This window comes from Rhodopseudomonas sp., from assembly GCF_036404135.1.
Taxonomy (GTDB): domain Bacteria; phylum Pseudomonadota; class Alphaproteobacteria; order Rhizobiales; family Xanthobacteraceae; genus Rhodopseudomonas_A.
The window spans coordinates 1-51214 of record NZ_DASWPE010000018.1; the positions used below are offsets into that span (position 1 = coordinate 1).

Below are 51214 nucleotides of genomic sequence, written 5' to 3' on the forward strand. Positions count from 1 at the left end.
AACCGCGGGGTCGACGCTCGCCTGATCGAGTGCGAGCGGCGAAGCTGCCGCGATGTGCATGGCGATCTGGCGACCGAGCGTGGCAAGCGCGGCTGCGTCGCCGGTCGACTCGAGCCCGATGATCACCCCGATCTTGCCGAGACCTTCGCTCACCGAATTGTGGACATACTGCCCGATCACGCCGTGCGCGACCTTGACCTCGGCCACGCGGCGCAGCGTCATGTTCTCGCCGATCGTGGCGATGGCGTTGGAGATCGCGTCCGCCACCGTGCCGCCACCGGGATAGGGGGCCGCCTTGACAGCTTCGGCATCGCCGCCCCGATCCGCCGCAACGGCAGCGACGTTGCGCACAAGCGCCTGAAAGTCGTCGTTGCGGGCCACGAAGTCCGTCTCGGAATTCACTTCGATCGCCACGCCGGTGTTGCCCTTGATGGCCACCGCAACGAGCCCTTCGGCAGCCACACGGCCAGCCTTCTTGGCGGCCTTCGACAGGCCCTTCTTGCGCAGCCAGTCGATCGCCGCCTGCATGTCACCGTCGTTCGCGGTCAGCGCCTGCTTGCAGTCCATCATGCCCACGCCGGTGGTCTCGCGCAGGTCCTTGACCATCACCGCTGTAATCGTTGCCATCTCTGAACGTCCTTCTGCCTGTCAGGGCGCGCGCGGAACAGCCATTGCCGCCCGCGATTCGCCGTCAGGAATCCGAAAACTTGATTGTTGCCGCCAAAACATTGCGGCCGGATGTCCCGGCCGCAATGGCTTGCGTTATTCCGCTTCCGCGGTCATCGCCTTGGCCTGGGCAACCCAGCCATCGGCGCGGCTCGGCAGACCGACTTCTTCGCCGATCTTGTGCGCGGTGTCGCGATCCAGTTCGGCCAGCTGCCAATAATGGAAGATGCCGAGGTCGTTGAACTTCTTCTCGATCGCGCCGGACACCCCGGTGAGCTTCTTGAGGTCGTCGGCGGTGCCGCGCGGCCCGGCCAGCCCCTGGAAGGCGGTGGCGGTGGGTACCGCGGCCGGCAGCTCTTCGCGCAGCGGGGCCACCGAGGCGCCGACGTCGAACCCGGAATCGCCCTGGGCGCGGGAAATGCCGTCGATCACCGCACGCGCGATCAGGTCGCAATACAGCGTGATGGCGCGGCCGGCGTCGTCATTGCCCGGCACCAGATAGGTGATGCCCTTCGGGTCGCAATTGGTGTCGACGATCGCCGCCACCGGGATGTTGAGCCGCTGGGCTTCCTGGATCGCGATGTCTTCCTTGTTGGTGTCGATCACGAAGATCAGGTCGGGCAAGCCGCCCATGTCCTTGATGCCGCCGAGCGAGCGATCGAGCTTGTCGCGCTCGCGCTGCAGGGTCAGGCGTTCCTTCTTGGTGTAGGCATTGGCGTCGCCGGAATTCAGCACCTCGTCGAGGTGGCGCAGCCGCTTGATCGAGCCGGAAATGGTCCTCCAGTTGGTCAGCGTGCCGCCGAGCCAGCGCGAATTGACGAAATACTGCGCCGACCGCTTGGCGGCTTCGGCGACGCCGTCCTGCGCCTGGCGCTTGGTGCCGACGAACAGCACGCGGCCGCCCTTGGCGACGGTGTCTGAGACCGCCTGAAGTGCGCGATGCAGCAACGGCACGGTCTGCGCCAGATCGATGATGTGGATGTTGTTGCGGGCCCCGAAGATGTATTCCGCCATCTTCGGATTCCAGCGGTGCGATTGGTGGCCAAAGTGAACGCCAGCTTCGAGCAGCTGACGCATCGAGAATTCGGGAAGTGCCATCGTGATATTCTCCGGTTGGTTCCTCCGGAAGCGTGTGAGCACAAGGGCTTGCTGCAGATAGCCTGCAGGTCGGCCCGGATGCCACCGGACGGCGTTGTTGCCATGCTTCCGTGTGAGATGGCGCGGTATATAGCCGGATTCTGCGCCAAAGCAAGGCAAATGGGCGGTTTGCCCTGGGCTGCGATCCCCGCGCCCCCCGGTTCGGGTCAGTGCGCCGTGGCCGGCATCCGGCCGCCCGCGGACAAGCGTAATCTTCATCAAGAGCCGGAGCGGCCGCCGCTGTCAGGCCAGCATCGGCGCTTCCATTAGCCCCAGATACCTCGCCATCGGCCTAAAATCGCTGTCATTATGCAACAACACCCTGCGGTTCTCGATGCACCAGGTGCCGATCAAGAGGTCGATCGTCTTGCGAATGGTGACGCCGCGCCGACGGAGTGCGCGGAAATTGCGGGCGGCCGACACCGCGATCGCATCGCCCCCGATCGGCACGATCTCGAACCGACGCAACAGGGCTTCGACCTGTCGGGCGTCCCGCTCGCTGGACAATCCCTGCAGCACTTCGCACAGCATCAGATCACCGACGATGACCTCATCGACACCGAGAGCTGCCCGCAGCCGTTCCACATGAGCGGCCTTGCGGCCATTGAGGAAGTCGATCCAGACGCTGCTGTCGACGACCATCAGCGCGCGCCTCGCCCGCTCCGGCTCCGGGCCAGATTGCCGCGCCAGCGGTATTGACCAAATGCCTGGCCCACCTCGCGCTGCTTTTTCAGGCGGATCATTAAGCGCAGCGCCTGCTCCACCGTGTCCTTTTTGGTGGCTTGGCCGGCCGCTTCTTGGGCTTCCGCCATCAGCGTGTCGTCAATTTCGATATTGGTGCGCATCGCCGGCGATCTCGCGAGCATGTGTACGCCTGAAGGATAGCATACACACGCGCCGCAGACAAAGCGGCTACACCGTCTGCACGTCGACCACGCCGGAGACCGCCTTGATCGCGCCGGCGATCTGCGGCGACACCCGGAACCGGCCGGGCAGTTTCATTTCCACCTCGGTTTCAAGGTCGAGCATCAGCACCAGCGTCACCTCGCCGTCGCCGCCCGGCCGCTTCGCCTCGCCGGCCGCGGCCGGCGCCGGCGCGTCGCCGCCAGCCTCCGGCATCTGCAGCCGCCTGGCGATGGACTCCAACGGCTTGGTGTCGCGCAGGAAGATCCGCAGTCCTTTCTGAGTTTTGGCGGCGGCGTCATCCAGCGGTTCGGCGTGCAGGATGCGGGCGCGGACGTCCTCGCCCTGCAGCTCGGCGCCGAGCTGCAGCAGCACCGCGCCGCCGGGCTCCAGCACCTCGCGATATTGCGCGAGCCCCTCGGAGAACAGCACCGCCTCGAAATGCCCGGTCGGGTCCGACAGCCCGAGGATGCCCATCTTGTTGCCGGTCTTGGTGCGCCGCTCCATCCGCGACACCACGGTTGCGGCGACCCGGCCGGCGGTGGCGCCGGACTTCACCGCGCGGCAGAATTCGGCCCAGGGCTGCACCCGCAGCCGCTTCAGCGCGGTGGCGTAGTCGTCCAGCGGATGACCGGACAGGAAGAAGCCGATGGCGTCGTATTCGCGGCGCAGCCGCTCCGCCGGCAGCCAGGCCTCGATCTGCGGCAGCATGATGGTCGGCGCATCGGCCATGCCGCCGAACATGTCGTCCTGGCCCATCGCCGCGGCCTCGTGGTGGCGCTGGCAGGCCGCCATGATCGCGTCGGCGCCGGCGAACACCGCGGCGCGATTGGGATTGAGCTGATCGAACGCGCCGGCGGCGGCGAGGCTCTCGATCACCCGCTTGTTGATCGCCTTCGGGTTCACCTTGGCGGCGAAGTCCGCCAGCGAGGTGAACACGCCGCCGCGGCGCGCCTCGACCATCAGTTCGACCGCCTGCGGCCCGACGCCTTTCAGCGCGGCGAGCGCGTAGAAGATGGTGCCGTCGGCGACCTCGAAGGTCGGACCGGAGCGGTTGACGCTCGGCGCCTCGACCTTGATGCCGAGCCGCTGCGCCTCGGCGCGGAATTCCGACAGCTTGTCGGTGTTGTGGATTTCCAGCGTCATCGACGCCGCCAGAAACTCCACCGGGTAATGCGCCTTCATGTAGGCGGTGTGGTACGACACCAGCGCGTAGGCGGCGGCGTGGCTCTTGTTGAAGCCGTAGTCTGCGAACTTCGCCAGCAATTCGAAGATGCTGTCGGCCTGCGCCTTGGGCACGCCGTGCTCGACCGATCCGGCGATGAAGCCGGCGCGCTGCTTCTCCATCTCGGCGCGGATCTTCTTGCCCATCGCGCGGCGCAACAGATCGGCCTGGCCGAGCGAGTAGCCGGCCATCACCTGGGCGATCTGCATCACCTGTTCCTGATAGATGATGACGCCGAAGGTTTCCTTGAGGATCGGCTCCAGCACCGGATGCAGATATTCCGGCTCCTCGTCGCCGTGCTTGCACGCGCAATAGGTCGGGATGTTGGCCATCGGGCCCGGCCGATACAGCGCCACCAGCGCGATGATGTCCTCGAAACGGTCGGGCCGCATGTCGACCAGCGCGCGGCGCATGCCCTGACTTTCCAACTGAAACACGCCGACCACGTCGCCGCGCCCGAGCATCGCGAAGGTGTCGGGATCGTCGAGCGGCAGCGTCGGCAGCGAAACGTGGATGCCGCGCTGCTTCAACAGCTTCACCGCGACGTCGAGCGTGGTCAGCGTCTTCAGGCCGAGGAAGTCGAACTTGACGAGCCCGGCCGGCTCCACCCATTTCATGTTGAACTGGGTCACCGGCATGTCGGATTTCGGATCGCGATACATCGGCACCAGCTCTGAGAGCGGGCGGTCGCCGATCACGATGCCGGCGGCGTGGGTCGAGGCGTGGCGGGTCAGGCCCTCCAGCCGCTGCGCGATGTTGAAGGCGCGCGCCACCACCGGATCCTCGTCGCGGAACGCCTGCAGCTTCGGCTCGCTTTCGATCGCCTGCTTCAGCGTCACCGGCGCCGCCGGATTCTGCGGCACCAGCTTGGTCAGCTTGTCGACCTGGCCGTAAGGCATCTGCAGCACCCGGCCGACGTCGCGCAGCACGCCTCTGGCCTGCAGCGTGCCGAAGGTGATGATCTGCGCCACCTGGTCGCGGCCGTAGCGGCGCTGCACATATTCGATCACTTCGCCGCGGCGGTCCTGGCAGAAGTCGATGTCGAAGTCGGGCATCGAGACGCGTTCCGGATTGAGGAAGCGTTCGAACAGCAGGCCGAAGCGGATCGGGTCGAGGTCGGTGATGGTCAGCGCATAGGCCACCAGCGATCCGGCGCCGGAGCCGCGGCCGGGACCGACCGGAATGCCGTTTTCCTTGGCCCATTTGATGAAGTCGCCGACGATCAGGAAGTAGCCGCCATATTGCATCCGGGTGATGATGCCGAGCTCGAATTCCAGCCGCGCGCGGTAGTCCTCCTCGGTGGCGCCTTTCGCCACGCCGTGCACTTGCAGCCGCTTGATCAACCCCTGCTCGGCCTGCGCCCGCACTTCGTCGGCTTCTTCGCTGGCCGCGGCGGCGGCGTGGCTGCCGGTGCCGGCGCCGCGCGTGAAATGCGGCAGGATCGGCTTGTGGGTGCGCGGCCGGTAGGCACAGCGCTCGGCGATGTCCACGGTAGAGGCCAAGGCTTCCGGCAGGTCGGCGAACAGCACCGCCATTTCCGCCCGGGTCTTGAAGCGGTGATCCGGGGTCAGTTGCGGCCGGTCGCTCTCCGCCACCAGCCGGCCGCCGGCGATGCACAACAGCGCGTCGTGCGCCTCGTAATCGTCGGTGGTGGCAAAATACGGCTCGTTGGTCGCCACCAAGGGCAGGCCTTTGGCGTAGGCGAGATCGATCAGCGCCGCCTCGGCGCGGCGCTCGGCGTCGACGCCATGGCGCTGCAATTCGACATAGAGCCGGTCGCCGAACAACGCGGCCAGCCGGTCGCAGCGGGCCTCGGCCAGGGCGGCGTGGTCGCCGTTGAGTGCCAGCGCAATCGGCCCCTCCGGGCCGCCGGTCAGCGCGATCAGGTCCTCGGCGTCGCCGGTCAGCCAATCGAGCTTGATATGCGGCGTCTGGTTCACCGGGGTTTCCAGGAACGCCCGCGAATTCAGCTTGATCAGGCTGCGGTAGCCGCGCTCGCGGGTCGCCAGCAAGACAATGCGCGACGGCGTCGCCGCAAGCGCGTTGCGGGCGTTGGGATCCTGGTCGCCGAAATCGATTGCCAATTCGCAGCCGGCGATCGGCTGGATGCCGTAGCCCGCCATCTTTTCGGAGAATTCCAGCGCCCCGAACATGTTGTCGGTGTCGGTCAGCGCCAGCGCCGGCTGGTGGTCGGCCTTGGCCAGCTCGCACAGCTTGGCGATCTTGATCGAGCCTTTCAGCAGCGAATAGGCCGAATGCACGTGCAGATGAACGAATCCGGCATTGCTCATGGCGCGGCATCAAATCCAGGACAGCTGAGGACGGCGGCGACCGCGATGGCGGCGGTCGACTCGCCTTTTATGGTGCGTCCGCGCGGCCGGCCTGTAAACCGGCACCGCAGCCACCGTGCCCGCTGTCCCCAGCCCGGTTCAGAGCTGCGGGATGACCTGAGCCCAGACCGCGATCATTCCCACGAACAACACGATGGACGTCAGCGCCGCGGCCTCTTCAACGAAGGTCTTCAACATCTCTGCCTCCCGGGTTGGAACATAACCAGAACATTGTTCTTGATCCGTTCCAGAGTCAAGCGGCGGAAAAGCCCGAGGCGTCGCGATGGCTGACAAAGTGTAAATCGCGCCGCGACCACAGCGCCGGCGCTGCGACCGGCGACCACGGATGGCACCTGCGCGGCGAAGTGAGTTGACGCCGCGCCCAAGGAGCGGCTTGCTCCGGATCTGGAATCACGGACGGCTGCGGCCGGTTGGAGGATAAAATGCGTGCTGCACTTTTGGCTTTGCTGGCGCTCGGCGCCGTGTCGGCGATCGACACCACGCCGGCCGAGGCCCGGGACTATCCGTTCTGCATCAAGGGACAGGACTATGATCAGGTGCTGGGCGACTGCAGCTTCGCGACCTACCAGCAGTGCCAGGCCACGGCGTCGGGGCGTTACGCCTATTGCGACAGCAATCCGTATTACAGCTATGGCGCCGTCGAACCGGAACCGCAGCCGCGCCGCAGCCGGCGTCATGCGCGCGACTGATCGATTGGCTTATATGTGCGGCGCGATCTTGGAGAATCGAATGGAGGCGGCGATGCGTGCAGGTCTGATTTTGCTGGGCGTCCTCGCCTTCCCCTCGACGCTGCTGGCCCGCGACTATCCGGTCTGTCTGCGGGTCTACCAAACCTATGTCGATTACTACGACGAATGCGCCTACACTTCGATCCCGCAATGCCAGGCGTCGGCCTCCGGCCGCGCCGCGCAGTGCCTCGAGAACCCGTTCTACGCGGCGCCTGCGCCGCGCCCGGTGGCGCCGCGTCCGCGGCCGCATCGGCGTCACCGCCATCGTTGAACGGGATGTTGCCGCTCGCCGCGTTGCTCCGCCGCGCGGCTAATCGAGTTCGACCACCTGGCCGTCCTGGATCGAGACCCGGCGGTCCATCCGCCCGGCCAATTCCATATTGTGGGTGGCGATCAGCATCGCCACCTGGGTAGCGCGCACCAATTGCATCAGCGCCTGAAACACATGGTCGGCGGTGTGCAGATCGAGATTGCCGGTCGGCTCGTCGGCCAGCAGCACCCTCGGTGCATTGGCCACCGCGCGCGCGATCGCGACCCGCTGCTGCTCGCCGCCGGACAGTTCCGCCGGGCGGTGGGTGATGCGATCGCCGAGCCCGAGATAGGCCAGGATCTCCTTGGCCCGCTCGATGGTCTCGGCCCGCTTCAGGCCGCGGATCATCTGCGGCAGCATGACGTTTTCCAGCGCTGAGAATTCCGGCAGCAAACGGTGCGACTGATAGACGAAGCCGATGTCGGTGCGCCTGATCTGGGTGCGTTCGGCGTCGCTCAAGCCGGAGGTGGCGGTGCCGCCGACATAGACCTCGCCCTCGTCGGGATGCTCGAGCAATCCGGCGATGTGCAGCAGCGTCGATTTGCCGGCGCCCGACGGCGCCACCAGCGCCACCGACTGGCCGGCCCACAGCGCCAGCTTGGCGCCGTTGAGGATGGTCAGGATCGACTCGCCCTGCATGTATTGCCGCTTGACGTCGTGCAGATAGACGACCGGAACCTCTTCGGCGACCTCCTCCATCGGCGTGCTCACTCGTACCTCAACGCTTCGACGGGATCGAGCTTGGCGGCGCGCCACGACGGATACAACGTGGCGAGGAACGACAGCGTCAACGCCATGATCACCACCGCGGCGGTTTCGCCGATGTCGATTTCGGCCGGCAGCCGCGACAGGAAATACAATTCCGGCGAGAACAATTCGGTGTTGGTCAGCCAGGACAGGAACTGGCGGATATTCTCGATGTTCAGGCAGACCAACAGCCCGACCAGAAACCCGGTCAAGGTGCCGACCACGCCGATCGCCGCGCCGGTGATCAGGAAGATCCGCATGATCGAGCCCTGCGAGGCGCCCATGGTGCGCAGGATGGCGATGTCGCTGCCCTTGTCCTTCACCAGCATGATCAGCCCGGAGACGATGTTGAGCGCCGCCACCAGCACGATCAGCGTCAGAATCAGGAACATGACGTTGCGCTCGACCTGCAGCGCGTTGAAGAAGGTGGAATTGCGCTGCCGCCAGTCGACCAGGAACACCGGCCGCGCCGCCGCCTCGGTGACGCTCTTGCGGAAGCCGTCGATCTTGTCGGGGTTGTTGGTGAACACCTCGATCGCGGTGACGTCGGAGGCGCGGTTGAAATAGGCCTGGGCCTCCGGCAGCGGCATGAACACGAAGCCGCTGTCGTATTCCGACATCCCGATCTCGAATACCGCGGTGACCTTGTAGGGCTTGATCCGCGGCGTGGTGCCCATCGGCGTCACCGCGCCGCGCGGCGCCACCAGCGTGATGCTGTCGCCGGCGTGCAGCGACAATTGGTCGGCGAGCCGTCGCCCGATCGCCACGCCCTGGCCTTCGTCGAAGCCTTCCAGCGTGCCCTGCTTGATGTTCTTGGCGATCGAGGTGAGGTTGTTGAGGTCGTCGGCGCGCATGCCGCGCACCAGCACGCCAGACGCGTTGAACGGCGACGACGCCAACGCCTGGCCGTCGACCACGGGCGCCGCGAGCCTGATGCCGGCGACGCCGGAGATCCGCTCGGCGACGTCCTTCCAATCGGTCAGCGGGCTTTCCAACGGCTGCACCAGCAAGTGGCCGTTGAGCCCGAGGATCTTGTCCAACAGCTCCTTGCGGAAGCCGTTCATCACCGCCATCACGATGATCAGCGTGGCGACGCCAAGCATGATGCCGAGGAAGGAAAACCCGGCGATCACCGAGATGAAGCCCTCCTTGCGACGCGCCCGCAGATAGCGTCCGGACAGCAGCCACTCGAATGGCGCGAAAGGTGGGGTTCGAACTGGCTCGCTCATGGCTTCATCCATAGTCCGAATCTCACACGATTCGGGCTTATTCTAGCCTCGCCGTCGGCGCCGTCGCGAGCGCGCGGTGGATAAGTCGTTATGACGTCAGCCGTGCCACCGCGTCGGCCGGCGTCACGTTCTCCCGCGAGCCGTCGGCGCGGCGCTTCAATTCGACAGTGCCGTCGGCCAGCCCCTTCGGCCCGACCAGGATCTGCCACGGAATGCCGATCAGGTCGGCGGTGGCGAATTTCGCTCCGGCACGCTGGTCGGTGTCGTCATAGAGCACGTCGACGCCCTTGGCGGTGAGCTCGCGATACAGCGCTTCGCAGGCGGCGTCGGTGTCGGCTGAGCCCTGCTTCAAATTGAGGATCGCGGCGCGGAACGGAGCCACCGCCTCCGGCCATTTGATGCCGTTCTCGTCATGGCAGGCCTCGATGATGGCGCCGACCAGCCGCGACACGCCGACGCCGTAGGAGCCGCCATGCACCGGCACGTCAACGCCGTCAGGGCCGGCCACCAGCGCCTTCATCTTGTCGGAATATTTGGTGCCGAAATAGAAGATCTGGCCGACCTCGATGCCGCGGGTGTTGAGCTTCTTGTCGGCCGGCACTTCGCGCTCGAAGCGCTCGACGTCGTGGACGTCCTCGGTCGCGGCATAGACCGAGGTCCATTGCTTGATGATCGCGGTGAGATCGCCGTCATAGTCGACGTCGTCGCCGGGCACCGGCAGGTTCAGCACGTCGCTGTCGCAGAACACCCCGGACTCGCCGGTCTCCGCCAGCACGATGAATTCGTGGGAAAGATCGCCGCCGATCGGGCCGGTTTCGGCGCGCATCGGGATCGCCTTCAGCCCCATCCGCGCGAAGGTGCGCAAATAGGCGACGAACATCCGGTTGTAGGATTTGCGCGCCGCGGCCTCGTCGATGTCGAACGAATAGGCGTCCTTCATCAAAAATTCGCGGCCGCGCATCACGCCGAACCGCGGCCGCTGCTCGTCGCGGAATTTCCACTGGATGTGGTAGAGATTGAGCGGCAGGTTCTTGTAGGAGCGGACATAGGCGCGGAAGATCTCGGTGATCATTTCCTCGTTGGTCGGCCCAAACAGCAATTCGCGCTTGTGGCGGTCGGTGATGCGCAGCATCTCCGGGCCGTAGGCGTCGTAGCGGCCGCTCTCGCGCCACAGGTCGGCCAATTGCAGCGTCGGCATCAGGCATTCGATGGCGCCGGCGCGGTTCTGCTCTTCCCTGACGATCTGCTCGATCTTCTTCAGCACCCGCAGGCCCAATGGCAGCCAGGCATAGATGCCGGCGGCCTCCTGCCGCATCATGCCGGCGCGCAGCATCAGCCGATGCGAGACGATTTCCGCCTCCTTCGGGGTTTCCTTCAGGATCGGCAAAAAGAACCGCGACAATCGCATGGGGATACTCAAGAATCGGTGGGACAAGGGCGGACGGCAGTGAAACCGGATTGAATGCCAAAACACAAGGGCGCGGCCGCAGCAAGGCGGAAAACCCCGCGGCCGGCGGTGCTGCGCTGCAGTCAGGGCAGCTCGATCGGCGTCTCGACCAAGAGTTTGTCGAAATCGTCGACCAGGATGCCGAGCCCGAGCATCCAGCGGCCCGACAACGGCGCGGTCAGCGTCGCCCGCCAGCGACCATCGGCAAGCCGCCGCGCCGGCGCGGTCACCGGCTCGATCTGCAGCTCCGGCCGCGCCAGCGTCACGCTGACCGCCTGCGCCGCGAACGGCTGAGCGCCGGGCGTGGTCAGCGCGACGGTGATTTCGGTTGTGCCGGCGACCGACGCGACGCCGACCTGCGCCAGCACCCGGTCGCTGCGGATCTCGGTGGCGCGGGGCAGCACCGCTGCGGCAGCCGCGGCCGGCGGCGGCGTGAAGCGCCACAGACCGACCACGCCGAGGATCATGGCGACCAGCGCCAGCTCGACCGCGATCGAGCGCCGCAACAGCCGCCGCGCCACGCGGTCGTCGCCGTCGATCCGCGGCGTCAGCCAGATCCGGTTGCCGGTGGCGAGTGCCAAGAGGCCGAGCACCAGCGCCAGCTTGCCGGTCAGCACCAGGCCATAGTCGCTGCGCCACAGCGCATCGAGCCGCGGCAGCTCGATCAGCGTCAGCGCGACGCCGCTGCCGAGCAGCGCCGCCACCGCCCACGGAACGCTGTCGGAAAACCGCCGCAGCACCGGCAGCGCCGCCGCGCCCGGCGTTCGCAGCGCCGCATAGAGCGGCAGCAGCGCGCCGATCCAAAACGCCAGGCTGACGCCATGCACAAACACCGCGCCCGCCGCGAGCGCCCGCGGCGTGGCGCTGGCGGCGTGGCCGCTCAGCGCCAGCGTCGCCCCGACGCACAGCATCGCTGCGGCGGAGAGCCCCCTCGCCGCGCCGCTCCGCCGCGATAACGAGAGCAGTCCGAGGCATAGGCCGAGCGCGGCGACGCCCGCCGACCAGCCGAACGAGCCGCGCAGCCCGGCGCTCCATACCGCGGTCGACGCCAGCGCGCTCGCCGGTGCCTCCAGCGCGTCCAGTCCCTGCAGTCCGACCGCCGCGCCAAGCGCGAGCAGTGCGGCGACGCAGACCGTCGCGCAGACGGCGGCCCCGCGGCGGCGACCGGGCGGCCGCAGCCAGGCTACGAAGAACGCGCCGCCGATGCCGACGAACAACCCGATCTCGAGCACCAATTGCGCGGTCCAGATCGCCGCCTGCCGCGCCACCACATTGCCGCGCGCGAGCTGCGGCGCGGCGGCAGGCCTCGCGCCGATCGAAAAGCCGAACGAGCCGCCGACCGGGTGGCCGTCCTCCGACATCACCCGCCAACTGACGAGATGCGCGCCGGGCCGTAACGGCGCGGGCGGCGTCACGATCAGCGTCGTCCCGCGCCGCGCGATGGTGCTGAGGTCGATCGCCCGGCCATCGCTCTCGATGATCCGCACCATGAGTGGGGTGACTTCGTCGCTGAAGCTCAGCGTCAGCGTCGCCGGCGCGGTGGCGAGCACCGCGTCGGCGACGGGATCGGTCGCGACCAGGCTGGCATGCGCCAGCGCCAGGCCGGGTTGCGCCAGCGCCAGCGCGATCCAGAGCAGCGGCCGCGACAGCCACAATGCGCCGCGTTGCGCCTTGCCGACGCGCCGGCTCACGGCGCCTTCGGCTTCAGCCGCAGCGCCGGAGCCGGTTCGTGCAGCTTGTCGGCGGATTGCCCCGCCGCAGGGACCTCGATCCAGCGGTTCACCCCCTGCTCGCATTCCTGCACCACCGGGAAATACAGCGTCTGCCCCGCACCGTCGGGCGTCTTCATCTGCAGGCCGAAGCTGTCGTAGAGATGGTCCGGCAACGGGCCGCCGCGCCAAGACACTTCGTCGATCACTTCGGTAACGGTCTTGCCGTGCAGCCCGGCGAGCGGAGCGTCGAGCGTGCGTTTCTTGATCTCGACGTTCCAGCCCGGCTTCATCTGCGGCTTTACTGACAACACGCCGTTCGGGATCTTGACCCGCACCGCGACCGTGGCACTGCCGTCGCAGCCATGCGCGACATTCAGCGCGGCCTCGACATAGCTGCCCGCAGGCACTTCATTGGGGCGAATGGTGACATGGGCGTCGGCCGCGGTCGAACCAAGGCCGACGACGACCGCCAACAGCGCACCCCGCGCGCAACACATCGTCATCATCGCGCGGCTCATTTCGACATCTTCATGCCGGAGTGATCGGGCGCCATCTTGTGCGCGTCGCCGCTGGCGGCGGCCGGCGCTTGGGCGCCGACGCCCTGCACGTCGAGCGTGACCGCGACCTTGCCGGCCTTCTCGAAACTCAGCGTCACCGGCACCTGCTCACCCTGCTTCAGCGCGCCCTTGAGTTCGAGCAGCATCAGATGATAGCCGCCGGGCGCCAGCTTGACGCTCTGCCCCGGCGCGATTGTGAGCCCGTTGTCGAGCGGCCGCATCGTCATCACGCCGTCGGCCATGCTCATCTCATGCAGCTGCACCTTGCCGGCGATAGCGGCCTCGCCGCCGATCAAGCGATCCGGCGCCGCGCCCTTGTTCTCGATGGTGAGATAACCGCCGGCCACCGTGGCGCCGCCGGGCGTGGCGCGGCTCCAGGCCTGGGTGATCGACAGATCGCCGGCCTTGACGTCTTCGGCTTGCGCGGCACAGGCCGACGCCAGCACGACAGCGGCGCAGGCTACGACACGGGACATCATCTTCATCGGAGGCTCCTTCTTTGACAGTGTTCAGAACTTGATCTTGACGTCGGCGACATAAGTGCGCCCGGGGAACGGATGAAACAGCGTGTATTGCGTGTTGCCGACATTATCGATGCCGAAATCCGCGGTCGCGGTCTCGGAGAACTTATACTGCGCGCGCAGATCGACCACGGTAAAGCTGTCGAACGCACCATAGACGTTGGAAATGATATCGGTGTTGTCCAGCGTGGAATATTGCTTGCCGCTGTAGCGCAGCGCCGCGGTCAACGCCCAATAGGCGTCCGGCCGATAGGTGGCGCCGAGCGTGGCGCGCCAGTCCGGCACATAGGGCACCCGCTTGCCGGTCGCGGTGGTGCCGGTTGAACTGACGAAATCCGGATCGCTGATGATTCTGGAATCGACATAGGTCACGCTGCCGAACATTTCGAGGCGGTCGATCAGCACGTTGTCCTTCTGCACCGCGAGTTCGACGCCGCGATTGCGCACCGCATCGACATTGCTGAAAAACGTGAAGATCGTGGTGCTGCCGGCGACCACCCCGGTCTGCGAGATCAGCGCGTCGCGGACGTATTCGTGGAATAGCGACAGCCGCACCTTGCCGTCGGTGAAGCGCCGCTCCAGCGCCAGCTCCTCGCTCAGCACGTTTTCGGGCGTCAGATTGGGATTGGGGAATTGCAGATTGGTCCCCGAGGAGACGATCTGGTACAGCTCCGACACAGTCGGAAACCGATAGGCTTGGCCGAACGACGCCGTCGCCAGCCATTGTTTCGAAGGCTCAAAGGCGAGCGAGGCCTTGGGCGAGAACCGGGTGGCGTCGAGCTCCGGCTGCAGCTTCGCCGAACTCGACAGGATGGCGCCGGCGGCGCTCTGCGCGGTCTGCAGATTAGTGCCGTCATAGGCCTTCCAATCTTCCAGCCGGCCGCCCAGCGTCAGCTTCAGCGCCGGCGCGAATCTCCAGGCGTCCTGCAGCCACCGCGCCGCGGTGCGGGTGGTGCCCTGGCCGCTGCTGTAGAGCGCCGCGGTTGAATCCGACCCGCTATTCCAGGTCGGCGTCGCATAGGTCGGGTTGTTGAGGAAATAACGGTCGGCATGGAGGCCGAAGGAAATTTCGTGGGCGTCGTTCGGCCGCCAGATCGCCTTGGCGTCGCCGTTCATCCAGTTGGTGCCGTCGAGCCGCGCGATCTTGCCGTTGCTGGAGAACCCCGCCGCGGCGCTGCCGGCGACCACGGTGTAGGGATTGCGCTGGATGTCCTCAAGCCAGTCATAGCGCGACACCGAGAGGTCGAAGTCGAAACTGCCCTTGGTGTCGGATTTCACCGACAGCGAATTCGCCAGATGCTGTTCGTTGAGCGTGTAGGCGCTGGCGGCGAAGCCTGCGACCCCGCCGAAGGTGGTGACGCCGGCGGCATTGCGCAGATAGCTCTCGACCCGGGAATCGGCGTCGTTCGACCAGTAGCCGATCGCATACACCGCCTGCACCAGCGGGGTGATGTCCCAGGCGAACTTGCCCTTCAGATTAGCCATTTCGGTGTGCAGCAGGCCGCCCGCGCCGACCACATTGGCGACCGCGCCGGTCTTGTTGAGTTGCGGGATGGTGCCGCTGGACCCCGCCGGGGTGGTGGCGGTGGTGATCCAGGACAGCGGCTGGCTGAAACTGTTCTGGACATTGCCGCTGAGGAAATACGAGAAGTTGCCGCTGCGGTCGCCGAGCGTGACGCTGGTCTGGTCGGTGCGATAGCTGCCGGAGGTGTTGTAGCGCTCGAAGCTCTGCAGGCTCTCGACCTGCTTGGCGGTGAACTCCAGCTTGTCCGGCATCCGCGTGGTGATCAGCAGCACCCCGCCCATCGCATTGCCCGGATAGGCCGCCGCGAACGGGCCGTAGAGAAAATCCACCCGCTTGATTTCCTCCGGCGCCACCAGCCCCCAGCGCGGCGCGCCGATGGTGTTGTTGTTGCCGATCAGCGCGCTGATCAGAATGTCGTCGACATAGACCAGATTGCGCGCGCTGGAGTTGATGCCCCAGCTCCGCGTCGCCAGCGTCGGCTGGGTGTCGCCGTTGTTGCGCTTGCGCACGAACAGGCTCGGCAGGTACTTCACCGCGTCCTCGGAATCGACGACGTTGACCTTCTGCTCGATCTCGGCGGCGGTGACGCTCGCCGCGGTCTGCGGCAGTTGATAGGTCTGTTTGATCGGCGGCGTGCCGGGCGAGGTGTTGGGCGCCTCGCCGCCGCCGGGCTGCGGATTGACCACCACAGTGGTGACAGGCCGGCTGGGCCGCGCCGGCGCCAGCCGCCTCGGCTTGGCGGCGGGTTTCTTGGACCGCGCCTCGACATTGATCTGCGGCAGTTCGCCGTCCGAAGTTTGCGCAGGCGCCGTTGCTGGCGCGAGAATGAGCAGCGCGGCCAGCAGCGTGCCGGAGCCGTTCAAGGATCTTGGGCGTCCCATGGAAATCGTCCCGATGCCGGCGCGCGGGCCGGCTCACTGAGGCGTCAATGAAGCAGGCCTGCGCCTTGCTCCGTGCACTACGACGTCAGATCAGGAGACTGTCGGAGGCGCCCGCGCCTGGGCGTTGGAGCCACCGCGCAACGGCGGTGGCGCCGCGATCGGCTGCAGCCAGACCACGCGCTGATACTGCCGCTGCAGCGTGACGAAGCCCGGCGTCGGCGGCGTGAGCGCGCCGCCGCTATTCTGCGCCGCGGCGCAGAACGCGCAGCATTTGCTGTCCGGCGCGGTGCTGCCGGCGGGCGTCGCCGGCGCATCGGCGCCGTGCAGCGCCGAGCAGATCGCGGAGATCGAGAGTGGGTCGGCGATGGTCTGCGCCACGGCACGAAACGCCGCGATCGGTGCGATCAACTGCACCAACAAGGCCATCGCAACGAGGGGAAGATATCGTCCCAACCGTCGGCGCATGATCGCAGCCACCTCTCTGACGACGTCGGTATCATGTCAAAATACCGCTGTCGAGCCGTCACGCGCCAGCGCCCCGGCGCGGCGAAATTGTAAAGTCGTCTTGACAATCGCGTCGTGCGCCGCGGGCATGCTGAACCAAAACGCCAATTCCGGACGCGCTGTTTCGTTCCCTGCAAGCCTGAATTTTAAACAATCGTTGCCGTAAATGATGACAAGTCAAAACAGATCAGCTACCAATTCAAGGCAGGCTAACCGCAAGGTCGTAGTCTGGTGGTCCAAGTCTCGGGAGGAGCCCTGACGCGCACAAGCAGCGTCACCCGTCAAATCAACGATAGATCTCAAATCAGCACGGACAATAGGGTCGACACGGTTTTTCGAGCAGGGCTTATCCCCCTGCTCTTTTTTTTGAAGATTTTTTGGAAGACGTCGCGCGCGTAGTAAGCGCGTTGCCGGCGTTACAGCGGAATGCCCATCAACTGGGTCAGCCGCTCGATGTTGAAATAGCCGGCGCGGTAGGCCAGCATCGCTGCGCCATAGATCAGTGAGGAAATCACCGTCGTCCACAGCGCCTTGCGCAACATCAGCGCGTGCACCGGCGCGCCGGGGTCGTTGCCTGGGCTCTCCGGCTCGCCGCCGCTTTCGGCCTGGTTGCGCACGCCGAACGGCAATGTCGCGAACAGCACCAACCACCACAGCACGAAGTAGATCGCGAGCGCGGTGGAGATGCTGTACGCCATCGCTCAGGCCTGCTCGATCTCGACCAAGGCGCCGGAGAAATCCTTCGGATGCAGGAACGGCACCGGCTTGCCGTGCGCGCCGATCTCGGGCTGCGGCACCGCGGCGGACATCTCCGCGCCGAACGCCGCACCATAGATCCTGGCGGCCTGTTCGGCATCCTGCACCGCGATCGCCACGTGGTTGAGCCGTCCCAGCATCCGCCTCTCCGTCTTCGGCTCAAAGCCCGCCGCGGGCGTCAGACTGTCAGCACGTGAACGTAGCACAATGGCTTCTTGCCCCATTGCTCGTTGAGCGCCGAACGCACCGCGCGCCGCACCGATTCGCCGACCGCATCGGGATCGCGCCGCCGCGCTTTCGGCAGCCCCTCCACGGTGTTGACCACGAGGTCGAACACCAGATCGCCGAGCGGCTCGCCCGCCGTATTCTTCTCCGGGACGCCGACCAGATCGACCTCGGGGTCGTCGGCCAGTTCGCCCTTGGCGTCGAGTGCGATCGCCACGAAGGCGCAGCCGGCGAAGGCGATCTTGCGGCGCTCGACCACGGCACGCGACTTGGCGTCCTCGAGGATGCTGCCGTCCTTGTAGAGCCGCCCCGACGGCAGCTGCTCGATGATCGCCGGATCGCCCGGCCCGAGCCGCACCAGATCGCCGTTGACGCAGGTCAGCACCTTGGGCACGCCGCAGGCCCGCGCCAGTTTCGCGTGTTCGAACAGGTGCAGCGCCTCGCCATGCACCGGGATCAGCAATTGCGGCCGCACCCAGGAAATCATCTCGCGCAGTTCGTCGCGCCGCGGATGGCCGGAGACGTGCACCAGATGGGTACGGTCGGTGATCACCTCGATGCCGAGCTTGATCAAGCTGTTGATGATGCCGCCGACCGAGCGCTCGTTGCCGGGAATGGTGCGCGAGGAAAAGATCACGCAGTCGCCCTTGTTCAGCGTGACCTGCGGGTGGTCGTCATTGGCGATCCGGGCGAGCGCGGCGCGCGGCTCGCCCTGGCTGCCGGTGCACAGCGCCAGCACCTTGTCCGGTGGAAAATGCCCGTACAGATCAGCGCCGCGGAAATTCTGCACGCCGTCGAGATAGCCGGTCTCGCGCGCCACCTGCACCACGCGCTCCATGGCGCGGCCGACCACCACCACTTCGCGGCCGACCGCGCGCGCCGCATCGGCCACCGCGCGCAGCCGCGCGACATTGGAGGCAAACGTCGTCACCGCGACCCGGCCCTTGGCGTTCTTCACCAGTTCGGCGATGGTCTTGGCAACCTCGGTCTCCGACGGCGAGGTGCCGTCGCGCACCGCGTTGGTGGAATCGCCGATCAGCGCCAGCACGCCCTCGTCGCCGAGCTCGCGCAAGCGGCGCTCGTCGGTCGGCTTGCCGATGATCGGGGTCTTGTCGATCTTCCAGTCGCCGGTGTGCAGCACCACGCCGACCGAGGTGCGGATCGCCAGCGCATGCGCCTCCGGAATCGAATGCGCCACCGGAATGAATTCGACGTTGAACGGGCCGACGTTGATCTTGCCGCCGGACGGCACCACGGTGACCGGGATCTTCGGCGGATTGCGCTCGGCCTCGCATTTCGCCCGGAACAGCGCCGCGCTGAACTGGGTGGCGTAGATCGGGCACTTCAGTTTCGGCCACAGATCGATGATGGCGCCGAAATGGTCCTCATGGACGTGGGTCAGCACCAGCCCGACCAGGTTCTTGCGCTCCTTCTCCAGGAAGCGGATGTCCGGCATGATCAGATCGATGCCGGGCAGATGTTCTTCGTCGCCGAACGACACACCGAGATCGACCGCGAGCCATTTGCGCTGCGAACCTTTGCCGATGCCGTAGAGGTAAAGGTTCATGCCGATCTCACCGACGCCCCCCAAGGGTGCGAAGGTGAGTTCATCCGGTCGTGTCATATTCAAGCTGCTCCCGCCGAAGCCGTGGAACCGAAATATACGTCGCCCGCGGCGATCGGGATCTGTCGGCCGTCAGGCGTCCTGACAATCAGGCAGCCGGTGTCGTCGATGCTGTCGAATAGGCCTTCTATGATGCCGGCGCCAGAGCGGATCGACACAGTCTCGCCGAGACCCGCGGCGTGCTGCAGCCATTGCCGGCGAATTTCAGCAAATCCCCGGCCGAGGTCCCAGATCGCGCGATAGTTCGCCCAATGGTCGGACAGCGCCGCGAACAGCTGCTCGGCGGTCGCATCCAGGCCGAGCGCGCGCAGCGAGGTGGCGGGATAAGGCGTGTCGTCTGGGAACGCGACCACATTGGCGCCGATGCCGACCACGATGGCGAGCCGGCCGTCGCCGATGGCTTCAGCCTCGAGCAGGATGCCGGATAGCTTGTGCGAGCCGGCCAGCACGTCGTTCGGCCATTTCAGCCGGTAGTTGCTCGCGAGCGGCAATGCCGGCCCCGTCACCGTCCGCAGCGCCGCTTGCAGTGCCAATCCGGCGGCAAAGCCGAGCGTCGCGGCAACGCCCGGCGCCACATCCATCACCTCGAGGACGCTGCAGGCGAGATTGCCGCGCGCCGCGATCCACGGCCGCTGCCGCCGGCCGCGCCCCGCGGTCTGTTCGGTGGTGGCAAGCCAGATCGGCCCCGTCTCGCCCTGGCGGGCGCGCGCTATCGCCTCGGCATTGGTCGAGCCGATGCTGTCGAAGATTTCGACACGGTAGCCTGCCGAGACGGCCTGTGCGCCGAGTGCCAATGTCATCTAGAACAGCGACTTCGCCGCGACGCTGGCGGCGCTGATCAGCGGCGCCGGATAGACGAAATACAGCATGTTGAACAGGCCGGCGACCGCGAGCACCGCGCGCAGTTCGAAGCGCACCGGATCGACCGCGGGCTTCGGCTCGTCGAAATACATCACCTTGACGATCTTGAGATAATAGACGGCACCCACGACGCTGGTGACAAGGCCAATCACCGCCAGCCCGTACAGACCAGCCTTTGCGGCGGCCAGGAAGACGTAGAATTTGGCGAAGAACCCAGCCAAGGGCGGAACCCCGGCCAGCGAGAACAGCAGCATCGCGAAGAAGAACGCCAGCTGCGGATTGGTGCGGGACAATCCGGAGAAATCGCTGATCTGCTCCACCGCAAAGCCGTTGCGCTTCATCGCCAGGATCACCGCGAAGGCGCCCAGCGTCATCGCCACATAGATCGAGATGTAGACGATCACGCCCTGCGCGCCTTCGACCGTGCCGGCGGCAAGCCCGACCAGCGCGAAGCCGATGTGGCCGATCGCCGAATAGGCCATCAGCCGCTTGATGTTGGTCTGGCCGATCGCGGCGAACGAGCCCAGCGCCATCGAGGCGATCGCCACGAACACCACGATCTGCTGCCACTGCCCGAGCACGCCGGGAAACGCGGTCAGCACTACGCGGGTGAACACCGCGAGCCCCGCAACCTTCGGCGCCGAGGCGAAGAACGCGGTGACCGGGGTCGGCGCGCCTTCGTAGACGTCGGGCGTCCACATGTGGAACGGCACCGCGGAAACCTTGAAGCACATCCCGGCCAGCAGGAACACCAGACCGAACACCAGGCCGATATTGCCGTCCTTGGCTGCCGCGGCGATGCCGGCGAAATTCACCGTGCCGGTGAAGCCGTAGATCAGCGAGGCGCCGTACAGCAGCAGGCCCGACGACAGCGCACCCAGCACGAAATATTTCAGCCCGGCCTCGTTGGATTTGGCGTCGTCGCGGTTGATCGCCGCCACCACGTAAAGCGCCAGACTCATCAGTTCGAGGCCGAGATAGATCATGATCAGATCGCCGGCCGAGATCAGCACCATCATGCCGGCCGAGGCCAGCACCACCAGGATGGCGTATTCGAAGATCTTGCTCGCCGGATCGGCGAGGAATTGCCGCGACAGGATCAGCGTCGCGGTGGAGCCGATCAGCGCCAGCACCTTGAGATAGCGGGCGTAGTCGTCGACGATGAAGCTGCCGCCGAAGGTCACCAGCCGCCCCGCAGGCAGCGCCAATTCGGCCGCCCCCGTCGCCACCAACAAGCAGATCGCCAGGCCAGTGACGATGCCTGTGGTCTTCGGCCCGCCATAGGCGCCGATCATCAACAGCACCATGCCGCCGACCGTGAGCAACAGCTCCGGCAGCACGGGAAGCAATTGGTAGCCGGCCGCATCAAAAGTCATGGTGTCGCTTCCTGAGCTTTCGCAATCATGGCACCAGCGCGGCTGCCTTCACGGCAGAGGCTGCGGCGGCGTAAGTGGTGACGAGTTGCTGCACCGAGGCGGCCGACATGTCGAGCACCGGCTTCGGGTAGATTCCGAACAGCAGCGTGAGCACGACCAGCGGCACCAGCGTCAGGCTCTCGCGCCAGGTGAGATCCTTGATCGTGGCCAGCGACGGCTTGACCAGCGCGCCGAAAATCACCTTGCGGTACAGCCACAACGCGTAGGCCGCCGACAGGATGACGCCGAGGGTGGCGACGGTGGCGGTCGGGATGTTGACCTTGAAGGTGCCGAGCAGCGTCAGGAATTCGCCGACGAAGCCGGAGGTGCCGGGCAACCCGACATTGGCCATGGTGAACACCATGAACACCACGGCATAGAGCGGCATCCGGTTGACGAGCCCGCCATAGGCGGCAATCTCGCGGGTGTGCAGCCGGTCGTAGACCACGCCGACGCAGAGGAACAGCGCGCCGGAGACGATGCCGTGCGACACCATCTGGAACACGCCGCCGGCGACGCCCTGCGTGGTGCCGGCGAAGATGCCCATGGTGACGAAGCCCATATGCGCCACCGAGGAGTAAGCGATCAGCTTCTTGATGTCCTCCTGCATCAGCGCCACCAGCGAGGTGTAGACGATGGCGATCACCGACAGCGCGAAGATCAGCGGCGCAAAATCATGCGAGGCGTCGGGGAACATCGGCAGCGAGAACCGCAGGAAGCCGTAGCCGCCCATCTTCAGCATGATCGCCGCCAGCACCACGGAGCCCGCGGTCGGCGCCTCGACGTGGGCGTCGGGCAGCCAGGTGTGCACCGGCCACATCGGCATCTTCACCGCGAAAGAAGCAAAGAACGCCAGCCAGGCCCAGGTCTGCAGGCCGCGCGGCACCGCGGTGTGCATCAGCGTCGGGATGTCGGTGGTGCCGGCGTTGAGATACAGCGCGATGATCGCCAGCAGCATCAAGACCGAGCCGAGCAGCGTGTAGAGGAAGAACTTGAAGCTGGCATAGACCCGCCGCGGGCCGCCCCACACCCCGATGATCAGGAACATCGGGATCAGGCCGCCTTCGAAGAACAGATAGAACAGCACCAGATCGAGCGCCGCGAAGGTGCCGATCATCAGCGTTTCCAGGATCAGGAACGCCATCATGTATTCGCCGACCCGGCGGGTGATCGATTTCCAGCTGGCGAGGATGCAGAACGGCATCAAGGCCGTGGTCAGGATCACGAACGGCAGCGAAATGCCGTCGACGCCCATGTGATAGCCGATGCCGCTGGCGAGCCAGGGCGCCTTTTCGACGAACTGGAAGTCCGACACGCTGGAATCGAACCGCGCCACCAGGATCAGCGACACCGCGAAGGTGATCAGCGTGGTCCACAGCGCGATCCAGCGCGCGTTGCGCTGCGCGGCCGCGTCGGAGCCGCGGATCACCAACAACAATAGCGCGCCGACCAGCGGCAGGAAGGTGACGACGGAGAGAATCGGCCAGGTCATGATGGAAGCCGCCATTACCGGCCCCCCCCGCCGAGCATGAACCAGGTGATCAGCCCGGCGACGCCGACCAGCATCGCGAAGGCGTAGTGGTAGAGATAGCCGGTCTGCAACCGCACCGCGCCGCGGGTGATGTCGAGCACCCTCGCCGACACGCCGTCCGGGCCGAGCCCGTCGATGATGGCGCCATCGCCGGCCTTCCACAAAAAGCGGCCGATCCGCTTCGCCGGCCGCACGAAGATCAGGTCGTACAATTCGTCGAAGTACCATTTGTTGAGCAGGAATTGGTAGAGCATCTGGTGCTGGCTGGCGAGCTCGACCGGCAGATACGGCTTGCGGATGTAGAACAGCCACGACACCACGAAGCCCGCCGCCATCATCGCGGTCGGCAGGTAGGCCACCGCCACCGGGATGTGGTGCATGGCATCGATAATGTGCGGGTTCATCCGCAGCGACTCGCGGAAGAATTCCTCGACGCCGTGGCCGGCGAACACTTCCTTGAACGGGAAGCCGGCGAGAATCGAGCCGGCGGCCAGCACCAGCAGCGGGATCAGCATCCAATACGGACTTTCATGGGCAGCGTCGTAATGCTTCTGGTCGTGCGGCGTGCCGTGAAAGGTCTTGAAGATCAGCCGCCAGGAATAGAACGAGGTCAGGCCGGCGGCGATCACCGTCATCAGGAAGCCGTAGAATGCCATGCGGTGGTCCGAGGCGAACGCCGCCTCGATGACGGCGTCCTTGGAGAAATAGCCGGCGGTGAGCGGAAAGCCGGTCAAAGCCAGCGTGCCGATCACCATCACGATGTAGGTGAACGGGATCTTGTCCTTCAGTCCGCCCATCTTTCGGATGTCCTGCTCGTGATGCATCGCGTGGATCACCGAGCCCGAGCCCAAGAACAACAGCGCCTTGAAGAAGGCGTGGGTGAACAGATGGAACATGCCGACCGAATAGGCTCCCGTCCCCATCGCCACGAACATGTAGCCGAGCTGCGAACAGGTCGAATAGGCGACGATGCGCTTGATGTCGTTCTGCACGAGGCCAATGGTGGCGGCGAAGAACGCGGTGGTGGCGCCGAAGAAAAGCACCACGTTCTGCGCGTCGGGCGCGAGCTCGAACAAGGGCGACAGCCGCGCCACCATGAACACCCCCGCGGTCACCATGGTGGCGGCGTGGATCAGCGCCGACACCGGGGTCGGGCCTTCCATCGCGTCGGGCAGCCAGGTGTGCAGCAGGAATTGGGCGGATTTGCCCATCGCGCCCATGAACAGGAACAGGCAGGTCAGCGTCAGCGCGTCGGCGTGCCAGCCGAAGAAGTTAATTGTCTTTCCCGTCAGCCCCGGAGCTGCCGCGAAGATGGTCTCGAAATCGATCGAGCCGACCAGCATGAAGATCGCGAAAATGCCGAGCAGGAAGCCGAAGTCGCCGACCCGGTTGACCACAAAGGCCTTGATCGCGGCGGCATTGGCCTCGGGCTTCTGGTACCAGAACCCGATCAGCAGATAGCTGGCGAGGCCGACGCCTTCCCAGCCGAAGAACATCTGCACCAGATTGTCGGCGGTCACCAGCATCAGCATGGCGAAGGTGAACAGCGACAGATAGGCGAAGAACCGCGGCCGATGCGGGTCCTCGTTCATGTAGCCGATCGAATACAAGTGAACCAGCGACGAGACGGTGTTGACCACCACCAGCATCACCGCCGTCAGCGTATCGACCCGCAGCGACCACGCCACCTGCAGGTCGCCGGAATTGATCCAGGGCAACAGCGGAATCCGGGCGTCGTGGTGCAGGAAGCCAACATCGACCAGCGCCAGCCAGGACAGCCCGGCCGAGACCAGCAGCAGGGCGGTGGTGATCAGTTCGGCGGCGCGCGAGCCCGCCGCCGGCGCCTCCACCACGTGATCGTGGCCGTGGTCGTCATGCGCGGCGTGAATCACCGCGGCGCCGCCGGCCAGCGCGGCATGGCCGGTCGGCGCGGCATGGCCATGCGCGGCGTCGTGCTCGACGGTGTCGCCGCTCGGGTTTCTGGCATGGGCGCCGAACAGCGCGATCGCGGCTGCGAGCAGCGCGCCGAGCAGCGGCAGGAATACGATGGCCTGGATCATCAGCCGCTCAGCCCTTCATCAGGTTGATGTCTTTAACCGCGATCGAGCCGCGATTGCGGAAATACACCACCAGCACCGCCAGTCCGATCGCCGCTTCCGCGGCGGCGACCGTCAGCACCAACAGCGCGAACACCTGGCCGACGATGTCGTGCAGGAACGCCGAGAACGCCACCAGGTTGATATTGACCGCGAGCAGCATCAGCTCGATCGACATCAGGATGACGATGACGTTCTTGCGGTTGAGGAAGATGCCGAGCGTGCCGATCGTAAACAGGATCGCTGCGACCGACAGAAAATGTCCGATACCGACCGTGATCATTGCACCCACTCCGCGGCGTCAGCGTCCTGCAGCCCCTGCCCCGACGCCACCTTGCGCACGTCCATCGCGGTCGCCGGGTTGCGGGCGTTCTGCGCGGCGATGTTCTGCCGCTTGACGCTGACCCGGTGCCGCATCGTCAGCACGATCGCGCCGATCATCGCCACCAGCAGGATCAGCCCCGAGATCTGGAAATAATGGATGTAGCGGGTGTACAGCACCATGCCGAGCGCCTCGGTGTTGCCGAGATTGTCCGGGATCGGCGCGGTGATGGTCTTGGTCAGCGTCGGGCCGATCACCCAGCCGCCCGCCAGCAGCAACAGCTCGGCGAGGAAGATCACCCCGACCAGCAGCCCGAACGGCAGATATTCGAAGAAGCCTTCGCGCAGCTGCTTGAAGTCGATGTCCAGCATCATGATGACGAACAGGAACAGCACCGCGACGGCGCCGACATAGACGATGATCAGGATCATCGCCAGGAATTCGGCGCCCATCAGCATGAACAGGCCTGCGGCGTTGACGAACACCAGGATCAGGAACAGCACCGCGTGCACCGGGTTGCGCGACACGATCACCATGGTCGCGGCCGCCACGCAGACGCCGGAATACAGATAGAAGAACAGATCTGGCAGGGTCATGCGCTCATCTCATCGGTATGGCGCATCGAGTTCGATGCTCTTCGCGATTTCGCGTTCCCAGCGGTCGCCATTGGCGAGCAATTTCGCCTTGTCATAATACAGCTCCTCGCGGGTCTCGGTGGCGAATTCGAAATTCGGCCCCTCGACGATGGCGTCGACCGGACAGGCCTCCTGGCACAGCCCGCAATAGATGCATTTCACCATGTCGATGTCGTAGCGCACGGTGCGCCTGGTGCCGTCGTTGCGGCGCGGCCCGGCCTCGATGGTGATGGCCTGCGCCGGGCACACCGCCTCGCACAATTTGCAGGCGATGCAGCGTTCCTCGCCGTTGGGATAACGGCGCAGCGCGTGTTCGCCGCGGAACCGCGGCGAGATCGGGTTCTTCTCGAACGGATAATTGATCGTCGGCTTCGGCTTGAAGAAGTAGCGCATGGCGAGAAAGAACGCCGAAACGAACTCCGTCAAAAGCAGCGAGCGTGCGGCAGCGGTAACCCTCATGACGACCTCATTTCGGCGCGAGCCCCGCAAATTGCAGCACGCCTGCGACGATCACCACCATCACCAGCGAGAGCGGTAGGAACACCTTCCAGCCCAGCCGCATCAGCTGGTCGTAGCGGTAGCGCGGCACGATCGCCTTCGCCATCGCGAACAGGAAGAACATGAAGAAGCCCTTGAGCATGAACCAGATGATGCCCGGCACAAAGGTGAACGGCGCATAGGGCACCGGCGGCAGCCAGCCCCCTAAGAACAGGATCGCCCCCATCGCGCACATCGTGGTGATGGCGACGTATTCGCCGAGCATGAACAAAAGATACGGCGTCGAGGCGTATTCGACCATGAAGCCCGCGACCAGTTCGGACTCCGCCTCCACCAGGTCGAACGGCGGCCGGTTGGTTTCCGCCAGCGCCGAGACGTAGAAGATCACGAACACCGGGAACAAGGGCAGCCAGTACCAGCCGAGCAGCCCCCATTTGGTGTTCTGCGCCTCCACCACCGCGGTCAGGTTGAGCGAGCCGACGCAGAGCAGCACGGCGATGATCACGAAGCCGATCGAGACCTCGTAGGACACCATCTGCGCCGCCGAGCGCAGCGCCGCCAGGAACGGGTATTTCGAGTTCGACGACCAGCCGGCCATGATGATGCCGTAGACCGACAGCGACGACACCGCGAGGATGTAGAGCACGCCGACATTGATGTCGGCGATCACCCAGCCGGCATTGACCGGGATCACCGCCCAGGCCGCCAGCGCCAAGACGCAGGACACCAGCGGCGCCAGCAGGAACACGCCCTTGTTGGCGCCGGAGGGAATCATCGGCTCCTTGAACACGAACTTCAGAAGGTCGGCGAAGGATTGCAGCAAGCCCCACGGCCCGACCACGTTGGGGCCGCGGCGGATCTGCACCGCCGCCCAGATCTTGCGGTCGGCCAACAGGATGTAGGCGATGGTGATCAGCAGCAGGATCAGCAGCAACAGGCTCTGCCCGATCACCACCAACAGCGGCCACAGATAACTGGTCCAGAATTCGGCCATCAGTCGCTCACTCCGCCGCGGTCAGGATCTGGCCCGAGGCCACACGCGAACATTCCGCCATCACCGCGGACGCGCGGGCGATCGGATTGGTCAGGTAGTAATCGCCGATCGGCGAGCTCAGTGGCGCCTTGTCAACCGTGCCGCCGCGGCGGGCGAGCGCGGTGACGGCGGCCGGATCGCCCGCGGCGATCTGATCGACCCGCAACAGATGCGGCACCTTTGCGGTCAGCGCCTTGCGCAGCCCGCTCAATGAATCATAGGGCAGCGTGGCGCCGAGCGCGTCGGACAGCGCGCGGATGATCGCCCAGTCCTCGCGCGCCTCGCCGGGCGGAAACGCCGCGCGGGCGGCGATCTGCACCCGACCCTCGGTGTTGACGTAGATGCCGGACTTTTCGGTATAGGCGGCGCCCGGCAGGATGACGTCGGCGCGATGCGCGCCGCGGTCGCCATGGGTGCCGATATAGACCACGAAGGCGTCAGCCGGCAGCTTGATCGCGTCGGCGCCGAGCGAAAACACCAGGTCGAGCGCGCCCTCGCTGGCCATCTGTGCGGCGGTCAAGCCGCCCTTCCCCGGCGCAAAGCCGATGTCGAGCGCGCCGACGCTGGAGGCGGCCGCATGCAACACCGCAAAGCCGTTCCAGCCGTCCTTGATCGCGCCGATGTCGGAGGCGAGCTTGGCGGCCTGCGCCAGCAGCGCGGCGCCGTCAGCGCGCGAGGTAACGCCCGCTCCCACCAGCACGATCGGATTCTTGGCGCCCTTCAGCACCTCGGCGAACGACTGCTTGCCGGCGGCAAGATCGTTCAGCGTGTCGATGCCGGCGCCGAGATAGTCGTAATTGTAGGTCAGCTCGGCATGATCGCCGATCACCGCGATCTTCAACTGGCCGGTGCGCCAGCGCTTGCGGATCCGGGCGTTCAGCACCGCGGCTTCCTTGCGCGGATTAGAGCCGATGATCAGCAGCGCGTCGGCCTGCTCGATGCCGGCGATGCTCGGATTGAAGATGTAGGAGGCGCGACCCAGGCCCGGATCGAACGCGCCGGTGGCCTCGGTGGCGAGATTGACCGAGCCAAGCCTCGTCATCAGGTCCTGCAGCGCGAACAACTCCTCGACCGCGGCGAGGTCGCCGGCGATAGCGCCGATCCGCTTCGGCTTGGCGTCCTTCAGCTTGGCGGCGATCGCGGCGAAGGCTTCCGACCAGCTCGCGGCGCGCAGCTTGCCGTTGTCGCGCACATAAGGCCGGTCGAGCCGCTGGGTGCGCAGCCCGTCGACGATGTGGCGGGTCTTGTCGGAGATCCACTCCTCGTTCACCGCCTCGTTGACCCGCGGCAGGATCCGCATCACCTCGCGGCCCCTGGTATCGACCCGGATCGCCGAGCCGACCGCATCCATCACGTCGATCGACTGGGTCTTGCCGAGCTCCCAGGGCCGCGCCGCGAAGGCATAGGGCTTCGAGGTCAGGGCGCCGACCGGACAGATGTCGACCAGATTGCCCTGCAGCTCCGAGGTCAGCGCGCTTTCCAGATAGGTGGTGATCTCCATGTCCTCGCCGCGGCCGATCGCGCCCATCTCCGGCAGGCCGCAGATTTCCGAGGCGAAGCGCACGCAGCGGGTGCACTGGATGCAGCGGTTCATCGAGGTCTTGACCAAGACGCCGAGATATTTGTCCTCGACCGCGCGCTTGTTTTCGGCAAACCGGCTGGTGTCGGCGCCGTAGCCCATCGCCTGGTCCTGCAGGTCGCACTCGCCGCCCTGGTCGCAGATCGGACAATCCAACGGATGGTTGATCAGCAGGAATTCCATCACGCCTTCGCGGGCCTTCTTCACCATCGGCGAGCGGGTGGAGATTTCCGGCGGTTCGCCCTTGGGACCCGGCCGGCAGTCGCGCACGCCCCAGGCGCAGCTTGCCACCGGCTTCGGCGTGCCCTTCACCTCGACCAGACACATCCGGCAATTGCCGGCGATCGACAGCCGCTCGTGATAGCAGAACCGCGGAATCTCCGCGCCGGCGGCCTCGCAGGCCTGCATCAGCGTGTACTCCGGCGGAACCTCGATTTCCTTGCCGTCGACGATGAGTTTGATCATTGCCTGTCTGTTTCTGCTCAGTGGACGTCAGCGATTTCGAGACGCCGCTCGATGCGATCAACCCGGCCCTCGATGCGATCGAGCCTCCGATTGACTCCGGCGAGCCCCTCCTCGACCGAGGTGACCCGCACTTTCAGATCCTGCAAATCTTCTGCCATGCGCTCGGTGCGCTGATCGATCTTGCGCAGCAGGGACAGAACGAGATTATCCGGTTCGGTTGCCATTAATCCATCCTACTCCGCCGCGGCCATGTGCGCGGGATCGAGGATGCCCTGGTCGTCGAGCGTGGCGCGGCGCGAGAAGTCGTCGATGCGGCGCTCGATCTCCGGCCGGAACGAACGGATCAGCCCCTGTATCGGCCACGACGCGGCGTCGCCGAGCGCGCAGATGGTGTGACCCTCGACCTGCTTGGTGACTTCGAGCAGCATGTCGATCTCGCGCTTGTGGGCGCGGCCTTCGACCATGCGGTTCAGCACCCGCCACATCCAGCCGGTGCCCTCGCGGCACGGCGTGCACTGGCCGCAGCTCTCGTGCTTGAAGAAGTAGCTGATGCGCGCAATCGCGGCGACCACGTCGGTCGACTTGTCCATCACGATCACCCCGGCGGTGCCGAGGCTCGACTTCACCGCGCGGGTGCCGTCGAAATCCATGATCAGCTCGCCGCAATCGGCGGCCGGAATCAGCGGGCACGAGGCGCCGCCGGGAATGATCGCCAACAGATTGTCCCAGCCGCCGCGAATCCCGCCGCCGTGCTTTTCGATCAGTTCGCGGAACGGAATGCTCATCGCCTCTTCGACGACGCAGGGCGTATTGACGTGACCGGAGATGCCGAACAGCTTGGTGCCGACATTGTTCGGCCGGCCGATCGAGGAAAACCAGGCGGCGCCGCGGCGCAGAATGTCCGGCGACACCGCGATCGACTCGACGTTGTTGACCGTGGTCGGGCAGCCATAGAGCCCGACATTGGCCGGGAACGGCGGCTTCAGCCGCGGCTGGCCCTTCTTGCCTTCAAGGCTTTCCAGCAGTGCTGTTTCCTCGCCGCAGATATAGGCGCCGGCGCCGTGCGTGACATAGAGCTCGAACGGCCAGCCGTGGATGTTGTCCGGACCGATCAGCTTGGCCTCATAGGCCTGATCGACCGCGGCCTGCAGCCGCTCGCGCTCGCGGATGAATTCGCCGCGCACATAGACGTAGCAGACCTTGGCGCCCATCGCGAAGCTGGCGAGCAGGCAGCCTTCGACCAACAGATGCGGGTCGTGCCGCATGATCTCGCGGTCCTTGCAGGTGCCAGGCTCGGACTCGTCGGCGTTGACCACAAGGTAGCTCGGCCGGCCGTCGGTGGATTCCTTCGGCATGAACGACCACTTCATCCCGGTCGGGAAGCCGGCACCGCCGCGCCCGCGCAGCCCGGAGGTCTTCATCTCGTTGATGATCCAGTCGCGGCCCTTTTCGATGATCGCCTTGGTGCCGTCCCAACTGCCGCGGCGGCGCGCGCCGGCGAGGCCCCAGTCGCCCTGGCCGTAGAGATTGCGGAAGATGCGGTCCTTGTCGTCGAGCATGGCTTGGCGCGTCCCCGATCAACGATTGGATTGCATGTAGGCGAGCCCCGCGGCGCAGCCGCCGAAGGTCAACGCCCACACCAGGCTGGATTCAAGCGTCGCGCTGAGCGCGTAATGCTGCAGCAGGAAAATGAACACCGCAGCGGTCACCGCGTGCAGCACTATATAGCGCAGATGGCGCATCGGCCCAACTCTCCTGGACAATCCGGAACCGCCGCGGTCGGTCATCATCGCTCCTTCCGGGTGGCGTCGTCGGCCGGCGGCTTCGGCAACGGACGTTCCTGAACATTCGCCGCGGCGCCCGGCCTCTTGGCGTCGGAGTCGGTCAGCACCGGATGCGGCACCGCACCATGATCGGGATCGTTATCCGGCGCGCCCACCGATTTCAGCACCCGCGGCCCGCCTTCCGGCGCCGCGAACTGCCGGCCGTTCTGCGGACCCGGGGTCGGGAAATGACCGCTGGCAAAGCCGTCGAGCACCTTGCCGAAGCTGTCCCGCGTCAGATCCTCATAGGTGTCCTTGCTGATCATCACCATCGGCGCATTGACGCAGGAGCCGAGGCATTCGACCTCTTCCCAGCTGAAATGACCGTCCGCCGACAGATGGAACGGCTCGTGGTGAATCCGGTTCTTGCAGACCTTGATGATGTCCTCGGCGCCGCGCAGCCGGCACGGCGTGGTGCCGCAGACCTGGACGTGGGCCTTGTTGCCGACTGGCTGCAGCTGAAACATGGTGTAGAAGGTCGCGATCTCCAGCGCGCGGATATGCGGCATCTGCAACAGATCGGCGACGGCGCGGATCGCGGCTTCGGTGATCCAGCCGCCGAGCTGCTCGTGCGCCCGCCACATGATCGCGATCACCGCGGAGGCCTGCCGGCCCGGCGGATATTTCGCGATCTGCTGCTTGGCCCAGGCGAGATTCTCCTCGGTGAAGGCGAAGCTCTCGGGCTGCAGTTCCTTGGGTGCCAGGCGACGGACGGCCATTATCTTCGGTCTCTCATTGAACACGCCGTGCGGCGTCGGCATTCAGGCTATTGATGCGCTCATCCCAGAACCGGCTGGCGGTGCCGAACACGTTGTATCCGACATTCGACGCGACCTTGATGCGGTCGAGGATGGCAAAACTCTCGATGGTTTCGAACCGCCCGCTGGCGGGATCGTAGACGTAGAGCTTCAAAGCGGTCTGCGTCAGGATAAAGCGCGACACCGTATGATTGCTGTCGCTGCCGTGTTCCTCGCACAGGATCATGACGTCGCCCTGCAGCAACCTTTGACCGCCCCTGATGGCTTCGATCTCGACGCCCTCGACGTCGAGCTTGACGATGGATTTGCCGCCGGCGGGCAATTGGCCCTGTTCGAGCAGGCTGTCGAGCGACACCACCTGCACCTGTTCGCCACCGGCAGAGGCGTCGCCCGCGATACTGAAGGCCTCGTGCTTGGTGCCGGACAGCCACGCGGTTCCGGACGCCTCGCCGATCGCGCAATTCAGGATCGCGAAACGGTCGCCGTTGAGCCGGGCGTTGCCGGCGAGCTTGGCGAAATTCTCCGACGACGGCTCGATCGCGATCACCCGGTGCGCGCCGAACGGCGCGCTAGAGGCCAGCACCGACCAGTAGCCGTAATTGGCGCCGCAATCGACCATCACGTAGTCGATATCGACGCAGCCGCGAAACAACAGCTCGATCTCGTTCTCGTAGTGGAACGAGCGATCCAACAGCTTGCTCCAGTAGCCGTCGCCATAGGGAAACGCGAAGATTGCATCGGCATTGAGCCGGATCGCGATGTCGCGCGGCGGCAGCGCCTTGCGCAAGAGATTGGCGCAGCGATTGTAACCGCGATACGAGAACGTCGAGGACACTTTGGTACCGGCCAGCAGCGCAAACGCGGCCACCCGCTCCCAGGCATTGGCGCCTTCGAGAACTCCGGTTGCGCGATCGAACTGGATGGGCGGCTGTGCGATCACCGATCGACCTCGCCGAACACGATGTCGAGCGAGCCCAGGATCGCCGAGACGTCGGCCAGCAGGTGGCCGCGGCAGATGAAATCCATCGCCTGCAGATGCGCGAAGCCCGGCGCGCGGACCTTGCATTTGTAAGGCTTGTTGGTGCCGTCGGACACCAGGAACACGCCGAATTCGCCCTTCGGCGCCTCGACCGCGACATAGACCTCGCCGGCGGGGACGCGAAAGCCTTCGGTGTACAGCTTGAAGTGATGGATCAGCGATTCCATCGAACGCTTCATCTCGCCGCGGCGCGGCGGGAAAATCTTGTTGTCCTGCACCGCGACCGGGCCGCCGCCGTCCGGCGCGCGCAGCTTGGCGATGCACTGCTGCATGATCCGCACCGACTGCCGCATCTCCTCCATGCGGATGCAGTAACGGTCGTAGCAGTCGCCGTTCTTGCCGATCGGAATGTCGAATTCCATCTCGGAATAGCACTCATAGGGCTGCGCCTTGCGCAGATCCCAGGCGGCGCCGGAGCCGCGCACCATGACGCCGGAGAACCCCCACTCCCAGGCCTGCGCCAGCGTCACCACGCCGATGTCGACGTTGCGCTGTTTGAAGATCCGGTTGCCGGTGAGCAAGCGGTCGAGATCGTCGATCACCTGCGGAAACGCGGTGCACCAGGCCGCGATGTCATCGACGAGCTTCGGCGGCAGGTCCTGATGCACGCCGCCGACGCGAAAATACGCCGCGTGCATCCGGCTGCCGGAGGCGCGCTCGTAGAACATCATCAGCTTTTCGCGTTCCTCGAAGCCCCACAATGGCGGGGTCAGCGCGCCGACATCCATCGCCTGCGTGGTGACGTTGAGCAGATGCGACAGGATGCGGCCGATCTCGCAATACAGCACCCGGATCAGCTGGGCGCGGCGCGGCACCGCGATGCCCAAAAGCTTCTCGGCGGCGAGGCAGAAGGCGTGCTCCTGGTTCATCGGCGCGACGTAGTCGAGCCGGTCGAAATACGGGATCGCCTGCAGATAGGTCTTGGCCTCGATCAGCTTCTCGGTGCCGCGATGCAACAGCCCGATATGCGGATCGACCCGCTCGACGATCTCGCCGTCGAGCTCCAGCACCAGCCGCAACACGCCATGCGCCGCCGGATGCTGCGGTCCGAAATTGATGGTGAAGTTGCGAAGCTCGCCTTCAGGCATCAGCTACCCGCCTTGTCTGTGGCCTTCTCGTCTCCCGGCAGCGGATAGTCCGCGCCTTCCCAGGGCGAGAGGAAATCGAATTTGCGGAATTCCTGGTTGAGCCGCACCGGCTCGTAGACCACCCGCTTCTCGTCGTCGTCGTAGCGCACCTCGACGAAGCCGGAGAGCGGAAAGTCCTTGCGCAGCGGGTGGCCGTCGAAGCCGTAGTCGGTGAGGATCCGCCGCATGTCGGGATGGCCGGTGAAGATCACGCCGTAGAGATCGTAGGCCTCGCGCTCGAACCAGTCGACGCCGGGAAACACATCGATCAGCGACGGCACCTGGGTGGTCTCGCTGGCTTCGGCGCGTAGCCGGATCCGGGTGTTCAGCGCCGGCGACAGCAGATGCCAGACCACGTCGAAGCGGTTGGCACGGCCGGGATAGTCGACCGCGGTGACGTCGATCGGGCTGATGAAGCGGCAACGCGGATCGTCGCGCAGAAACCGCACCACCTCGACGATCCGGGTGGCATCGACGGTCAGCGTCAACTCGCCGAACGCGATCGAAGCCTCGCTCACCGCCGGCAGCGCCGCCTTGATGGTTTCGCCGAGCTCCGCGAGGTCTGTCACTTCTGGCTCTCCAAGTCGCTCAAACGGCGTTCGAGAAATCCGAGCCGCTCCTCAAACTCGCCGGTGACAATCTTGCTGAGCAAACTGTCCGCGCTCAACGCATGACGAAAGGTCACCAGAGTGTCATCCATTCTTTCCAACCGCTTTTCGATCACGCCAAATTTAGCATCTATCGATGCGAACCCTGCCGACATCTCCGCGCGCATCTCGCGCAGCAGAGGGAGGATCATATCGACAGGTTCGGCCATGGTCAGGACCTCAGCGTTCGATGGTTCCGGTACGCCGGATCTTCTTCTGCAGCAGCATCACACCGTAGAGCAGCGCTTCCGCGGTGGGAGGACAACCCGGCACGTAGATATCGATCGGCACGATGCGGTCGCAGCCCCGCACCACGGCATAGGAGTAGTGGTAATAACCGCCGCCATTGGCGCAGGATCCCATCGAGATCACGTAGCGCGGCTCCGGCATCTGGTCGTAGACTTTGCGCAGCGCTGGCGCCATCTTGTTGGTCAGCGTGCCGGCGACGATCATCACGTCGGACTGCCGCGGCGAGGCGCGCGGGGCGAAGCCGAAGCGCTCGGCGTCATAGCGCGGCATCGACATCTGCATCATCTCGACGGCGCAGCAGGCCAGGCCGAAGGTCATCCACATCAGCGAGCCGGTGCGTGCCCAGGTGATCAAATCGTCGGTCGCGGCGACGAAGAAGCCCTTGTCGGCGAGTTCGTTGTTGACCTCGACAAAAAACCGATCGTCGGCGCCGATCGGCCGGCCGGTGCGCGGATCAAGAATGCCGGTCGCGGCGGGAGCGACCAAGGGCTGCGCCGCGCGCGGCCCGACATTCGCGGCATTCGGGCTCAATCCCATTCCAGCGCGCCCTTCTTCCACTCGTAGGCAAATCCGACGGTCAGCACCCCGAGAAACACCATCATCGACCAGAAGCCGGTGGCGCCGAGTTTCCCGAACGCCACCGCCCAGGGAAACAGAAATGCAACTTCGAGATCGAATATGATGAACAGGATCGCCACCAGGTAGAACCTGACGTCGAATTTCATTCGGGCATCCCCGAAAGCGTTGAATCCGCATTCATAGGCGGAGAGCTTTTCGGGGTCCGGTTGTTGGTAGGCGACCACAAAAGGCGCCACCAGCATCGCCAGGCTCAACCCCGCAGCGACCATGATAAAGATCACAATTGGAAGATAATTCGGCAAAATGCCGCTCATCGGCCGTCCCTGTTCCCGCGGCGTGCGCTGCCGCGGATTCGTTGCGTTTTAGAATTGCTCTGGCTTAGCGCAGCGCAATAGGGGTGGCAAGACGCGCTCTTACCAGGCTGGTCGTGGGCCGCCGGGCGGCGGCTGGCGGGAACTTGCAACAATGCGGGTTCATCGGCAAGTCATACAGTGAATCTCAAACGCCTCCGCGTTTCGCTCGCAATTCATCGGCAGGTTGCGGCCCCTTGCGAGCGCGAGGCGCGGCGAATCGCGGGCTGATGCGCGGACCTTCCCCGCGTGGGCCGCACCTGCGAGCCCCTGTATGCGCCGCGGCTCGTGTGCTGCGGCAGCAACGCCGGAGGCTGAGATGGGAGGCGGCGTCGCGGCGCGCAAGGCGTCGGGTGCGGCCCGACGCGCAGCGCGCCGGCGCGACCGCAGCTGCCGCTGGCCGTCGCATCAATAATCTTGCGCCGAACCGCCGTGGCGCGCAGCTTTTCAGCGGCCGAAGCCGCGCAGCCGCATCGCATGCAAGCGACCGCGAGGCAGCGACTTCAGGCAACAGCGAAGGAGATTTGGGATCGCGCGGGGATCGAAGGCCATTGAAATCAATGGCGCGAGAGACGGGGCTCGAACCCGCGACCTCCGGCGTGACAGGCCGGCGCTCTAACCAACTGAGCTACTCCCGCGTGATGTGCATCGCGCAGGTGGTGGGACTTAAAGGGCGGACCGATGCAAGTCAAGGCTGTCGCGAAAGCCTTTTTTGTCGGCGGGTTTTTGCGAGGGCAATGCAAATAATGGGCTATTTACGGGCCAAACAACGTAGGCAGAACGCACCCGAATCGTTTAAGGCCTGATACGTCTTAGTTTCCTAAGCCGACGACAACCTGGAGGGCCAAAAATGGCGAAGAAAGCAGCGACCGCGAAAGCCGCGACACCGACCACCGTGACGCTCAAGCATCTGGCGGCCGCCTTGGCCGAAGAGCATGAATTGTCGAAGAAGCAGACCGAAACCATCCTCGGCGACCTGGTTGGCCGCATCACCAAGCACCTGAAGAAGGGCGAACGGATCCGAATCGTCGGTCTCGGCATCCTGCAGGTTCGCAAGCGCGCCGCCCGGATGGGCCGCAATCCCGCCACCGGCGAGGCGATCCAGATCAAGGCCAGCAAGAAGGTCGCGTTCCGCGCCGCCAAGGAACTGAAGGAAGCGGTCTGAGTTCGACCGTTTGACTGGGCGTCATTCCGGGCCGCGGCGCGCGGCCGCGCCGGAATGGCCCTGTGACAATACGAGGTGACGGTGTCGTCCCGAATCAACTTTACCCACACCGTCACCGAGCGATTTCTGCGCTACGTCGCGATCGATACCCAGTCGGACCCGAATTCGGCGAGTTGCCCCTCGACCGAAAAGCAAAAGCATCTCGGCGCGCTGCTGGTCCAGGAGCTGCGCGACATCGGCCTCGCCGATGCCGAACTCGACGTCCACGGCTATGTCTATGCGACGATTCCTGCGACCACCGACAAGCGCGTGCCGGTGGTGTGTTTCTGCTCGCATATGGACACCTCGCCGGATTGCTCGGGCGCCGGCGTCAAACCGCAGATCGTCAGCAATTATCAGGGCGGCGACATCGCCCTGCCCGGCGATCCCGCCCAGGTGATTCGCGCCGCCGAGCATCCGGCGCTGGCCGATCAAATCGGCCACGACATCATCACCACCGACGGCACCACGCTGCTCGGCGCCGACAACAAGGCCGGCATCGCCGAAATCATGGATGCGGCGGCGTTTCTGGTCGGCCATCCGCAGATCGAACACGGCACCATCAAGATCCTGTTCACCCCGGACGAGGAAATCGGCCGCGGCGTCGACAAGGTCGACCTGCAAAAACTCGGCGCCGAATTCGCCTACACCATCGACGGCGAGACCGCCGGACACCTGGAGGACGAGACGTTCTCCGCGGATTCCGCGCTGATCACCATCGCGGGCGTCAGCGCCCATCCCGGCTTCGCCAAGGGCAAGATGGAGCACGCCATCAAGATCGCCGCGGCGATCGTCGAGCGGCTGCCCAAGGGCACCTGCTCGCCGGAGACCACCGAGGGTCGCGACGGCTTCCTGCATCCGATCGGGATCAGCGGCGCGCTCGAACAGGCGACGCTGGCCTTGATCGTGCGCGATTTCACCGAGGCCGGCCTGCAGGACAAGGCAGCGCTGCTGCAGCGCATCGTCGGTGAGGTGATGCGGGATTATCCACGCTCGACCGTGAAGCTCGACATCAAGCCGCAATACCGCAACATGAAGCAGGTGATCGATCGCCATCCGCAGATCGTCGATTTTGCGCTCGAGGCGATCCGGCGCGCCGGTCTTGAGCCGGTGCGCAGCAGCATTCGCGGCGGCACCGACGGCTCGCGGCTGTCCTTCATGGGGCTGCCCTGCCCCAATATCTTCGCCGGCGAACACGCCTTCCATTCCCGGCTGGAGTGGGTCAGCCGGCAGGACATGGAAAAAGCCGCCGAGACCATCGTGCATCTGGCGATGATCTGGGCCGAGCGGGCCTGAAGCGCCGCCTACTTCGCAGCCCCGGTTACTTCGCCGGATCGGCGGCGTGAGGCGCCGGCTTCGCCGCCGGCTTGGCCACGGTCTTCCCAGCCGTCTTGGCCGCCGTCTTCGGCGCGCCGTCATTGCGCACCGTGCCCCAGGGATCGGACGACGCGCTGCCGTCGGGAACGTTGCTGAGCGACCTCTGGTAGGCCCGCTCGGCGCGCTTGTCGGCCTCGATCTGAGCCGGGGTTTTGTCCGGGTCGGGTTCGCCGTATTTTTGCATCGCGTCTTGCGCGGCAGCGGGGCCGACCAGCAAGGCGATCATCGCGATGGCGCAGACAACTCTCATGCAGAAGCTCCAGGCTGAACGCCCTTGCTTATCATCCCCGCCGCCTTCTCGCCAATGGCAGGCCGAGGACGCGCCGCGGGCGCCTTGCGCGCAGCACCGCCGCCGCGCTAGATGAGGGCTCCGGGCGGTTAGCTCAGCTGGTTAGAGCATCTCGTTTACACCGAGAGGGTCGGCGGTTCGAATCCGTCACCGCCTACCAGCCGGGCCACAAGCCTGGCCGGCCAGGCTCGCCGAACAGCTTGCCGTCTCGCAACCCCATCACAGTCCCTGCACGCCGCCGTCCGCCGCATAAAAAAGCGGCGCCCCGAAGGACGCCGCTGAGGTCGTGTACGGAGCCTCGGGAGGCTCAGTGAGCGGTCAGACCGCCCGCCGCCTCGTCGGCGGCGTCGGGCTTGGCCGGCAGCGGGCTCGGCTCTTCCCAGACGATCGGCACCGGCTTGCGCACCAGCGCGTTGGAGATCACGTCGTCCATCCGGGCCACCGGGATGATGTCCATGCCGCCCTTGATGGCGTCGGAGATCTCGGTGAGGTCCTTGGCGTTGTCCTCGGGGATCAGCACCGTCTTGATGCCGCCGCGAGCCGCCGCCAACAACTTCTCCTTCAGGCCGCCGATCGGCAGGATCCTGCCGCGCAGCGTGATCTCGCCGGTCATCGCGACGTCGTGCCGGATCGGAATGCCGGTCAGCACCGAGACGATGGTGGTCGCCATCGCCACGCCGGCGGACGGACCGTCCTTCGGCGTCGCGCCCTCCGGCACGTGGACGTGAATGTCGCGCCGTTCGAACAGCGGCGGCTCGATCCCGAAGGTGATCGCGCGGGAGCGGACGTAGGACGCCGCCGCCGAGATCGATTCCTTCATCACGTCGCGCAGGTTGCCGGTCACCGTCATGCGGCCCTTGCCGGGCATCATCACGCCTTCGATGGTCAGCAGCTCGCCGCCCACGTCGGTCCACGCCAATCCGGTGACCACCCCGACCTGATCGTCGCTTTCGATCTCGCCGTAGCGGTACTTCGGAATGCCGAGGAAGTCTTCCAGCGACTTCTCGGTGACCTTGACCACCTTCTTCTTCGACAGCATCAGCTCCTTGACCGCCTTGCGGGCGAGCGTCGACAGCTCGCGCTCAAGGTTTCGCACGCCGGCTTCGCGGGTGTAGCGCCGGATCATCAGGAGAAGCGCGTCGTCGTCGATCGACCATTCCTTGGAGTTCAGGCCGTGCTTGGTCAAAGCGTTCGGGATCAGATGCTTGCGCGCGATCTCGACCTTTTCGTTCTCGGTGTAGCCGGCGATCCGGATGATCTCCATACGGTCCATCAGCGGCCCCGGGATATTCAGGGTGTTCGCCGTGGTGATGAACATCACGTTGGACAGATCGTAGTCCACCTCGAGATAGTGGTCGGCGAAGGTGCCGTTCTGTTCGGGGTCGAGCACCTCGAGCAGCGCCGAGGACGGATCGCCGCGGAAATCGGCGCCCATCTTGTCGATCTCGTCCAACAGGAACAGCGGGTTCGAGGTCTTGGCCTTGCGCATCGACTGGATGATCTTGCCGGGCATCGAACCGATATAGGTGCGCCGATGGCCGCGGATCTCGGCTTCATCGCGCACGCCGCCGAGCGAGACGCGGACGAATTCACGCCCTGTCGCCTTGGCGATCGACTTGCCGAGCGAGGTCTTGCCGACGCCGGGAGGCCCGACCAGGCACAGGATCGGTCCGGTCAGCTTGTTGGCGCGGCTCTGCACGGCGAGATATTCGACGATGCGGTCCTTGACCTTCTCCAGCCCGTAATGGTCGTTGTCCAGCGTCGCCTGCGCGGCAGCGAGGTCCTTCTTGACCTTGGACTTCTTGTTCCACGGGATCGACAGCAGCCAGTCGAGGTAGTTGCGCACCACGGTGGCTTCCGCCGACATCGGCGACATCTGCCGCAGCTTCTTCAGCTCGTGCTGCGCCTTGTCGCGGGCTTCCTTGGAGAGCTTGGTCTTGACGATCTTCTCTTCCAGATCGGCCAGTTCGTCGCGACCTTCGTCGTCGCCGAGTTCCTTCTGGATCGCCTTCATCTGCTCGTTCAGGTAGTACTCGCGCTGGGTCTTCTCCATCTGCCGCTTGACCCGGCTGCGGATTCGCTTCTCGACCTGCAGCACCGAGATCTCGCTCTCCATCAGCCCCAGCACCTTCTCCAGGCGCGAGGTCACGGACAGCGTCTCGAGGATGCCCTGGCGATCGGCGATCTTCACGGCCAGATGCGAGGCGACGGTGTCGCCGAGCTTGGCGAAGTCGGTGATCGCCTGCACCACCCCGACCACTTCGGCGGAGATCTTCTTGTTGAGTTTGACGTAGCTCTCGAAGTCCGAGACCACCGAGCGCGACAACGCCTCGGCCTCGACGCTGTCGGCGTCGGTGTCGGCGAGCGCCACCGCGGTGGCTTCGTAATATTCGGCGCGGTCGGTGTATTTCTCGACCTTGGCGCGCTCCAGGCCCTCGACCAGCACCTTGACGGTGCCGTCGGGCAATTTCAGGAGCTGCAGCACGCTGGCCAGCGTGCCGATCTCATAGATCGAATCCGGCGCAGGATCATCGTCCGACGCGTTCTTCTGCGTCGCCAGCATGATCAGCGCGTCGTTCTTCATGACTTCTTCGAGTGCACGGATCGATTTTTCGCGGCCGACGAACAGCGGCACGATCATGTGCGGGAAGACCACGATATCGCGAAGCGGCAGCACCGGATAGGAGTGGCTTTCGCCGTGAACGATCGATGGCCGGGGTTTGGTAGCGGTCATGGCCCATTCCTTTTGTTGCGCCCCCTTGCACGCGACCCGCTTTCGGCGCGGCCGCCACAAGGTGCAGAGGTGGTCCGACTCGTTCGGCCGATGGGCTCCACTTGTCCGGATCAGATGACGGCGAATCCAAGTCAGTTCGTCATCGCCGCTGCATTAGGTGGCTATCGACCCACAAGGTGTCAAGCCGCTGCAAAACACTGGTGCGCAAGGGTTGAACGCGTGACGCGCGCAGGGCGAACACCGCGCCGGAGCGCGGTATTCGCGAGAGTTGAAGGGCAGCAATCGCGCTGCAATTGATCAGGCGCTGGCGCTGCTTTCGGCGGTCCGATCGGAGCGGTCGGCGTAGATGTAGAGCGGCCGTGCCGTGCCCTCGACGACTTCGCGCGAGATCACCACCTCTTCGACGCCTTCAAGACCCGGAAGATCGAACATGGTCTCGAGCAGGATGCTCTCGAGGATGGAGCGCAAGCCTCGCGCGCCGGTCTTGCGCTCGATCGCCTTGCGGGCGACCGCGCCAAGCGCCTCGTCGGCGAAGGTCAGCTCGATGTTCTCCATCTCGAACAGCCGCTGGTACTGCTTGACCAGCGCGTTCTTCGGATCGGTCAGGATCTTCTTCAGCGAGGTCTCGTCGAGGTCCTCGAGCGTCGCCACCACCGGCAGACGGCCGACGAATTCCGGGATCAAGCCATACTTCAACAGATCCTCGGGTTCGACGTGGCGGAAGATCTCGCCGGTGCGGCGATCTTCCGGCGCCAGCACCTGGGCCGCGAAGCCGATCGAGGTCGAGCGTCCGCGCGCCGAGATGATCTTCTCCAGCCCGGAGAACGCGCCGCCGCAGATGAACAGGATGTTGGTGGTGTCGACCTGCAGAAACTCCTGCTGCGGGTGCTTGCGGCCGCCCTGCGGCGGCACCGACGCCACTGTGCCTTCCATGATCTTCAGCAAGGCCTGCTGCACGCCCTCGCCGGAGACGTCGCGGGTGATCGAGGGATTGTCGGACTTGCGCGAGATCTTGTCGATTTCGTCGATATAGACGATGCCGCGCTGCGCCCGCTCGACATTGTAATCGGCCGACTGCAACAGCTTCAGGATGATGTTTTCGACGTCCTCGCCGACATAGCCGGCTTCGGTCAGCGTCGTGGCGTCCGCCATGGTGAACGGCACGTCGAGGATGCGCGCCAGCGTCTGCGCCAGCAGCGTCTTGCCGGACCCGGTCGGGCCGATCAGCAGGATGTTGGACTTCGCCAGCTCGACGTCGTTGTGCTTGGTCTGGTGGTTGAGGCGCTTGTAGTGGTTATGCACCGCGACCGAGAGAACCTTCTTGGCATGGCTCTGGCCGATCACATAATCGTCGAGAACCTTGCAGATTTCCTTCGGGGTCGGAATTCCGTCGCGAGATTTCACCAGCGAGGATTTGTTCTCCTCGCGGATGATGTCCATGCACAGCTCAACGCATTCGTCGCAGATGAATACGGTGGGTCCCGCAATCAGCTTGCGGACTTCGTGCTGGCTCTTTCCACAGAACGAGCAATACAGCGTGTTCTTGGAGTCGCTCGTGCCGACCTTACTCATTTAAATCTCCGTCCGCCGTTCGATCTCATCTGCCGATCGCTCCCCCGAAATTCCGGGATCAATAAAAATAGAGCAAAATCCGTACCAGAAAAGACCCCCGCGCTCAGCTGCCGCACGAATTGCGGCCATTTCGAATCCCCCAACCACTTCAGTCGATCCGGTTAAGCCAATCATGCTGTCATCCGACTATCAAGAATTCGCTAATCGGAGGACGGCGCAACCGCGTAACCATAGCGTGATTTGGGGCGGTCATGCGACCCTCATTGAGGGAAAACAGAGCAGAGTTGCGCGATTGCCACTTTCGGCTAGCACGAAAACGGAACATTCGCGCAACAAACTGCGATCTTGGATGGTCCTGCAGCGGCCCCTCCGTAATCAACCGGGGACGCTCATCGGGATCTTACGGGGCCTTCGGCGTCGGCTCTTCGGAGCGCTTGTCGATCACCTTGTCGACGATGCCGAACTCGCGCGCCATCTCGGCGGTCAGGAACTTGTCGCGCTCCAGCGCGTCCTCGATCGCCTTATACGTCTGCCCGGTGTGCTTGACGTAGATCTCGTTCAACCGCTTCTTCAGGTTGAGGATCTCCTGGGCGTGCAGCATGATGTCGGTGGCCTGGCCCTGGAAGCCGCCGGACGGCTGGTGCACCATGATCCGGGAATTCGGCAGCGAGAACCGCATGTCGGCATGGCCGGCGGCCAACAGCAACGAGCCCATCGAGGCGGCCTGCCCGGTGCACAACGTCGACACCGGCGGACGGATGAACTGCATGGTGTCGTAGATCGCCAGGCCCGACGTCACCACCCCGCCCGGCGAGTTGATGTACATCGAGATTTCCTTCTTCGGATTCTCGGCTTCCAGGAACAGCAATTGCGCGACGGTCAGCGTCGACATGCCGTCCTCGACCGGGCCGGTTACGAAGATGATGCGCTCCTTCAACAGGCGCGAGAAGATGTCGTAGGCTCGTTCGCCGCGGTTGGTCTGTTCGACCACCATCGGCACGAGGTTCATATAGGTTTCCACCGGATCGCGCATAATTCACCTGAAGGTTGCCGGAGCCGAGCGTCCATCGGCAAGGCCCGACGGCGACTTGCAGCGAACGAACGTCCCGTGATGCAGGACTTGAAGCGAGTTCACAGATAGGCGCCGGATCGACGGCGACAAGGGCGAAACTCGGGTCAGCGCCAAGTTCAAGCTGATTCGGGGCACCGCGGCAAAGCAATGCGGGCCGCCGCTCCGCTGTGGCTGGCAACATCGTTAACGCCGCCGGCGACCCCGCTGCAGCGGCCGCGCCGGCGCCGGCTGGGCCGGCAGCGGCCGCCCCGAAACGAATTCGGGCGCCGCACCCTTCAAGGTGGCGGCGCCCGATCCGGCGTTCGTTGCGGCCTTGCGTTTAAGCCGCGGTTTTCTCGGCGTCGTCGTCCTTATAGAGCTCCTCGCGGCTCACCGTCTTTTCGGTGACGTTGGCGAGTTCGAGGATGAAGTCGACCACCTTGTCTTCATAGATCGGAGCACGGATCTGGGCCAACGCCTCGGCGTTGTTGCGATAATACTCCCAGACTTCCTTCTCGTGGCCGGGCATCTGCCGGGCCCGCTCGATCACCGCGCGGCTGACTTCGTCGTCGGTGACCGTGATCTTGTTCTTTTCGCCGATCTCCGACAGCACCAGGCCGAGCCGCACCCTGCGGTCGGCGATCCTGCGATATTCCTCCTGGGCGGCCTGTTCGGTGGTGTTCTCGCTCTCGAAGGTCTTGCCGCCGGATTCCATCTCGGCCTTGATCGAGCGCCACATCAGGTCGAATTCCTGCTCCACCAGCGACGGCGGGGCTTCGAAGCGATGGGTCTCGTCGAGCCGGTCGAGCAGCACCCGCTTGACGCGCTGCCTGGTGGCGCCGGCATATTCCGCGGTGAGGCGGCCGCGGGCGGCCTCCTTCAGCTTGTCGAGCGATTCGAAGCCGAGCGTCTTGGCGAACTCGTCGTCGATGGTCAGCGGCTGCGGGGCTTCCACCAGGGTCGCGGTGGTGGCGAATTCGGCCGGCTTTCCGGCCAGCGCGGCGGCGGTGTAATTCTTCGGGAAGTCCACCTTCAGGGTGCGGGTCTCTCCGGCGGCGATGCCGATCAATTGCTCCTCGAAGCCCGGGATGAAGCTCGCCGAGCCGATCACCACCTGGATGCCCTCGCCGGTGCCGCCGTCGAACGGCGTGCCGTCGATGGTGCCTGTGAACGAGATCGTCACCCGGTCGCCAGATTCGGCCTTGGCGCCCTCGCCCTTGTCGGCATAGCTGCGGTTGCCCATCGCGATGCGGTCGATGGCCTCGTCGACGTCGCTGTCGGCGACCTCGGCGACCGGCTTTTCGACGTTGAAGCTCTTGAAGTCGGCGAGTTCAATGGTCGGCACCACTTCCACCGCGACGGTGTAATTGAGGTCGGACTTGCCAGCCAAGATCTCCTCGACCTCGTTTTCCTTCGACGGCATGGTGATCTTCGGCTCGGTGGCAAGCCGGAAGCCGCGCTCGGTGAAGATCTGGTCGTTGGTTTCGCGAATCAGCTTCTCGACGGTTTCGGCGGTGACCGAGCGGCCATAGAGCCGCTTCAGGTGTCCGATCGGAACCTTGCCGGGGCGAAAGCCATTGAGGCGAACCTTGTCCTTCATGTCGTCCAGCCGCGCATCGACCTTGGCGCCGATGTCCGCAGCCGGCAGAGTGACCTCGAATTCGCGCTTCAATCCGTCTGCGACGGTTTCCTTGACCTGCATGGCGTAAATCTTCTTCCCGCTTGGTCCGGTGCAATGACCGGCATTGTCAATCTGATCGATGCGCGGCCAAACAGCCTGCATCGGTGGTGTGGCGGCGCATACCCTTGCGAATACGTCCTCCGGAAAATCATTGCGCAAACGCCAACGGCGCTTGGTGCGGGCGGAGGGACTCGAACCCCCACAACTTTCGTCACTGGAACCTAAATCCAGCGCGTCTACCAGTTCCGCCACGCCCGCGAGAAGCATCATGTCCGGCCGCGATGCCGCGGGCGGCGGGCTTATAACATGGGCGACGTGGATCGCAGCAACAAAATAGGCCTGCCATGGGTTTGCCGCAACGCCGGCGCGCTGCTGGACAGCGCCGCCGGGACATGGTCCGGATTGCAGCCATGACCGCCCCCCTCACCGACTGCGCTGTGTTGCTCGATCGCCGCCGCCTGATCGCCGGCCTCGGCGCCGCGGCGCTGCTCGCCGCACTGCCGCAACCGCTGATCGCAGCAACAGCACGCGCGGCGACGCTGCGCGCCGGCAAAGGCCTCGCCGCGCTGCGCGAAGGCCACCCGGACACGTCGGTCGCCAGGCTGAGCGCGCTGCCGCCCGACGCCGCGCTGCGCTTCCGCCGCGGCGACGAATTGGCGCTGCGCCTCGAGAACGGCCTCGCGGAGCCGGCGATTTTCGGCTGGCGCGGCATCGCCGATTCGCGCGCCGAACCGCTGCTGGTCCGCCGCGCGATCGCTTCCGGCGGTAGCGATTCGTTTGCGGTGACGCTGCGCCACGCCGGCACCGCGCTGATCGACCTGCGGCTGCTCGGCGACGGCGGCCCCGAGCCGCTACCGGCGCGCGCCATGATCGTCGAAGAGACCGAGCCGGTTGCGGTCGATCGCGACAAGGTGCTGCTGATCGAGGACTGGCGGCTGGCGCCCGATGGCCGCGCGCTGGCTCCCGGCCGCGACGCCCCGGACACGAAGGAAGCTGCGACGTTTTACACCGTCAACGGCGTGGCCGCCTTCGAGCTCAAGATCCGGGCCGGTCAGCGCTTGAGACTTCGCTTCATTAATGGCTGCCAACGCTCTATCGCCGCAATCAAAATTGAGGATCACGACTGTCAGGTGATGGCCATCGACGGGCAGCCCGCCGAGCCGTTTGCGGCACGCGGCGGGCAGTTGCTGCTGGGCCCCGGAACACGGATCGACGGCTTCGTCGATGCGTTGCGGCCGCCCGGTTCCCGCGCCGCGATCCTGCTGCATGACGGCAGCACGGCGCGACCGATCGCCCGGCTGGTGTATTCCGACGAACCGCCGATTCGTTCAGGCGCGCTGCAGGCTGCCGCCGCGCTGGCGGGCAACGGGCTGCCGGCGCAGCTCGATCTCAAGGCGGCGCAGCGGATCGAGCTCGCGCTCGATGGTCCCCCGCCGGCCTGGCAACGGCCGGCCGACTTCAATCCGGCGGCGGCGCCGGCGTTTCATGCCAAGCGCGGCCGCGTCGTGGTGCTGGCGCTCAGCCATCGCGGCGCCGGGCCGATCGTGTTCCATCTGCACGGCCATCATTTTCGGCTGCTCGACCGGCTCGACGACGGCTGGAAGCCATATTGGCTGGATACGCTGGTGGTCGGCCCCGGGCAGACCCAGCGGGTGGCCTTCGCGGCCGACAACGCGGGACCCTGGCTGATCGAGTCGATGGCTGCCGAGTGGTCGGCGCCGCGGATGGTCTCCCATTATGTGGTCGATTAGAGACTCAATATTCGATCCCGAACTCGTCGTAGAGCCTGCGGAACACCGCCGGCAGCACCTCGGGCAGATCCTCGGCGATCAGTCCGGGGCCGGCCTCGCTGCCGGCTTCCCCGTGCAGCCAGACCGCGATGCAGGTCGCTTCAAAGGTCGGCACCCGCTGCGCCAGCAGTCCGGCGATGAAGCCGGACAGCACGTCGCCGGCACCGGCGGTGGCGAGCCAGGGCGGCGCGTTGGCGGCGATGGTGGCGCGGCCGTCCGGCGACGCCACCACGGTATCGGGTCCCTTGAGCAGCACCACGGCGCCGGAGCGCTCGGCGGCCACCCGCACCCGCTCAAGTTTCGAGCGAAGTGGATTCTTGTTGCTCATGTCGCTGAACAGCCGGGGAAATTCGCCCTCATGTGGGGTCAGTACAACCTGTGAATTGCCGGCCGATTTGATCGCCTCGAACAGCCGGTCCGGGGCGTCGGCAAAGCTGGTCAGCGCGTCGGCGTCGAGCACGCTGCTGCAACCTGCGCCGAGCGCGGCATGCACCAGTTCGCGGGTGCGATGGCCGACCCCGGCGCCGGGGCCGACAACGCAGGCGTTCAAGCGACGGTCGGTCAACAGCGTGGCGAATTCCGCCGGCGTATCGATGGTGCGCAGCATGATCGCGGTCAAGGCCGCGGCATTGACCGCCAGCGCATCGCGCGGCGACGCCAGCGTCACCAGCCCGGCCCCGGCGCGCAACGCGCCGCGCCCGGCGAGCCGCGCCGCGCCGGAGGCCCCGAGCCCGCCGGAGACGATCACCGCATGGCCGCGGCCATATTTGTGGCCGTCTATCCGCGGCACCGGAAACACCGCCTGCCACCATTCCGGACAGTTCTCGAAGGTGGCCGGATGGATCTCCTGCAGCACCTCGTCGTCGATGCCGATATCGACCACGCGGACCCGGCCGCAATTGAGCCGGCCGGGCAGTAGCAGATGCCCCGGCTTGCGGCGGAAGAACGTCACGGTCTCGCGGGCGCGGATCGCCACGCCCATGATGGCGCCGCTGTTGCCGCTGATGCCGCTCGGCAGATCGATGCTGAGCACCGGCGCGCCGCTTTGGTTGATCGCCTCGATCACCGCCTGGGCGTCGCCCTTCACCGGGCGGTTGAGCCCGGCGCCGAACAGCGCGTCGACGATCAGCGCCGGGGTCCTGATCGCCTGCGGGTGGAACGGAAACACCGGGCCTTTCCATTCCCGCGCCGCCAGCGCCGCGTCGCCTTTCAGGGCGTCGCGCTCGCCGAGCAGGATCACCGAGACCTCGCGGCCCTTGGCGAGAAGTTCGGTGGCGGCGATCAGCCCGTCGCCGCCATTATTGCCGGCGCCGGCCACCACCAGGATCGGCCCCTCCTCGATCAGGTCGTTCGCCGCATTGGCCACCGCCCGGCCCGCCGCCAGCATCAAGGCAAAGCCCGACGAACCGCTGGAAATCGTCAGCAGGTCGGCCCGCTCCATTTCAGTCGTGGTGAGAATTTCCATGCCACTCTCGTACTATCGCCTTATCAAGAGGCAGCGCGGCCCGCTTTGATCGCGATCATCTGCATACAATTTGGGCTTATCGCTTCATTGTTGATCATTTGCAGCCTCATCAGCCCACCAAAGTCTACGCGCCAAGGACCTTAATGATCTGATAATGCTCCAGGATCAGTCGACTTGCGAAATTGGCACGGACCCTGCTTTTACGGAAGCCATGTTTCGATCCTTCGTGCTCACCGGCAAAAGCAATTGGTGCGCCCGACCGTTTCCGGCTGCCGCATTGGCACCGGGGACGGCGTGGCGTCGCCGTTCCACTGACCGACCAGCAGAGTCATCGATCAAAAGCGCAATGCAGCGCCATCTTCAACCCGCCGTATGGAACGGCAGGTTACACACGAAGTCGGAAGTGCCGGGAGGACGTTTAGGTGAAGAAAATTGAAGCGATCATCAAGCCATTCAAGCTCGACGAGGTGAAGGAGGCACTTCAGGAAGTTGGACTACAGGGAATCACCGTCACCGAGGCCAAGGGCTTTGGACGGCAGAAAGGCCACGCCGAGCTGTATCGCGGCGCCGAATACATCGTCGACTTCCTGCCCAAGGTGAAAATCGAGATTGTGATCTCCGACGATCTGGTCGAGAAGGCCATCGATGCGATACGACGGGCCGCCCAGACCGGCCGCATCGGCGACGGCAAGATCTTCGTCTCCAACATCGAAGAAGCAATTCGGATCAGAACCGGCGAATCCGGGCTGGACGCCATCTAACACGAACCTCACGGCAACCTGGCATCACCCATTGGCTGCTGGCGCGGCCATAATCACGACGACCGTAGACATATAAGGGGTAATCATGACCACCGCTAAAGAAGTCCTGCAATCGATCAAGGACAACGACGTGAAATACGTCGATCTGCGTTTCACCGATCCGCGCGGCAAGTGGCAGCACGTCACCTTCGACGTGTCGATGGTCGACGAAGACATGTTCGCCGAAGGCACCATGTTCGACGGCTCCTCGATCGCCGGCTGGAAGGCGATCAACGAGTCCGACATGATGCTGATGCTCGACCCGGCCACCGCGACCATCGATCCGTTCTTCGCCGAGACCACCATGGTCATCACCTGCGACATTCTCGAGCCCTCCACCGGCGAGCCCTACAATCGCGACCCGCGCGGCATCGCCAAGAAGGCCGAAGCCCAGGTCAAGGCGCTCGGCGTCGGCGACAGCGTGTTCGTCGGCCCGGAAGCCGAGTTCTTCGTGTTCGACGACGTGCGCTATCAGACCACCCCCTACAACACCGGCTTCAAGCTGGACTCCTCGGAACTGCCGATCAATTCCGACACCGAATATGAGGGCGGCAATCTCGGCCACCGCATCCGCACCAAGGCCGGCTACTTCCCGGTGCCGCCGCAGGATTCGGTGCAGGACATGCGCTCGGAAATGCTCGGCGCGATGGCCAAGATGGGCGTCAAGGTCGAAAAGCATCACCACGAAGTGGCGTCCGCCCAGCACGAGCTCGGCATGAAGTTCGACACCCTGACCCACATGGCCGAAGGTATGCAGGCCTTTATCGATTCTCTGGAATTACCGGAAGAAGAGAAAGTGCGCCTGAAAGCCATGACGCCGGGCAATTATATTGGCCGCGCGACGACCATGGTTGACGAGCTGAAGTAAATCTTTGCTCACGTATTATGTGTGACCTCTATCAGGCGACCTCCGGGTCGCCTTTTTTATGTGACCGCGACGCGCAAAATGTCACTGCAAAAAATCTCTGTCCTTATAAAATAGAGCCCATTCCCTCCGCATTGGAAGACCGACTTCATGAGCATGGACACCAACCAGCAGGTGCTGGAAAAACTGAAAACCGATCTGGCTCAGGCGGGCACAATGCCCCTGTATTTGTGCTTTAACGAATCGGTACGTCAGGCAATGGAAGCGGGCATCTTGCAGGATGGCGATTTTCTGCCGAGCGAACGCCAGTTCACTGAAATTCTGGGCATTT

47 protein-coding genes, 3 tRNA genes and 2 pseudogenes are annotated in these 51214 nt (G+C 65.1%); 9 read left to right on the forward strand and 43 right to left on the reverse strand.

Going from position 1 to position 51214, the window contains the following annotated elements:
- The 5 genes from tsf to dnaE form a co-directional block, all read right to left on the reverse strand.
- Window positions 1–627, reverse strand: a 627-nt coding sequence (gene tsf / locus VGC77_RS02020; RefSeq protein ID WP_331169891.1) for a translation elongation factor Ts, incomplete at its 3' end; no start/stop codon positions are given.
- Between the two features lie 135 nt (window positions 628–762).
- Window positions 763–1764: a 30S ribosomal protein S2 gene (locus VGC77_RS02025; protein ID WP_331169892.1), complete on the reverse strand. Its 1002-nt coding sequence runs from the start codon at window positions 1762–1764 to the stop codon at window positions 763–765.
- Between the two features lie 282 nt (window positions 1765–2046).
- The gene (gene vapC / locus VGC77_RS02030; RefSeq protein WP_331169893.1) at window positions 2047–2445 is read right to left on the reverse strand and encodes a type II toxin-antitoxin system VapC family toxin; all 399 of its coding nucleotides are present in this window, start codon (window positions 2443–2445) and stop codon (window positions 2047–2049) included.
- Complete coding sequence (locus tag VGC77_RS02035; protein ID WP_331169894.1) at window positions 2445–2648, reverse strand: type II toxin-antitoxin system VapB family antitoxin; 204 nt, start codon at window positions 2646–2648, stop codon at window positions 2445–2447. Before VGC77_RS02035 ends, vapC begins: the two co-directional genes overlap by 1 nt.
- Window positions 2649–2715: 67 nt before the next feature.
- A complete protein-coding gene (dnaE, locus tag VGC77_RS02040; RefSeq protein WP_331169895.1) occupies window positions 2716–6222 on the reverse strand; it encodes a DNA polymerase III subunit alpha in 3507 nt (1168 codons plus the stop codon).
- Window positions 6223–6704: 482 nt separating this feature from the next.
- On the opposite strand from dnaE, the gene VGC77_RS02045 reads away from it, so the two are divergent.
- Together VGC77_RS02045 and VGC77_RS02050 are read left to right on the forward strand one after the other, a co-directional pair.
- On the forward strand, window positions 6705–6971 hold the full coding sequence (locus tag VGC77_RS02045; protein ID WP_331169896.1) for a DUF3551 domain-containing protein: 267 nt from the start codon (window positions 6705–6707) through the stop codon (window positions 6969–6971).
- A gap of 52 nt (window positions 6972–7023) precedes the next feature.
- Window positions 7024–7281, forward strand: coding sequence for a DUF3551 domain-containing protein (locus VGC77_RS02050; RefSeq protein ID WP_331169897.1), 258 nt, complete (start codon window positions 7024–7026; stop codon window positions 7279–7281).
- Between the two features lie 39 nt (window positions 7282–7320).
- Here the strand turns inward: VGC77_RS02050 and VGC77_RS02055 are convergent, their stop codons facing one another.
- The 31 genes from VGC77_RS02055 to VGC77_RS02205 all read right to left on the reverse strand — a co-directional run bounded on the left by VGC77_RS02055 (window position 7321) and on the right by VGC77_RS02205 (window position 36693).
- Window positions 7321–8019, reverse strand: coding sequence for an ABC transporter ATP-binding protein (locus tag VGC77_RS02055; RefSeq protein WP_331169930.1), 699 nt, complete (start codon window positions 8017–8019; stop codon window positions 7321–7323).
- 8 nt (window positions 8020–8027) lie between these two features.
- Complete coding sequence (locus VGC77_RS02060; RefSeq protein ID WP_331169898.1) at window positions 8028–9308, reverse strand: lipoprotein-releasing ABC transporter permease subunit; 1281 nt, start codon at window positions 9306–9308, stop codon at window positions 8028–8030.
- Between the two features lie 76 nt (window positions 9309–9384).
- On the reverse strand, window positions 9385–10704 hold the full coding sequence (gene proS / locus VGC77_RS02065; RefSeq protein WP_331169899.1) for a proline--tRNA ligase: 1320 nt from the start codon (window positions 10702–10704) through the stop codon (window positions 9385–9387).
- A 122-nt stretch (window positions 10705–10826) separates the two neighbouring features.
- The gene (locus VGC77_RS02070) at window positions 10827–12434 is read right to left on the reverse strand and encodes a FixH family protein (protein WP_331169900.1); all 1608 of its coding nucleotides are present in this window, start codon (window positions 12432–12434) and stop codon (window positions 10827–10829) included.
- Window positions 12431–12973, reverse strand: coding sequence for a YcnI family protein (locus VGC77_RS02075; protein WP_414709595.1), 543 nt, complete (start codon window positions 12971–12973; stop codon window positions 12431–12433). The genes VGC77_RS02070 and VGC77_RS02075 overlap by 4 nt, the downstream gene beginning before the upstream one ends.
- Window positions 12970–13497: a copper chaperone PCu(A)C gene (locus VGC77_RS02080; protein WP_331169901.1), complete on the reverse strand. Its 528-nt coding sequence runs from the start codon at window positions 13495–13497 to the stop codon at window positions 12970–12972. Before VGC77_RS02080 ends, VGC77_RS02075 begins: the two co-directional genes overlap by 4 nt.
- A 24-nt stretch (window positions 13498–13521) precedes the next feature.
- Window positions 13522–15939, reverse strand: a complete 2418-nt coding sequence (locus tag VGC77_RS02085) for a TonB-dependent receptor (protein WP_331169902.1) — start codon at window positions 15937–15939, stop codon at window positions 13522–13524.
- A gap of 90 nt (window positions 15940–16029) precedes the next feature.
- On the reverse strand, window positions 16030–16404 hold the full coding sequence (locus tag VGC77_RS02090) for a DUF2946 family protein (RefSeq protein ID WP_331169903.1): 375 nt from the start codon (window positions 16402–16404) through the stop codon (window positions 16030–16032).
- A 455-nt stretch (window positions 16405–16859) separates the two neighbouring features.
- The gene (locus tag VGC77_RS02095; protein ID WP_331169904.1) at window positions 16860–17141 is read right to left on the reverse strand and encodes a DUF1467 family protein; all 282 of its coding nucleotides are present in this window, start codon (window positions 17139–17141) and stop codon (window positions 16860–16862) included.
- A 3-nt stretch (window positions 17142–17144) separates the two neighbouring features.
- The gene (locus VGC77_RS02100; RefSeq protein ID WP_331169905.1) at window positions 17145–17339 is read right to left on the reverse strand and encodes a VOC family protein; all 195 of its coding nucleotides are present in this window, start codon (window positions 17337–17339) and stop codon (window positions 17145–17147) included.
- Window positions 17340–17377: 38 nt separating this feature from the next.
- On the reverse strand, window positions 17378–19048 hold the full coding sequence (locus VGC77_RS02105; RefSeq protein WP_331169906.1) for a ribonuclease J: 1671 nt from the start codon (window positions 19046–19048) through the stop codon (window positions 17378–17380).
- Between the two features lie 2 nt (window positions 19049–19050).
- Window positions 19051–19848 carry a biotin--[acetyl-CoA-carboxylase] ligase gene (locus VGC77_RS02110; RefSeq protein ID WP_331169907.1) on the reverse strand — a complete coding sequence of 266 codons (798 nt, stop codon included), beginning with the start codon at window positions 19846–19848 and terminating at the stop codon, window positions 19051–19053.
- The gene (gene nuoN / locus VGC77_RS02115; protein ID WP_331169908.1) at window positions 19849–21285 is read right to left on the reverse strand and encodes an NADH-quinone oxidoreductase subunit NuoN; all 1437 of its coding nucleotides are present in this window, start codon (window positions 21283–21285) and stop codon (window positions 19849–19851) included.
- A gap of 25 nt (window positions 21286–21310) precedes the next feature.
- Window positions 21311–22819 carry an NADH-quinone oxidoreductase subunit M gene (locus VGC77_RS02120; protein WP_331169932.1) on the reverse strand — a complete coding sequence of 503 codons (1509 nt, stop codon included), beginning with the start codon at window positions 22817–22819 and terminating at the stop codon, window positions 21311–21313.
- Window positions 22820–22830: 11 nt separating this feature from the next.
- Window positions 22831–24915 carry an NADH-quinone oxidoreductase subunit L gene (nuoL, locus tag VGC77_RS02125; RefSeq protein ID WP_331169909.1) on the reverse strand — a complete coding sequence of 695 codons (2085 nt, stop codon included), beginning with the start codon at window positions 24913–24915 and terminating at the stop codon, window positions 22831–22833.
- A gap of 7 nt (window positions 24916–24922) precedes the next feature.
- Window positions 24923–25231: an NADH-quinone oxidoreductase subunit NuoK gene (gene nuoK / locus VGC77_RS02130; protein WP_331169933.1), complete on the reverse strand. Its 309-nt coding sequence runs from the start codon at window positions 25229–25231 to the stop codon at window positions 24923–24925.
- Window positions 25231–25869, reverse strand: a complete 639-nt coding sequence (locus VGC77_RS02135) for an NADH-quinone oxidoreductase subunit J (protein ID WP_331169910.1) — start codon at window positions 25867–25869, stop codon at window positions 25231–25233. The genes nuoK and VGC77_RS02135 overlap by 1 nt, the downstream gene beginning before the upstream one ends.
- Window positions 25870–25878: 9 nt before the next feature.
- Window positions 25879–26367 (reverse strand): NADH-quinone oxidoreductase subunit NuoI, encoded by a 489-nt coding sequence (gene nuoI, locus VGC77_RS02140; RefSeq protein ID WP_011472861.1) that lies wholly within the window; start codon window positions 26365–26367, stop codon window positions 25879–25881.
- Window positions 26368–26374: 7 nt separating this feature from the next.
- Window positions 26375–27400 (reverse strand): NADH-quinone oxidoreductase subunit NuoH, encoded by a 1026-nt coding sequence (gene nuoH / locus VGC77_RS02145; RefSeq protein ID WP_331169911.1) that lies wholly within the window; start codon window positions 27398–27400, stop codon window positions 26375–26377.
- Window positions 27401–27407: 7 nt separating this feature from the next.
- On the reverse strand, window positions 27408–29483 hold the full coding sequence (gene nuoG / locus VGC77_RS02150; protein ID WP_331169912.1) for an NADH-quinone oxidoreductase subunit NuoG: 2076 nt from the start codon (window positions 29481–29483) through the stop codon (window positions 27408–27410).
- Window positions 29484–29500: 17 nt separating this feature from the next.
- Complete coding sequence (locus VGC77_RS02155; RefSeq protein WP_331169913.1) at window positions 29501–29707, reverse strand: hypothetical protein; 207 nt, start codon at window positions 29705–29707, stop codon at window positions 29501–29503.
- 9 nt (window positions 29708–29716) lie between these two features.
- Window positions 29717–31042, reverse strand: coding sequence for an NADH-quinone oxidoreductase subunit NuoF (nuoF, locus tag VGC77_RS02160; protein WP_331169914.1), 1326 nt, complete (start codon window positions 31040–31042; stop codon window positions 29717–29719).
- A gap of 18 nt (window positions 31043–31060) precedes the next feature.
- Complete coding sequence (locus VGC77_RS02165) at window positions 31061–31270, reverse strand: hypothetical protein (RefSeq protein WP_331169935.1); 210 nt, start codon at window positions 31268–31270, stop codon at window positions 31061–31063.
- Window positions 31270–32025 carry an NADH-quinone oxidoreductase subunit NuoE gene (nuoE, locus tag VGC77_RS02170; RefSeq protein ID WP_331169915.1) on the reverse strand — a complete coding sequence of 252 codons (756 nt, stop codon included), beginning with the start codon at window positions 32023–32025 and terminating at the stop codon, window positions 31270–31272. Before nuoE ends, VGC77_RS02165 begins: the two co-directional genes overlap by 1 nt.
- Window positions 32026–32038: 13 nt before the next feature.
- Entirely contained in the window at window positions 32039–33001 is a 963-nt protein-coding gene (locus tag VGC77_RS02175; protein WP_414709596.1) for an FkbM family methyltransferase, read from the reverse strand.
- A complete protein-coding gene (locus VGC77_RS02180) occupies window positions 33001–34191 on the reverse strand; it encodes an NADH-quinone oxidoreductase subunit D (RefSeq protein ID WP_331169917.1) in 1191 nt (396 codons plus the stop codon). The genes VGC77_RS02175 and VGC77_RS02180 overlap by 1 nt, the downstream gene beginning before the upstream one ends.
- Window positions 34191–34799, reverse strand: coding sequence for an NADH-quinone oxidoreductase subunit C (locus VGC77_RS02185; protein WP_331169918.1), 609 nt, complete (start codon window positions 34797–34799; stop codon window positions 34191–34193). Before VGC77_RS02185 ends, VGC77_RS02180 begins: the two co-directional genes overlap by 1 nt.
- Window positions 34796–35047: a hypothetical protein gene (locus VGC77_RS02190; RefSeq protein WP_331169919.1), complete on the reverse strand. Its 252-nt coding sequence runs from the start codon at window positions 35045–35047 to the stop codon at window positions 34796–34798. The genes VGC77_RS02185 and VGC77_RS02190 overlap by 4 nt, the downstream gene beginning before the upstream one ends.
- Before the next feature lie 10 nt (window positions 35048–35057).
- The gene (locus tag VGC77_RS02195) at window positions 35058–35663 is read right to left on the reverse strand and encodes an NADH-quinone oxidoreductase subunit B (protein WP_331169920.1); all 606 of its coding nucleotides are present in this window, start codon (window positions 35661–35663) and stop codon (window positions 35058–35060) included.
- Window positions 35654–36019 carry an NADH-quinone oxidoreductase subunit A gene (locus tag VGC77_RS02200; protein ID WP_331169921.1) on the reverse strand — a complete coding sequence of 122 codons (366 nt, stop codon included), beginning with the start codon at window positions 36017–36019 and terminating at the stop codon, window positions 35654–35656. The genes VGC77_RS02195 and VGC77_RS02200 overlap by 10 nt, the downstream gene beginning before the upstream one ends.
- Before the next feature lie 597 nt (window positions 36020–36616).
- Window positions 36617–36693: transfer RNA gene (locus VGC77_RS02205), tRNA-Asp, on the reverse strand.
- Between the two features lie 167 nt (window positions 36694–36860).
- On the opposite strand from VGC77_RS02205, the gene VGC77_RS02210 reads away from it, so the two are divergent.
- Window positions 36861–37220 (forward strand): HU family DNA-binding protein, encoded by a 360-nt coding sequence (locus tag VGC77_RS02210; protein WP_331169934.1) that lies wholly within the window; start codon window positions 36861–36863, stop codon window positions 37218–37220.
- An 81-nt stretch (window positions 37221–37301) separates the two neighbouring features.
- Window positions 37302–38555, forward strand: a complete 1254-nt coding sequence (gene pepT, locus VGC77_RS02215; RefSeq protein ID WP_331169922.1) for a peptidase T — start codon at window positions 37302–37304, stop codon at window positions 38553–38555.
- 25 nt (window positions 38556–38580) lie between these two features.
- Here pepT and VGC77_RS02220 read toward each other — a convergent pair whose 3' ends face one another.
- A complete protein-coding gene (locus VGC77_RS02220; RefSeq protein ID WP_331169923.1) occupies window positions 38581–38886 on the reverse strand; it encodes a hypothetical protein in 306 nt (101 codons plus the stop codon).
- Window positions 38887–39008: 122 nt separating this feature from the next.
- On the opposite strand from VGC77_RS02220, the gene VGC77_RS02225 reads away from it, so the two are divergent.
- Window positions 39009–39085, forward strand: a tRNA-Val gene (locus VGC77_RS02225).
- Between the two features lie 147 nt (window positions 39086–39232).
- Here the strand turns inward: VGC77_RS02225 and lon are convergent.
- The 5 genes from lon to VGC77_RS02250 form a co-directional block, all read right to left on the reverse strand.
- Window positions 39233–41659: an endopeptidase La gene (lon, locus tag VGC77_RS02230; RefSeq protein ID WP_331169924.1), complete on the reverse strand. Its 2427-nt coding sequence runs from the start codon at window positions 41657–41659 to the stop codon at window positions 39233–39235.
- A 297-nt stretch (window positions 41660–41956) separates the two neighbouring features.
- Window positions 41957–43231, reverse strand: coding sequence for an ATP-dependent Clp protease ATP-binding subunit ClpX (gene clpX / locus VGC77_RS02235; RefSeq protein ID WP_331169925.1), 1275 nt, complete (start codon window positions 43229–43231; stop codon window positions 41957–41959).
- 400 nt (window positions 43232–43631) lie between these two features.
- The gene (locus VGC77_RS02240; protein ID WP_331169926.1) at window positions 43632–44264 is read right to left on the reverse strand and encodes an ATP-dependent Clp protease proteolytic subunit; all 633 of its coding nucleotides are present in this window, start codon (window positions 44262–44264) and stop codon (window positions 43632–43634) included.
- A gap of 358 nt (window positions 44265–44622) precedes the next feature.
- Window positions 44623–45984, reverse strand: coding sequence for a trigger factor (gene tig / locus VGC77_RS02245; RefSeq protein WP_331169927.1), 1362 nt, complete (start codon window positions 45982–45984; stop codon window positions 44623–44625).
- A gap of 152 nt (window positions 45985–46136) precedes the next feature.
- Window positions 46137–46221: transfer RNA gene (locus VGC77_RS02250), tRNA-Leu, on the reverse strand.
- 152 nt (window positions 46222–46373) lie between these two features.
- Between VGC77_RS02250 and VGC77_RS02255 the strand changes: the two genes are divergently transcribed.
- Window positions 46374–47714, forward strand: a complete 1341-nt coding sequence (locus tag VGC77_RS02255) for a multicopper oxidase family protein (protein ID WP_331169928.1) — start codon at window positions 46374–46376, stop codon at window positions 47712–47714.
- A gap of 4 nt (window positions 47715–47718) precedes the next feature.
- Here the strand turns inward: VGC77_RS02255 and VGC77_RS02260 are convergent, their stop codons facing one another.
- On the reverse strand, window positions 47719–49218 hold the full coding sequence (locus tag VGC77_RS02260) for an NAD(P)H-hydrate dehydratase (protein ID WP_331169929.1): 1500 nt from the start codon (window positions 49216–49218) through the stop codon (window positions 47719–47721).
- A gap of 422 nt (window positions 49219–49640) precedes the next feature.
- On the opposite strand from VGC77_RS02260, the gene VGC77_RS02265 reads away from it, so the two are divergent.
- The 3 genes and pseudogenes from VGC77_RS02265 to VGC77_RS02275 form a co-directional block, all read left to right on the forward strand.
- Window positions 49641–49979: a P-II family nitrogen regulator gene (locus VGC77_RS02265; RefSeq protein WP_074832548.1), complete on the forward strand. Its 339-nt coding sequence runs from the start codon at window positions 49641–49643 to the stop codon at window positions 49977–49979.
- Between the two features lie 85 nt (window positions 49980–50064).
- Window positions 50065–50781, forward strand: a pseudogene (locus VGC77_RS02270) (glutamine synthetase beta-grasp domain-containing protein); the annotation flags it as partial.
- A gap of 252 nt (window positions 50782–51033) precedes the next feature.
- Window positions 51034–51214 (forward strand): annotated as a pseudogene (locus VGC77_RS02275) (hypothetical protein); the annotation flags it as partial.

Excerpts from the sequence above, each read along its gene's own strand:
- VGC77_RS02025 (WP_331169892.1), bottom strand. The coding sequence starts at position 1,764 with ATGGCACTTCCCGAATTCTCGATGCGTCAGCTGCTCGAAGCTGGCGTT.
- vapC (WP_331169893.1), bottom strand. The coding sequence starts at position 2,445 with ATGGTCGTCGACAGCAGCGTCTGGATCGACTTCCTCAATGGCCGCAAG.
- VGC77_RS02035 (WP_331169894.1), bottom strand. The coding sequence starts at position 2,648 with ATGCGCACCAATATCGAAATTGACGACACGCTGATGGCGGAAGCCCAA.
- dnaE (WP_331169895.1), bottom strand. The coding sequence starts at position 6,222 with ATGAGCAATGCCGGATTCGTTCATCTGCACGTGCATTCGGCCTATTCG.
- VGC77_RS02045 (WP_331169896.1), top strand. The coding sequence starts at position 6,705 with ATGCGTGCTGCACTTTTGGCTTTGCTGGCGCTCGGCGCCGTGTCGGCG.
- VGC77_RS02050 (WP_331169897.1), top strand. The coding sequence starts at position 7,024 with ATGCGTGCAGGTCTGATTTTGCTGGGCGTCCTCGCCTTCCCCTCGACG.
- VGC77_RS02055 (WP_331169930.1), bottom strand. The coding sequence starts at position 8,019 with ATGGAGGAGGTCGCCGAAGAGGTTCCGGTCGTCTATCTGCACGACGTC.
- VGC77_RS02060 (WP_331169898.1), bottom strand. The coding sequence starts at position 9,308 with ATGGATGAAGCCATGAGCGAGCCAGTTCGAACCCCACCTTTCGCGCCA.
- proS (WP_331169899.1), bottom strand. The coding sequence starts at position 10,704 with ATGCGATTGTCGCGGTTCTTTTTGCCGATCCTGAAGGAAACCCCGAAG.
- VGC77_RS02075 (WP_414709595.1), bottom strand. The coding sequence starts at position 12,973 with ATGAGCCGCGCGATGATGACGATGTGTTGCGCGCGGGGTGCGCTGTTG.
- VGC77_RS02080 (WP_331169901.1), bottom strand. The coding sequence starts at position 13,497 with ATGAAGATGATGTCCCGTGTCGTAGCCTGCGCCGCTGTCGTGCTGGCG.
- VGC77_RS02085 (WP_331169902.1), bottom strand. The coding sequence starts at position 15,939 with ATGGGACGCCCAAGATCCTTGAACGGCTCCGGCACGCTGCTGGCCGCG.
- VGC77_RS02090 (WP_331169903.1), bottom strand. The coding sequence starts at position 16,404 with ATGCGCCGACGGTTGGGACGATATCTTCCCCTCGTTGCGATGGCCTTG.
- VGC77_RS02095 (WP_331169904.1), bottom strand. The coding sequence starts at position 17,141 with ATGGCGTACAGCATCTCCACCGCGCTCGCGATCTACTTCGTGCTGTGG.
- VGC77_RS02100 (WP_331169905.1), bottom strand. The coding sequence starts at position 17,339 with ATGCTGGGACGGCTCAACCACGTGGCGATCGCGGTGCAGGATGCCGAA.
- VGC77_RS02105 (WP_331169906.1), bottom strand. The coding sequence starts at position 19,048 with ATGACACGACCGGATGAACTCACCTTCGCACCCTTGGGGGGCGTCGGT.
- VGC77_RS02110 (WP_331169907.1), bottom strand. The coding sequence starts at position 19,848 with ATGACATTGGCACTCGGCGCACAGGCCGTCTCGGCAGGCTACCGTGTC.
- nuoN (WP_331169908.1), bottom strand. The coding sequence starts at position 21,285 with ATGACTTTTGATGCGGCCGGCTACCAATTGCTTCCCGTGCTGCCGGAG.
- nuoL (WP_331169909.1), bottom strand. The coding sequence starts at position 24,915 with ATGATCCAGGCCATCGTATTCCTGCCGCTGCTCGGCGCGCTGCTCGCA.
- VGC77_RS02135 (WP_331169910.1), bottom strand. The coding sequence starts at position 25,869 with ATGACCCTGCCAGATCTGTTCTTCTATCTGTATTCCGGCGTCTGCGTG.
- nuoI (WP_011472861.1), bottom strand. The coding sequence starts at position 26,367 with ATGAGGGTTACCGCTGCCGCACGCTCGCTGCTTTTGACGGAGTTCGTT.
- nuoH (WP_331169911.1), bottom strand. The coding sequence starts at position 27,400 with ATGGCCGAATTCTGGACCAGTTATCTGTGGCCGCTGTTGGTGGTGATC.
- nuoG (WP_331169912.1), bottom strand. The coding sequence starts at position 29,483 with ATGATCAAACTCATCGTCGACGGCAAGGAAATCGAGGTTCCGCCGGAG.
- VGC77_RS02155 (WP_331169913.1), bottom strand. The coding sequence starts at position 29,707 with ATGGCAACCGAACCGGATAATCTCGTTCTGTCCCTGCTGCGCAAGATC.
- nuoF (WP_331169914.1), bottom strand. The coding sequence starts at position 31,042 with ATGCTCGACGACAAGGACCGCATCTTCCGCAATCTCTACGGCCAGGGC.
- VGC77_RS02165 (WP_331169935.1), bottom strand. The coding sequence starts at position 31,270 with ATGACCGACCGCGGCGGTTCCGGATTGTCCAGGAGAGTTGGGCCGATG.
- nuoE (WP_331169915.1), bottom strand. The coding sequence starts at position 32,025 with ATGGCCGTCCGTCGCCTGGCACCCAAGGAACTGCAGCCCGAGAGCTTC.
- VGC77_RS02180 (WP_331169917.1), bottom strand. The coding sequence starts at position 34,191 with ATGCCTGAAGGCGAGCTTCGCAACTTCACCATCAATTTCGGACCGCAG.
- VGC77_RS02190 (WP_331169919.1), bottom strand. The coding sequence starts at position 35,047 with ATGGCCGAACCTGTCGATATGATCCTCCCTCTGCTGCGCGAGATGCGC.
- VGC77_RS02195 (WP_331169920.1), bottom strand. The coding sequence starts at position 35,663 with ATGGGATTGAGCCCGAATGCCGCGAATGTCGGGCCGCGCGCGGCGCAG.
- VGC77_RS02200 (WP_331169921.1), bottom strand. The coding sequence starts at position 36,019 with ATGAGCGGCATTTTGCCGAATTATCTTCCAATTGTGATCTTTATCATG.
- VGC77_RS02220 (WP_331169923.1), bottom strand. The coding sequence starts at position 38,886 with ATGAGAGTTGTCTGCGCCATCGCGATGATCGCCTTGCTGGTCGGCCCC.
- lon (WP_331169924.1), bottom strand. The coding sequence starts at position 41,659 with ATGACCGCTACCAAACCCCGGCCATCGATCGTTCACGGCGAAAGCCAC.
- clpX (WP_331169925.1), bottom strand. The coding sequence starts at position 43,231 with ATGAGTAAGGTCGGCACGAGCGACTCCAAGAACACGCTGTATTGCTCG.
- VGC77_RS02240 (WP_331169926.1), bottom strand. The coding sequence starts at position 44,264 with ATGCGCGATCCGGTGGAAACCTATATGAACCTCGTGCCGATGGTGGTC.
- tig (WP_331169927.1), bottom strand. The coding sequence starts at position 45,984 with ATGCAGGTCAAGGAAACCGTCGCAGACGGATTGAAGCGCGAATTCGAG.
- VGC77_RS02255 (WP_331169928.1), top strand. The coding sequence starts at position 46,374 with ATGACCGCCCCCCTCACCGACTGCGCTGTGTTGCTCGATCGCCGCCGC.
- VGC77_RS02260 (WP_331169929.1), bottom strand. The coding sequence starts at position 49,218 with ATGGAAATTCTCACCACGACTGAAATGGAGCGGGCCGACCTGCTGACG.